This window comes from Phytobacter cepae (assembly GCF_054165735.1).
This window is the reverse complement of the sequence record NZ_CM135107.1, coordinates 3611775-3667724: the sequence shown is the minus strand read 5'-3', so window position 1 is coordinate 3667724 and position 55950 is coordinate 3611775. Positions and strand designations below refer to the sequence as shown.

Below are 55950 nucleotides of genomic sequence, written 5' to 3'. Positions count from 1 at the left end.
CGCAGCGGTTTTTGTTCAAGCGTGTGGGTGCCTTTGCTGTCGGTGACCTGACGCGGCCAGTCTGCGGCCATCGCTGAGGTAAGTCCTAAAACAAAAATGCCCAGCATGATAAGGGGCTTACGGCAAAGAAAAGGAAGAGTCACAACATCGCATCCTGATTTTGTTGAGGTTAATGCTTCTCATTTTCATCGTTGACGGTGACGGATGCAAGCGTTAGCGCGAAGAGCACAATGCACTGCGGTTGACACACCAGAGCAATACCATTAGCTTTATCGACCGAAATTCAAATGATAATCATTCGTAATTTATTTATCATTTCTGGAGGATGATATGGATACGTCACTGGCTGAGGACGTCCAGCAGACGACAAAAACGCTGGCAGCGGACCAGTTTTTCTTTATGTCACCGTTCCGCAGCTTCACGACCTCCGGGTGCGTTGCCCGTATCAGTGAACCTGCCGTGGAAGGGGAGAGCGCGGAAAGCCGGTTCCAGCAAACGCTGACGCAGGCTTTTGCCAGGGCGAAAGCGCAGGGCATCGCGAACCCGGTCGTGGTGGGTGCCATTCCTTTTGACACGACCCAACCTTCTGAACTCTTTATTCCGGCTTCGTGGCAGACCTTTTCGCGCCCGTCTAAGCAGCGATCCTCCCGATACTTCTCCGGGCACGATACCCCGGATGTCACCTCGCGTAAGGAAATTCCTCCCCAGGATGTCTTTATGGACATGGTTGCCAGGGGCGCGGCACTGACGGCCACCCCCGAGGTGGATAAGATTGTCCTCTCGCGTTTGATTGATATCGCTACCGACGCCCGTATCGACAGCGGCATCCTGCTGGAGCGTCTGATAGCCCAGAACCCGGCGAGCTTTAACTTCCACGTGCCGCTCAGCAGCGGTGGCGCACTGTTAGGTGCCAGCCCGGAACTGCTGCTGCGTAAGGACGGCGAACACTTCAGTTCGCTGCCGCTCGCCGGTTCCGCGCGCCGCCAGCCCGATGACATGCTCGACCGTGAAGCGGGTAACAGGCTGCTGGCCTCTGAAAAAGACAGACATGAACATGCGCTGGTGACTCAGGCCATGAAGCAGGTATTGCAGGCGCGTAGCCGTAACCTGAGCCTGCCGGACTCTCCCCAACTGGTGACCACGCCTACCTTGTGGCACCTCGCAACCCCGATTGAAGGCACGGCACAGAAGGGCGAAACCGCCCTGACGCTGGCCTGCCTGCTGCACCCGACGCCAGCCCTGAGCGGTTTCCCGCATCAGGTGGCGAAAAAGTGGATTGCCGAACTGGAACCGTTTGAGCGCGAGCTGTTTGGCGGCATCGTTGGCTGGTGCGACGCCGACGGTAACGGCGAGTGGGTGGTGACCATTCGCTGCGCGCGGATTCATGAAAACCGTGTTCGCTTATTTGCCGGTGCAGGCATTGTGCCTGCCTCTTCCCCGGCGGGAGAGTGGCGCGAAACCGGCGTCAAACTGACCACCATGCTTAACGTTTTTGGCCTGCATTAAGGAGTGATGATGACCGTTCCCTTTACCCGTTGGCCGGATGAATTCGCCACACGTTACCGCGAAAAAGGTTACTGGCTGGATTTGCCGATGACCGACATGCTGACCCGTCACGCAGAGAGTGATGCGGTGGCGGTGATTGACGGTGAGCGCACGTTTACCTATCAACAGTTGCATCAGGCTTCTGACAATCTGGCAAGCAGGCTGCAATGGCTGGGCATTCAGCGTGGCGAGACCGCACTGGTGCAGCTTGGCAACGTGGCGGAGTTTTACATCACCTTTTTTGCGCTACTGAAAATCGGCGTCGCCCCGGTGAATGCGCTCTTTAGCCATCAGCGCAGTGAACTGAATGCTTACGCCGCACAAATCAAACCGGCGTTGCTGATTGCTGACCGCGCACATGCGCGCTTTGCAACCGATGCACTCTGCCAGGCGTTCATCGCTGAACATGCTTCGCTGCGTGTCTCGTTGTTCCTCAACGACAGCAGTGAAAAATCGTTAACGGCGGCAATCGCAGCCCCGGCAGCGCGTTTCATAGAAACGCCGACCCCGGCGGATGAAGTGGCCTTTTTCCAGCTCTCCGGCGGCAGCACCGGCACGCCGAAGCTGATTCCGCGTACTCATAACGACTATTACTACAGTATTCGCCGCAGCAACGAGATTTGCGCCATTACGGCAGAGACCCGTTACCTGAACGCACTGCCCGCCGCGCACAACTATGCGATGAGCTCCCCAGGATCGCTGGGTGTGTTTCTGGCGGGCGGTTGCGTGGTGCTGGCGAACGATCCCAGCGCCACGCTCTGCTTCCCGCTGATCGAAAAGCACCGCATCAATGTCACCTCTCTGGTGCCGCCTGCGGTCAGCCTGTGGCTTCAGGCGATTGGCGAAGGGGCGAACCCCGCGCAGCTTTCTACCCTCGCGCTGTTGCAGGTGGGCGGCGCGCGTCTGCCTGCGACGCTGGCAGCACGTATTCCGGCTGAGATTGGCTGCCAGTTGCAGCAAGTTTTCGGCATGGCAGAAGGGTTGGTGAACTACACCGCGCTGGACGACACCCCGGAGCGCATCTTCAACACCCAGGGCCGCCCGATGTGCCCGGACGATGAAGTCTGGGTCGCCGATGAGCACGGCAACGCCCTGCCGCGCGGCGAAGTGGGACGCCTGATGACACGCGGGCCGTACACCTTCCGTGGCTACTTCAACAGCCCGGAACATAACGCCAGCGCCTTTGATGCCAACGGTTTTTACTGCTCTGGCGACCTGATTTCTATTGATGACGCGGGCTACATCACCGTACAGGGGCGTGAGAAAGATCAGATCAACCGTGGCGGTGAGAAGATCGCCGCCGAGGAGATTGAGAATTTACTGCTGCGTCATGAGGCGGTGATCCACGCCGCGCTGGTCAGCATGGAAGACAGCCTGCTGGGGGAAAAAAGCTGCGCGTATCTGGTGGTGAAGCACCCGGTGCGTGCGGTGGAGATTCGTCGTTTCCTGCGCGAGCAGGGGGTCGCTGATTTCAAACTACCGGACCGCGTTGAGTGTCTGGATGCGCTGCCGCTGACCCCGGTGGGCAAAGTCGATAAGAAACAATTACGCCTGACGCTGGCACAACGCACGCAGGCGTAACGAGGAGAGAACATGGCTATTCCAAAACTGACCGGGTACGCACTGCCGACCGCGAATGATATTCCTGATAATAAGGTGCAGTGGGCCTTTGAGCCTGACCGTGCTGCTTTGTTGATTCACGATATGCAGGAGTATTTTCTCAACTTTTGGGGTGATAACTGCCCGATGATGGAAAAGGTGGTCGCCAACATTGCCGCCCTGCGCCAGTTCTGTAAGCAGCACGCTATCCCGGTCTATTACACCGCTCAGCCAAAAGATCAGAGCGATGACGATCGTGCGCTGCTCAACGACATGTGGGGGCCGGGCTTAACCCGTTCGCCAGAGCAACAGCAGATTGTCGCCGCACTTGCGCCAGACGAAGACGATACGGTGCTGGTGAAGTGGCGTTACAGCGCCTTTCACCGCTCGCCGCTTGAGCAGATGCTGAAAGAGAGCGGGCGTAACCAGCTCATCATTACCGGTGTGTATTCGCACATTGGCTGCATGACCACCGCCACTGACGCCTTTATGCGTGATATCAAGCCGTTTATGGTGGCCGATGCGTTGGCCGATTTCAGTCGCGAAGAGCATTTGATGTCGTTGAAATATGTCGCGGGCCGCTCAGGGCGTGTGGTGATGACCGAAGCGTTGTTGCCGGTGCCGACCAGTAAAGCGGCCCTGCGCGCGCTGATTCTGCCGCTGCTGGATGAATCCGATGAGCCGTTTGACGATGAAAACCTGATTGATTACGGTCTGGACTCCGTGCGCATGATGGCGCTCGCGGCGCGCTGGCGCAAAGTGCATGGCGATATCGATTTTGTCATGCTGGCGAAGAATCCGACTATTGATGCCTGGTGGGCGCTACTCTCCCGCGAGGTCAAATAATGGATTTCGCAGGGAAGACGGTGTGGGTGACCGGGGCCGGTAAAGGCATCGGTTACGCTACGGCGCTGGCGTTTACTGAGGCGGGCGCGCAGGTAACGGGGTTTGATCGGGCTTTTGACGGTGAACATTATCCTTTTGTCACCGAAGTGCTGGACATCGCCGATGCTGAGCAGGTCGCGCAGGTCTGCCCGCGCGTGCTCGCACAGAGCTCGCGGCTGGATGTTCTGGTCAACGCGGCGGGTATTTTACGTATGGGGGCGACGGATGCGCTCTCACAGGATGACTGGCAGCAGACGTTCGCGGTTAACGTTGGCGGGGCGTTTAATCTTTTTCAGGCGACCATGGCGCAGTTTCGCCAGCAGAAGGGTGGGGCCATTGTCACCGTGGCGTCCGATGCGGCCCACACGCCGCGTATTGGCATGAGCGCGTACGGCGCGTCGAAAGCGGCGCTGAAAAGCCTGGCGCTGACGGTGGGGCTTGAGCTGGCGGCCAGCGGCGTGCGGGCAAACCTTGTTTCCCCTGGCTCCACTGATACCGATATGCAGCGCACCCTCTGGACCAGCGGTGATGCGGAGCAGAAGCGGATTGCGGGTTTTGGCGAACAGTTCAAGCTCGGCATCCCGCTGGGGAAAATAGCCCGCCCGGAAGAGGTCGCCAACACGATTTTGTTTCTCGCATCCGACTTCGCCAGCCACATCACGCTACAGGATATCGTGGTGGATGGCGGCTCGACGCTGGGGGCATAGATGATCTGGAAACGCTCGCTAACGCTGGATGAACTCAATGCCACCAGTGCCAGCACGATGGTGGCGCATTTAGGCATTGTCTATACCCGCCTGGGCGAGGATGTACTGGAAGCTGAAATGCCGGTCGATGCTCGCACGCATCAGCCTTTTGGCCTGCTGCACGGCGGCGCTTCCGCCGCGCTGGCCGAAACCCTGGGATCAATGGCCGGGTACATGATGACGGCGGAGGGTCAGTGTGTGGTGGGAACGGAGCTTAACGCCACCCATCACCGCGCGGTGTCGCAGGGCAAGGTTCGCGCTGTTTGTCGGCCGCTGCATCTGGGGCGACAGCATCAGAGCTGGGAGATTGTGGTCTTCGACGAGCGAGACCGCCGCTGCTGCACCTGCCGGTTAAGTACGGCGGTGATCGGGTAGCGAGATTGCCCCTCGCCCTGGCCATTGCCTCAAAGAAGCGAGGAATCCCCGGTAATATTACGTTTTACAGCGATAACGCTGCGGCATGAGAATAAAACAGCCACCGCGATGACAGGGTCCGGCTGAAAATCGATGAGGCGTATCCGTAAGGCCGGGGCGACGCGCAGGGATGCGCGGCGAGGGCGACTTTACACGGACGTTACCTTCGCCCGTCCCCGATTAGCCTGAAGGAGAAGCTAAGTGGACCGCGCCAGTGGCGATTTTCTTTGCCGGGAGCCCGGGTCGCCTGGGTGGTGGCGATGAGCCACCCTGGCACGTTCACGGGTTCTGGTGTGACAGAAAAGCAAGAAACATAAGGTGAACGGAATGACCATCAGAGCCGCATGTTCCCCCTCACCCTAACCCTCTCCCCAAAGAGGAGAGGGGACTGTCCGTGCTCGCATTTTTGTGAGGATTCCTCAACCTTTGGGGTGAGGGTAACAGGCTGCACCATCCCCCCAAATCCAAACCCGCTTCCCCCTCTCATTCTTCTCCTCCCATACTCATTCAAATACGCCCTATAAGTGATCCCCGTAGCACACTGAAGTAAATGCCCGGATTGATAGCGAAATTCCAATGTTTCAACGTTGTTAAAACACGCAAAGTGTTCTAGAAACAAAATGTAACATTTACTTTTACGCACACGGATAATCGCTATGAATAACTCAGGGAAATACCTTATTTGGGCATTGCTCTCCGTTGTTGGGGCGTTTGCTCTTGGCTACATCGCGCTTAACCGCGGTGAGCAGATCAACGCGCTGTGGATAGTCGTTGCCGCAGTCTGTATCTATCTGATTGCCTATCGTTTTTATGGCCTGTACATCGCCAAAAACGTACTGGCCGTCGACCCGACCCGTATGACCCCCGCTGTGAAATACAACGACGGGCTGGATTACGTTCCGACCGACAAGAAAGTGCTGTTCGGTCACCATTTTGCCGCGATTGCCGGGGCAGGGCCCTTGGTGGGGCCGGTGCTGGCAGCACAGATGGGCTACCTGCCGGGGATGATCTGGATCCTCGCCGGGGTGGTGCTCGCCGGTGCGGTGCAGGACTTTATGGTGCTGTTCGTTTCTACCCGCCGCGATGGACGCTCGTTGGGGGAGCTGGTTAAAGAAGAGATGGGCGCGACTGCCGGGGTGATTGCGCTGGTGGCCACCTTTATGATCATGGTGATCATCCTCGCGGTGCTGGCGATGATCGTGGTGAAAGCCCTGACCCACAGCCCGTGGGGGACCTATACCGTTGCCTTCACCATCCCGCTGGCGATTTTCATGGGAATTTATATTCGCTACCTGCGTCCCGGGCGCATCGGTGAAGTTTCCGTTATCGGCCTGTTCTTCCTGATTTTCGCGATTATCTCCGGCGGCTGGGTGGCGGAAAGCCCGACCTGGGCCCCGTTCTTTGATTTCACCGGGGTACAGTTGACCTGGATGCTGGTGGGTTATGGTTTCGTGGCGGCAGTATTGCCGGTCTGGCTGCTGCTGGCACCGCGTGACTACCTCTCCACCTTCCTGAAAATTGGCACCATTATCGGTCTGGCGATTGGCATTCTGATCATGCGCCCGACCCTGACCATGCCTGCGCTGACGAAATTTGTCGACGGCACCGGGCCGGTCTGGACGGGGAACCTGTTCCCGTTCCTGTTTATCACCATCGCCTGTGGTGCGGTGTCTGGCTTCCATGCGCTGATCTCGTCCGGCACCACGCCGAAGATGCTGGCGAACGAAGGGCAGGCCTGCTTTATCGGTTACGGCGGCATGCTGATGGAATCGTTCGTGGCGATTATGGCGCTGGTCTCGGCCTGTATCATCGATCCGGGCGTCTACTTCGCGATGAACAGCCCGATGGCGGTGCTGGCACCGGCGGGAACCACCGATGTGGTCGCATCTGCCGCCCAGGTGGTCAGTAGCTGGGGCTTCAGCATCACGCCGGAAGCGTTGAAAAACATTGCCGACGAGGTGGGTGAACAGTCAATCATCTCCCGTGCGGGCGGCGCGCCGACGCTGGCGGTGGGCATGGCGTACATTCTGCACGGTGCGCTGGGCGGCATGATGGATGTGTCGTTCTGGTATCACTTTGCGATTCTGTTCGAAGCACTGTTCATTCTGACGGCGGTCGATGCCGGTACCCGTGCCGCACGCTTTATGCTACAGGACCTGCTGGGGGTGATCTCTCCGGGGCTCAAACGCACCGACTCATTACCGGCAAACCTGATTGCCACCGCGCTGTGCGTGCTGGCCTGGGGTTACTTCCTCCACCAGGGGGTGGTCGATCCGCTGGGCGGCATTAACACCCTGTGGCCGCTATTCGGTATCGCAAACCAGATGCTGGCCGGGATGGCGTTGATGCTCTGCGCGGTGGTGCTGTTCAAGATGAAGCGTCAGCGTTACGCATGGGTGGCGCTGGTGCCGACGGCCTGGCTGCTGATTTGTACCCTGACCGCGGGCTGGCAGAAGGCCTTCAGCCCGGATGCGAAAGTGGGCTTCCTGGCGATTGCCAATAAGTTCCAGGCGATGATCGACAGTGGTACTATTCCGGCGCAGTACACCCAGTCTCAGCTTTCCCAGTTGGTATTCAATAACCGTCTGGATGCCGGGCTGACCATTTTCTTTATGGTGGTGGTTGTGGTGCTGGCGTTTTACTCGGTGAAAACAGCGATGGCGTCGCTGAAAATCGACAAGCCAACCTCACAAGAGCGCCCGTATGAGCCGATGCCGGAAAATCTCGATGAGATTGTGACCCAGGCGAAAAGCGCACATTAACCTTTGCCCTCACCCGGCCCTCTCCCTGTGGGAGAGGGTTAGGGTGAGGGGTAACGAGAGATGAAATATGTTCGACACTTTATCTAAAGCAGGCAAGTACTTAGGCCAGGCCGCCAAAATGATGATTGGCGTACCGGATTACGACAACTACGTGGAACATATTCGTAAAACGCACCCGGACCAGACGCCAATGACTTATGAAGAGTTCTTCCGCGAGCGTCAGGACGCCCGCTATGGCGGCAAGGGTGGGGCGAAGTGCTGTTAGTCCTCTTTGGGTAAATAATTCTACGAGCCGCTACGCAAATGCCTCTGCCGGGCGACAGAGGCCTGGTTAATCATCAGGCGTTAGCGCCACCGTCCACATCGATGCCGGTACCGGTGATGTGCTTCGCCGCGGGGCTTGCCAGGAAAGTGACCGCATCGGCAATGTCTTCCGCTTTACCGTAATGGCCGAGCGCAATCAGCTGGCGCTGGGTTTCAGCACCTTCGCCATCGGCCGGGTTCATGTCGCTGTCCGTTGGGCCTGGATGCACCAGGTTGACGGTGATACCACGTGGGCCCAGGTCGCGCGCCAGCCCGCGGGTTAACGAGTTCAGCGCGGATTTGGTCATCGAGTAAACCGCAATGCCCGTCAGCGGAACGTGATTGGCAAGGCAACTGCCGATGTTAATGATGCGTCCGCCGTCCGGAAGATGGGCAATGGCAGCCTGAGTGGCGATGACCACGCCGCGGATGTTCACATTGATTAAGGCATCAATATCTTCATCCGACATCGCTTCCAGCGGCCCGCCGCGCGCGATGCCTGCGTTGTTGACCAGAATATCCAGCCCCCCCAGTTGTTCAACCGACTGCGCCACCGCCTGGCGTATGGCCTGCGGGCTGGCGCTGTCGGCCTGAATGGCCGCCCCGTTGCGCCCCAGTGCGCGTATTTCATCGGCAACGGCCTGCGCTTTCTCCGCCGATTTCTCATAAGTGATCGCCACGTCTGCCCCTGCACGGGCTAATGACAAGGCAATGGCTTTACCCAACCCACGACTTGCGCCCGTCACCAGCGCGCGTTTACCAGCAAGTGAAAAAGACATAGTAACTCCTGAATTTAATTGTGTATCGATTGGCACATAATTAAAGTAAACGCACTTCCATGAACGCGTCAATGGTATTAATATACCGATCAGCACAAAATGTTGGAGGCCACCGTGAGCCGGGGAAGACCACGCGAATTTGATCGTACTGAAGCATTGAACCAGGCGATGAAAATCTTCTGGCAGAAAGGCTATACCGCTACGTCAATGAATGACTTATACGAGGCGATGGGCATTAAATCGCCCAGCCTGTATGCCGCATTCGGTAGCAAAGAGGATCTGTATGAAGAGGTGCTGCTGCACTACGAGCAATCTGTTGCACCGATGATTTGGGGACATATGACCAGCGAACCGTCGCCGCGGCAGGCTATTGGCTTGTGGCTGTCGCGTTCTGCTGAAATGCTGACGCAAACCGATATGCCGCACGGCTGTATGGTCACGCTCTCTGCCGTGGGCAGTGAAGGCAATAACCGACTGGGAAACCTGGTGCGCCGCATGCGCACGGCGGGAAATGCGCTGTTAAAAGCGCGGCTTGCCGAGGCGCAGCAACAGGGGGATTTGCCCGGCTCCGTGGACGTCGAGGCCCTGACGCGCCTGTATGTCAGCATCCAACAGGGAATGTCGATTCAGGCCCGCGATGGCGCGAGCCGTGAAACCTTGCTGAGCATTGCCCGTTCGGCCATGGCGCTATGGCCTGGCTGATCTAGCGGGCGAAATGTTCGACTTTTTCAAACGCCGCGCGCAGGGTGGCCGGGCTCAGTTCACCGGGCAGATAGTGAATCGACTCCACCGGGCGCAGCGTATGGGCAATCACCCGGTCCAGCTCTTCATGATTATTGATGTCCACCGCCAGCGCCGCCAGCGTCGTCGGCAGGTTAAAGCGCTGGTAGGCGTTCACTAACTGCGCCAGCACCTCCTCCTGGCCGAGCAGGGCGCTCTGCACCAGAATGCCGTAGGCCACTTTAGTGCCGTGCAGGAATTTCTCCGTCTGCGGTAACACGGTCAGGCCGTTGTGCACCGCATGTGCCGCAGCAACACGGGTATAACGCTCGCCCAGACCGCCGACCATTCCGCCACCGGCAATGATCGCATCCACCACATCACGAAACGCCTGTGTCACTTCGCCCCGCGCCTGATCCGCCAGCGCCTCTTCACTGCTGGCGAGCAGCACATCGCGAATCGCCAGCGCGTTGTTGATCCCCAGACGAACGGTCAGTGACAGGTTTTCTGGCTCCGGCGCCAGCACGACCGCCTCATACCACTTCGCCAGCGTATCGCCGATCCCCGCCAGCAGGTATTCCGCCGGCGCATTGAGAATGATTTGCGGCTCGACCAGTACCAGGAAATTGGCATCATCGAAAATTTCAAAATGCAGTGCCTGACCGGCATCGTTATACCAGACGGAGAGCGGCGTCCAGGCCGCACAGGTGGCGGCAATGGTTGGAATGGCCACCACCGGCAACCTTAAACGGCGCGCCACCGCTTTAACGGTATCGAGCAACGCACCGCCGCCCACGCCAATCACCACCGCCCGGTCATCGCCCGATAGCTCAGCCAGCTCCGCCACGTCGTGCTCGCTGCAATGGCCTTTGAACAACAGATGCTTCGCGCCCGGCGCGTTAAAGCCCTCCGGCAGGAAAGGGCGTGCCCCTTCGATGGCGCGCTCGCCGTAAATCCACACCGCACGGGAAAGCTGTTCAGACGTATAAAAATCATGAAGGTGCGCAAGACTGCCCGCATGGGAGAAGTAGTTAGCCGGGCCGGTGACGACGCGAATATTCGTGTTGCTCATTTGTTGTGTCCTTGTGTACTATCGCTAACCTGATGTTATGTCTGGACATCCGGATGGCTAATATTATTTTGCTTTATCTTATGCCTTTTCTGTCGTTGCCAGTCAAGGCGGCCTATGAAAAATTCATCAAATAACTTATTTATCAGGAACTCGCGTCGGATGAGCACTCACCACCTCGAAATGCGCACTATTAGCCTGTCGTTTGGCGGATTTAGCGCATTGTCGCATGTCGATTTCACCCTGCGAGGCGGTTCCGTGCATGCGTTAACGGGCGCGAACGGCGCGGGGAAATCGACGCTGATGGCGGTGTTGTGCGGCACCCACGACCATTACGAAGGCGAAATCGTCATCAATAACCAGCCGGTTTCTATTCGCACTCCCCGCGATGCCAAACAGCTGGGCATTCACCTGGTGCAGCAGGAAGTGGATGTGGCGCTGATTCCCGGCCTGTCGATTGCGGAGAACATCATGCTCGACCGTCTGGCTGAGGCGGGGCATACGTGGCGCTGGGGCGAAATGCGCCAGCTTGCGCAGGAGGCGCTTGCGCAGCTTGATGTGACCCTTGATGTGCGTCGTTCAATCGATACCTGCACCCTGGCGGAGAAGCAGCAAATTCTGCTGGCGCGCGCGCTCTCTCACCACTGCCGTTTCCTGATTCTGGACGAACCTACCGCGCCGCTCGATCAGCATGAAAGTGAGCGCTTGTTTACCGTGGTGCGTCGTCTGCAACAGCAAGGGATTGGTGTGGTGTTTATCTCCCACCGCATTCATGAACTGAAAGCCATTTGCGACACCCTGACCGTGCTGCGTGACGGCAAGCTGATTGAATCCGGCCCGATGGCAGAACTCAGCGGCGAGCAAATCGTCGAGAAGATGCTCGGCCATGAACTGAGCGACATCTACCCGCCTAAGCGCCCGCCGCACAGCAATGACGTGCTGTTAAGTATTGACGGCCTGCATGACGAGCAACTGCTTAAGGATATCTCGTTGCGCCTGCGCAAAGGGGAGATTCTGGGCATTGCCGGGCTGGCTGGTGCGGGTAAAACCGAACTGTGTAAGGCGCTGTTTGGCGCGAGCAAAAGCAAAGTCACGCGCGGTGAACTTAACAGCCAGCCGTGGCGGCCCCGCGACCCGGCAGACTCCGTGATTCGCGGGCTGGCGCTGGTGCCGGAAGAGCGGCGCAAAGAGGGCATTTTTATTGAAGAGCCTATTGCCATGAATCTCTCGGTCAGCGCGGACAACACCTTCTCCCGCTGGAGTCTGTTCGGTCATCGCCAGGCCTGGCGCTGGGCGCAGGAGGTGATTGCCCGCGTCGGCGTGCGCACCACCGGGCCTGGGCAAACCTTGCGTCGCCTGTCCGGCGGTAACCAACAGAAAGTGGCGATTGGCAAATGGCTGCGCGGCAATGCCAACGTGGTGATTTTTGACGAGCCAACCAAAGGGGTCGACGTGAAAGCCAAAACTGACCTGTTCCAGCTGATTGACGGGCTGGCGCGGGAAGGGAAAGGCGTGATTTATGCCTCCGGGGAGTTTTCCGAACTGGTTGGCCTGTGCGACCGCATTTGTGTGCTCTGGGATGGGCGCATTGTCGCAGAAGTGAAGGGCGAGGAGGCCCGAGAAGAGACCTTACTTTATTTTTCCACCGGAGGAACGGCAGCGTGAGCAAAGCCCTTTCAGTTAAGGCTGCGGTGTCACCCCGTCAGCAGTTTTTTGATTTTCTTTATAAATGGGGCATGTTGCTGACGGTTGTCGCGCTGGTTGCCATCTTTGGTCTGGCATCGGATAACTTCCTCGACCCGTTCAACATCATCAACATCTTACGCTCTATCGCCATTGTCACGGTGATCGCGGTTGGGGTGTCGATTTCACTCACTATCGGTGGTTTTGACCTGTCGGTCGGTTCAACCGCGTCGCTGGCGAACGCGCTGGTGATTTCACTCTTCGTCTGGCATGGCTTTGGCACCACCGAAGCCATTCTGGTGACGCTGGCACTCTGCACCCTGGTGGGCCTGTTTAACGCATTCTTAATTGTGGTGCTGCGGATCCCCGACATGCTGGCGACCCTCGGCAGCCTGTTTGTGATTCAGGGCGTGGCGATGACCTACAGCTACGGCGGCTCCATCACCCAAAACATGGTACTGCCGAGCGGCGAGATGGCAGAAGGGATGATCCCGGAGGCCTTTGGTCTGCTCGGGCAGGTGCCCACTATCGTCATCATCATGCTGGTAGTGACCGTTCTGGCGCAGTTAGGCCTGTCGCTGACCACCCACGGACGCCGGATGTATGCCATCGGCGGTAACCCGGAAGCGGCGCGTTTATCCGGTATCCGCACCACCCGTTACAAAGTGGCGGCCTACGTGATTGCCTCACTGCTGGCCGGTTTAGGCGGCATCCTGCTGGCCTCGCGTATTGGCTCGTCCCAGGTGAACGCTGGTGGCGGCTACCTGATGGATGCGGTTGCGGCGGCATGGATCGGTTTCTCGCTGGCGGGTTCCGGTAAGCCGAATGCGCTTGGCACGTTGGTGGGGGCGGTGATTCTCGGCGTGCTCTCAAACGGACTGGTGATGCTCTCCGTGCCGTATTACGCCATGGACATTATTAAGGGGCTGGTGCTGGCCGGTGCCCTTGCGTTGACTTACTTCCAGCGTCGTTAATTATTCAGGGGATAACAGATGAAAAAGATAGCACTCTCTTTACTGACGCTGGGATTACTGAGCGCGCTGCCGGGTTATGCGGCAACACCGGCTCCGGTACCGGACGCCATTGCCAGCCATAACGGCCCGATTCGCATTGCGCTGATTCGTAACCTCGGTTCCGATGACAACACCACCCAGTTTGTTTCCGGCGCGCTGCAGGAAGGCAAAAAACTCGGGTTTAAAGTCAGCACCTTCCTGAGCAACGGCGATGATGCTAAGTTCCAGGATTTCGTGAACCAGGCCATTACCCAGAAATACGATGGCATCATCCTCTCTCAGGGCCGTGACCCGTACTCGACCGCGCTGATTAAAAAAGCGGTCGATGCCGGGATCAAAGTGTCGGTGTTTGATACCGCTGTGAACGGTGAAATTCCGGGCGTGACCGTCACCCAGCAGGACGATGCCTCCCTGACCAAACTCTCCTTTGGCGCGCTGGCAAAAGACTTCAACGGCAAAGCCAACATCATTAAACTGTGGGTCGCCGGCTTCCCGCCAATGGAGCGTCGTCAGGCCGCCTATGCTGAGTTGCTGAAGGAGTATCCGGGTATTAAAGAGCTGGAGTCCATCGGTGCGGTCTCTTCCGACGTGCAGGGCGATACCGCCAACAAAGTGGGCGCGGTGCTGGCGAAATACCCGAAAGGGCAGATTGATGCTATCTGGGGCACCTGGGACGCCTTCAGCCAGGGGGCTTACAAGGCGCTGAAAGAGAACGGTCGTACCGAGATCAAACTCTACAGCATCGATGTGTCTAACCAGGATCTGCAACTGATGCGCGAGTCCAACAGCCCGTGGAAAGTGAGCGTGGCGGTGGATCCGAAACTGATTGGCGCGACCAACGTGCGTCTGATTGCCAATAAGATCGCGGGTGAACAGACGCCTGCGACCTATGACTTTAAAGCGGCCGCCATTCCACAGGCGCTGCTGGCGGCACAACCTGGTGCGGTGAACGTGGCATCACTGGCGAAAATCATCCCAGGCTGGGGCCAGACCGAAGACTTTATCGCGCCGTGGTTCGCTACCCTGGAAGCAAAAGCGAAATAATCATTGCCCGGTGGCGCTCCGCTTACCGGGCCTACGGGTTACGTGATTCTTAGGCCGGATAAGGCGAAGCCGTCATCCGGCATGAAAGGACATCTCATGGCAACTGAACTCCCACGCCCGGAATACAGTCGTAATATGCGGCTGATTGGTCACAGCGACCAGGGCGGACGCCCGGATGGCGTACAACTGATGGTGCACCGTGGCTTTGCGTACATCGGTCACATGGTCTCTCAGGGCTTCTCCATCGTCGATGTGCGCGACCCCAAAAATCCCAGACCCGCAGGCTATGTTCCGGCCCCTCCCGGCACCTGGAACGTGCATTTACAGGCGCATGACGATCTTCTGCTGGTGATCAACGCCCGTGACCTTTTCGCCGATGCCCGCTTTGCCGATGAAAAAGTCTATTACACCCGCTCGGTGGGTGAGACGGTCAGTGACGTACAGGACAAAGGCTGGAGCGCCGGGCTGCGCATTTTTGATATCTCCACGCCGGATAAACCGCGTGAAATTAGCTTCCTGTCGCTTAACGGGATCGGTATTCACCGCATCTGGTACGTAGGCGGACGCTGGGCCTATGTCTCTGCGCTGATCGATGGCTTTACCGATTATATTTTCCTGACTATCGATCTGGCCGATCCCCGTAAGCCTGAAGTGGCGGGGCGCTGGTGGCTGCCCGGCATGAACCAGGCGGCAGGCGAGACGCCGGACTGGGAGGCCGGAAAACGCTATGCCCTGCACCACGCCATTATTGCAGGCGATACCGCCTATGGCAGTTGGCGCGACGGCGGCCTGACGCTGCTGGATGTGAAAGACCGCACCCAACCGACGCTGATTAGTCATCGCAACTGGAGTCCGCCGTTTGGCGGTGGCACCCATACCGCGCTGCCGTTGCCGGACCGTGACCTGCTGGTGGTGCTGGATGAAGCAGTGCTGGATAACCAGGAAGACGGTGAGAAGCTGATTTGGCTGTTCGATATTCGCGAACCGTCAAACCCGGTCAGTATTTCTACTTTCCCGCAGCCGGATGAGAGTGATTATGTGGCAAAAGGGGCGCACTTCGGACCGCATAACCTGCATGAGAACCGTCCGGGGAGCTTTATTAGCTCGACGCTGATTTTTGCCACTTACCAGAACGCCGGCGTGCGTGCCTATGATATTTCCAATCCCTATCGTCCGGTGGAAACCGGTGCACTGGTGCCCGCCGCACCGGAGAGGATGATGGATACGCGTCCAGGCCGCCCGCAGGTGATCCAGTCCTGTGATGTGTTTGTGGATGCGCAGGGGGTGATTTACAGCACGGATTACAACGGTGGGTTGTCGGTGATTGAGTATCTGGGGTGACGCAACCCTCACCCTGCTGAGAGGGATCTCAATAATATTGTTTTTCGCAGCGATAATATTGCTCAATGAGAATAAAACAATCACCGCGATGACAGGGTCCGGCTGAAAATCGACGAAGCGTATCCGCAAGGCCGGGGCGACGCGCAGGGATGCGCGGCGAGGGCGGATTTATAGGGACGTTACCTCCGCCCGTCCCCGATAAGCCTGAAGGAATGCGCTGAGTGGACCGCGCCAGCGGCGATTTTCCTGGCCGGGAGCCCGGGTCGCCAGGGTGGTGGCGGTGAACCACCCTGGCACGTTCACGGGTTCTGGAGCGATAGAAAAGCAAGGAACATAAGGTGAACGGAATGACCCTCAGAGCCGCATTTTCCCCCTCACCCTGACCCTCTCCCCGGTGGGGCGAGGGGACAGATTGTGCTCGCATTTTCTTGTAGGGACTCCCTCAGCCTTGAGGGTGAGGGCACCCGCGCACACTTAACTATACTGACGCACCCGGGCAATCAGCTCATCCACACTGTCAATGCGCGGGGCGATCACAATCAACACCTTGCCGAGGGTAATGGCATGTCGCAGACACGCGTGGCGCATCTCCTCGTCGGCGATAGTATCGATATCGGCGACATGCGACAGACCTACCGAGCGGCGAATCAGCTCGGTGCCGCAGAAGCCGACCGCATCCGTCCATACTTTCTTTAGAAATTCAGAAGCATAGCCCGGCACGCTCAGGGCGGCGTCCTGCGTTTTTTCGCGCGCCAGCGCCTGGAAACGCTCGACGAATGTGGACCACAATTCCTGAATATCAATCAGACGCTGCTCACGCGCCGCCGCCGCATCGCGAATGCCCAGATGGCCTGGCACACCGCAGTAGTTCAGCAACAAATTGCCTATCGCGGTGCCGATATCAAAGCCCATCGGGCCAAAGTAACCAAACTCGGCGTCGATGGCTTTCAGGCTGCCATCGGCAACAAAAATCGAACCGCTATGGATATCGCCGTGCAGCAGCGCTTCAGCGTGTGAGAAGAAACGGTGCTTCAGCGAGGCAACCGCCAGCTTGAGCTGCGTATCCTGACGCAAAGCGTCAACGTCAACTTCCAGCGCCGCCGGGTAGTTATTACGTTCGTGGATCTGATACGGATCGTTGAAGAACAGATCCTCGGTGATCTCGCACATCTCCGGGTTAATAAACTGCGCGACCTGGGCTTTTTTCACATGCGGATGCAGGAAAAAGTCGCTGGTGTGGAACAGCGTTTGCGCCAGATACTCCCCCAACTGGCGTGCTGCCTGCGGGTAATAGATGTTTTTAATCAGCTCACCGCGCCAGATGCGATGATCGGAGAGATCTTCCATGACCATCACCGCCAGTTCCGGGTCGTAATGCAAAATATTGACCGTGTGCTGCGGAGCGTGTTTATAGTGCTCGACCAGCGTTTGGGCTTCCAGCCGTGCGCGATCAAGGGTCAGCGGCCAGGATTCCCCAACGCAGCGCACATAGGGCAGCGCCTGTTTGACGATAATGCGGCTTACGCCTTCACTATCAAAAATCTTAAACACCAGGTTCAGGTTACCGTCGCCGACCTCCTGCGCTTCAACCAGCTCGGACGGGTTGTCCAGACCACCAAATTGTTGTGCATACGCCACAGCATCCTGAGCGTTGAAGGTACGGTATTGCGACATTGCCAGTTCCTCATGTTCTTATGCTAATAAAGCCATTCAGACGTCTATACATCTGGATTTCATCCTGACACAATACGATACAACAACGCAACAGGGATTTAACGCTATGCAGACATTACAGACCACCAGCCTGCGGGTTGTTGATAATCAACTCTTTATACTTGACCAGCAGGCGCTGCCGCAGGAAAAACGCTGGCTGCCAGCGGACTCGGTAGTCTTGCTGGTGGAGCATATCCATGCGTTACGCGTGCGGGGCGCGCCGTTGATTGGCCTCTCCGCCAGTCTGCTGTTGGCGCTATTGGCGGAAAACGGGAATAGCCGTGACGAACTGGCCCGGTCGCTGGAGACGCTGCGAGCCTCGCGCCCGACGGCGGTCAACCTGATGAACAACCTCGACCGAATGAAGCTGGCGCTGGCGCAGGAGGATTTCGTTCCGGCACTGGTGACAGAAGCGTTGCGCCTGATTGAAGAAGACAAAGCCTTGTGCGGCAGCATCGCGCAGGCGGGCAGCGAGCTTGTGAAACCGGGCAGCCGCTTGTTAACGCACTGCAATACCGGTGGGTTGGCGACTGCGGGTGTCGGTACTGCGCTGGGCGTTATTGCATTGGCCCATCAGCAGGGCAAGGTGGCGAATGTCTGGGTGGATGAGACCCGTCCGTTGCTGCAGGGCGGGCGTTTAACGGCCTGGGAGTTGGGCGAACTCGGGGTGCCTTATCAATTGATTACCGACTCGATGGCCGCCAGCCTGATGGCCAAAGGGCAGGTGGATGCGATTTGGGTGGGGGCAGACAGGATTGCCGCTAATGGCGATGTCGCCAACAAAATCGGCACCTACTCCCTGGCGGTACTAGCGAAATTCCACGGTATTCCCTTCTACGTTGCCGCACCGCAAACCACCCTCGATCCGAACTGCCCGAACGGCGAGGCGATCCCTATCGAACAGCGCGCCGCGAGTGAAGTGACGGGCGTTGCCGGGAGCTTTGGCGCCGTGCAGTGGGCGCCGGAAAATGCCCAGGTTTATAACCCGGCCTTTGATGTGACTCCAGCCGCACTCATCAGCGGCTGGGTACTGGACAGCGGCGTGGTGACGCCAGAGCAGGTCAGCGCCGGCTACTTTGCGCGCTGAGCTTTTAGCTGCGTTTCGGTTACTGCTCAGATAACCGAGCCGAATTCCATGCTCACCGGGTCAATCAGTTGTAAAAAGGCATCGCATGCCGCTTGCCCGGCCCAGCTGTCGCAAATACTGTGCGCGCAGGCCGGTGAGGCGGCAAAGGCCATGTCCATGAAGGTGCCATCTTCGAACCTTATCAGCCGTTGGCCTCGCCATCCGTGCTGAGCAGACAGATACGTTGAGGTCATGTGTGCCCAGGCGGCCCGCATGGCCGCTTCCGTTACCCCTTCCCGAAGCCTGAAACGCCCCATTTCTATGCCGTCATTTGGTTGGATGAGGACGCCCTTATCGGCGGGTGAGGTATTGGTTTTTTCGTTAATGCTTTCAGTGCATTGCTGTGTCATCGGTTTTCTCTCTCCAGGGTTTTGGGAGTGGGCAGTGTCGCAGATTGGCCCTGTCAGTTCCTGTCAGGGGTGTGTTACCCTCACGCCATGAAAACCCTTCGTTTATTCGCTCTGCTTGATCAACTGCGGCTCGCGCGTCATCCGGTTTCTGCGGAGATACTGGCGCAGCGGCTTGGCGTTTCACTGAGAACGATTTATCGGGACATGGCTACGCTTACCCAGCTGGGTGCACCGGTGCGTGGAGAGTCGGGGCTGGGCTACCAGCTTGAAAAAGGCTATTTTCTGCCTCCGCTGCGTTTTGACCCCGATGAAGCGGAAGCCATTATGCTCGGGCTGCGGTTAGTCAGGGCTCGAGGAACCGGCGGTTTGCATGACGCCGCGGCGCGCGTTGCGGGCAAAGTGGCGGATGCGATGGGGCAGCAACGAGGCGAGCAATTTCATGACCTCCCACTACTGGCGGTGTCCCGCGAGCGCCCGGGCGAAGACCAGGCCGCACAATGGGGAGATGCGCTGAGAAAAATGATTCGTGAGCGTGTGGTTGTGGAGCTCACCTACAGTGATTTGGCTGAAAATGAGAGCTGTCGCCGCGTCTGGCCGCTGGGGCTGACTCTTTTTGATGACGCCTGGCTGCTGACCGCCTGGTGTGAGATGCGCAGTGATTTTCGCCATTTCCGCCTGGACCGGATTCGTCATCTTTCTGCGACCGGAGAACGTTTTGCTCATCAGAAGGGAAGGCGATTCCAGGATTACCTCGACCGCCTCTGAGTGGCGGTGGCAGTGGTGCGGTTATTGCCCCTCACCCTAACCCTCTCCCTCAAGGGAGAGGGAACAGATCGAGAGCGCTGCGGGCATGCCTTTCTCCCTCTCCCTGAGGGCTGAGGGATCCCCGGTACTATTACGTTTTGCAGCGATATCATTGATGAATGAGAATAAAACAGTTACAGCGATGACAGGGTCCGGCTGAAAATCGACGCAGCGTATCCGTAAGGCCGGGGCGACGCGCAGGGATGCGCGGCGAGGGCGACTTTACACGGACGTTACCTTCGCCCGTCCCCGATAAGCCTGAAGGAAGGCGCTAAGTGAACCGCGCCAGCGGCGATTTTCCTGGCCGGGAGCCCGGGTCGCCAGGGTGGTGGCGGTGAACCACCCTGGCACGTTCACGGGTTCTGGCGTGACAGAGAAGCAAAGAACATAAGGTGAACGGAATGACCATCAGAGCTGCATTTTCCCCCTCACCCTGGCCCTCTCCCTCAAGGGAGAGGGGACCGCTCGTGCACGGATTTTTTCTGGGGATCCCTCAGCCCTCAAGGGAGAGGGAACAGATCGAGAGTGCTGCGGGCCTGCCTTTCCCCCTCTCCCTCTTGGAGAGGGCAGGGGTGAGGGTGGGGCAGACAGCGCTGAAGTTGCCCCTTCTCAACAGTCTCTTACCACTTCATCTCGCCGGTGTTCACCTTTGCACTTAGCTCCAGCGAACTCTCATCCGCAAGGCCTGGATACGCCTTTTTCATGGCATCGATCACGGCTGTCGATCCTTTCTGGCTGGCCAGCGTCTGTTCGAATGTCTTCAGGTACCCATGGGTAAAGGTAATGGCCCCATCGCCTGCCGGGCGTTCACCCAGGTAGTGGCCCGGAATGACCTGCTGGGGTTTCAGCGCCTGCATTTCGCTTAATACGTTCATCCAGCCCTGGCGAATGGCCGGGGTCTGGGTATCTGCCGTCCAGACATGAATTCCTGACGCAATACCCGTTCCGCCAAGAATCGCCTTGTTCGCGGGGATCCAGACATAAGCGGCATAATCGCCCGCGTGTTTTAGCTCCAGTGATTCCCCATCAACGGTAAAGTGCGTGGTGCTGGCAACCTGCGGAACGATCAGTGTTTTTGGTGCGCCGTCCTTCATCTGCGGCCCCCAGAAGGCCAGTTTGGCGTCTTTCGTGGCCTTAATATGCTCAACCACCGCTTCAGAGGCCACCACTTTGGCCTGCGGGAAGGCTTTCACCAGCGGTTCGAGACCAAAATAAAAATCCGGGTCGCCAGAGGTAATCACAATCTCTTTTAACGTTTTGCCACGGGATTGGATGAGCTTCACCAGTGCTTCGCCATCTTTAACGCTGAACTGGGCATCAAATAGCACGGCTTCTTTCGGCCCGGAGACCAGTGTAGAAGAGACCGGGAAAATGCCTTTTTCCTGCGGGTTATAAACATCCAGTTGCAGCGGAGCAGCAAACGCCGGCGCGGCGGCCAGTGACAGTAACAGGGTGGCGGATTTTGCGTTCATGGCATTCCTTAATGGCTTAATGAAGAGAGAAGCGGATTAACCAGCGTGAAGAACGCGTCTGGTTGCCCGTAGTAACGTGAGACGGGTAACAGGGTGTATTGCCCGTCGTTATGGATGAAGACGGCGGTGGGGAAACCTTGACCGCCCGTCTGATCCATCAGCATTCGCCCGTGTTGAATGGCATTCAGCGCTTCATTTTCCGGGATTTGCCCAAGCACAATGCCCGGCGCAACGGATTGAACGATGACCGTATTAACCACGTCGGCGCGGGTAATATCCTGGCCCTTTTCGTACCACGCTTGCTGAACCGCATTCAGAAACTTCAGGTCGCTGCCGGGTGTGGCAAAGCGCTGTACAGCCAGAAGCCCACGACTGGCGGGAAGGGAGTCCAGCACAATCTCGCTGTTCACCAGCAACTGTATGCGGTAGTCGCTGCCGAAGGTCATGCCGGTTAAAACGGCAATGCGAGCATCATGTTCATGTACATGTGAAAGCCAGTCGGCATCAAGCCTTCTGCGCTGAGCGCCAATGAATAATCCCCCCGGTAAAATGTGCTGCTGTGAAAACGCCTGTGCCACACGGTTGAGCAGCGGCAGTGCGCCATAGCTCCAGCCGCAAAGCGGATCGATTATCCAGTAAAGTCCGGGTTGAAAGCTCATGTGTGATTCTCCAGTCAGTCAGTGATTACCATTCTACGGATTACGAGTTCTGCTACTATTCCTGAAACAATTCATGCTGTGTTTCATGAAACGATCAAATGGAGCGGGAATGGACAGGATAATGGCGGCAATGACCTACAACCGGATTTGCGAACTCGGCAGCCTGAGCGCAGCGGCACGCGCGTTGGGCATTTCGCGCCCGATGGTCAGCCGCTATCTGGATGAAATGGAAAAATGGGCCGGAGCACGGTTGATTCACCGCTCGACGCGGCGGCTGACGCTGACGCCTGCCGGTGAAAAAATCCTTGAGAAGACGCGTCAACTGGCCCTGTTGTCGCAGGACATTGAAGGCGACGCCACGCATCTGACGCCATCGGGTACGCTTCGGATTGCCTGCGCCCACTTCACGGCCACGCACCTGCTGGGGCCGGTGATCCCGGCATTTCTGGCGCGTTATCCGGCGTTGCGCATTGAAGTGGACATCAACAATCAGCCGGTCAGCCTGGTGGGGGAGCGCATCGACCTGGCGATTCGCATTACCAATGCCCCGGAACCCGGCGTGATCGCCCGCCTGCTGGGGGAATGTCGTTCAGTGCTGTGCGCTTCTCCGGGTTATCTGGCCCGGGTTGGGCAGCCTGAAACCCTTGACGATCTTGCTCAGCACAATTGTCTGCATTACAGCCGTTTTTCAGGGCAATCATGGTCATTTCGCGATCCGGATAAGGGCGCGGTCGCCATTGCAGTCAATGGCAATTTCAGTGCGGGCATATCGTCACTGCTGTGCGATATGGCAATGGCGGATGTGGGCCTGGCGATGGTGCCAGACATCGAAGCGCAGCCGGGGCTTAAGAGCGGACGGCTGGTCAACGTGCTGCCGCAACTGGAGCCGCAGCCGCTGGGCATTTACGGGTTATATCAATCCCGGGACCATCAGCACGCGGCGCTCGGCCTGTTTCTGGATGCTGTCAGGCAGCACCTTGCCGCCTAAGCCGGCGTCAGCGCTGCCATCCACTGCTTATGTTCGCGGTCCAGTTCCTGGGCGGTAAGATCGAGGAAGGTGTTAACTGCCGCCGGGCGATGTTTGCTGCCGGGCACCTGAATTTGCAGGGTGCGCTGGCTCAGCGACGAGTTATTAATGCTTTTAAGCGCCATGCCATCCTGCTTTGCGCGCCACAGCACGCTGAAATGGCTGCAAACCGTTACCGCGTCTGGCGTGTGGCGGGTGAAGCCATACAGCGCCGAGAAATTATTGCTGCTGAACGCCGGTTCCAGAAAGGTGCCCGCCATCCGACAGGAGAGGTCGAAAAGCTGGCGCAGCGTGGTACCCGCTTCCGGTAACACCAGCGGGTAGTGATGTAAATCCTCCATGGATACACTCGGTTGCTGCGTCAGCGGGTGCTCATCCGCCAGCAATAACAGCACCGGCGCAGGCCAGGCAGCCATAATCTCCACATCCCGTTCGGGCGCGAGACTGAACTGGAACGCCACATCACAATCGTTGCGTCGGATCCACTCTGCCACCTGCATCGCCGTACCGACCTGTAAATCAAAACTCACGGCAGGGTGCTGCTGGCGAAAACGCGCCAGTAAGCCGGGCAACAGGTCAAAGGCCATGCCATCGGTACAGGCGATACGCACCAGCGCTTTACGCACCGCTTTCAGCCCCTGGATTTCCGCCATGGCAAATTCCATATCACGCATGCTTTTGCGCACATGGTTCGCCAGAATCTGCCCGGCATCCGTCAACACCATGCCGCGCGAATGGCGTTCAAAGAGGGTGACACCCAGCCGGGTTTCCAGTTTTTGAATTTGCCGACTAATGGCGGATCCTGCCACGTAAAGCTGCTCGCTGGCGGTGCTGAGCGAGCCGGTAGTCGCCACTGCAAAAAAATAGCGTAGTTCGTTGCTTAACATAGATGAATCCTCTGCGACGCCCTGAATTTGTGCAGTGTACCCTTATCAAAAAGGCAACGCCAATTTGCGATTATTGTTATTGTGGCAAGGCTCTGTTCGGTTTAGAACAAAAAGACAACAACAGGCATTTGCGCCACCGGTAGCAAATAGCCCCTAAATAATTCGGGTTGCAGCTTGAAGTATGACGGGGAAGACAGGGTAAACAACATGACAACACAACAGATCGTTGAGCAGGCGCTGGCGTGGTTCGACAGCGGCCATTTTAAAACTACGCTTGCCAGCCGGGTGGCTATCCCCAGCGAAAGCCAGCGTACCGACCGGGATGACCAGCTCACCCGCTATTACAACGAAGCGTTTATTCCCGCGTTTCAGGCGATGGGCTTTACCACCGAGGTGATTGCTAACCCGGTGAATGCCGCCCGGCCATTTTTGCTCGCCAGCCGCGAAGAAGACCCGGCCTTGCCCACCGTGATGTGTTACGGGCACGGTGATGTGGTTTTCGGTGACGATGCACGCTGGGCGGAAGGGCTGTCGCCGTGGACGCTGGTGGAGCGTGACGGTAACTGGTACGGACGTGGTGCCGCTGATAACAAAGGTCAGCATTCGGTCAACCTCGCCGCGCTGGAGCAGGTTTACCATGCACGCAATGGGCGGCTGGGCTTTAACTGCGTCTGGCTGTGCGAAATGGGTGAAGAGATGAGTTCGCCGGGGCTGGCAGCCGTGTGCGAACAGCTTAAAGATCGCATCCACGCGGATCTGTTTATCGCCTCCGATGGCCCGCGTCTGAGCGCAGAGCGCCCGACGCTGTTCCTCGGCTCGCGCGGCTGCGTCAACTTCCGTCTGACCATCAACGCGCGCGCCAAAGATTATCACTCCGGCAACTGGGGCGGCCTGCTGAGTAATCCCGGCACGCAGTTGGCAAACGCCATTGCAAGCCTGGTGGACGGTAAAGGCGAGATCCAGATTACAGCACTGAAACCGCCAGCGTTAACGCCTGAACTGAAAACGATTCTGGCGGATATCACCCCGGCACGGGGCGAAAACGATCCTGGTACCGACCCGAACTGGGGCGAGCCCGGTTTGTCGGCGGCGGAAAAACTGTTTGGCTGGAACACCCTTGAAGTACTCTCTTTCCTGACGGGGAATCCGGCACAGCCGATGAATGCGATCCCAGGCCAGGCGACGGCAGTGTGTCAGCTACGCTTTGTCGTCGGCACCGAGTGGGAGCAGCTTGAGCAGGCGGTCCGCGCACACCTGGACGCACAGGGTTTTTCAATGGTCGCGATCAGCGAGGTGCGCGGCACGCCTGCCACCCGTTTTGACCCTACCGATCCGCTGGTCAACTGGACGCTTGAGGCGATGGCGGAGGCGACCGGCAAAAAGCCGGCTCTGTTACCCAACCTGGGCGGATCGTTACCTAACGATGTGTTCGCCGGGATTCTGGGCCTGCCGACGCTGTGGGTGCCGCACTCTTATCCTGCCTGCGGACAGCATGCGCCGGATGAACACCTGCCGATTGCTATTGCCCGTGAGGGGCTGGCGATCATGACCCGTCTATTCTGGGATCTGCATGAACGTGGCGCAGAGCTGCTGGTTCGCCACCTTGAGCATCAGAACGGAGGTGCAAAATGACCACTCTCGCCCGTGAAACAGAGCAGGGCAGCGCCCGCCCGAGCCTGATGAAAACGCTGTTCGCCACCTGTATTGGTAATGCCCTGGAGTGGTTTGATATTGCGGTTTATGGCTTCTTTGCCAGCTATATCGCTCAGGTCTTTTTCCCGACCACTAACCCGACCGTCTCGTTACTGCTGGCGTTTGGCAGCTTTGGTATCGCCTTTCTGATTCGCCCTCTCGGCGCGGTGGTGCTGGGTGCTTATGCCGATAAGCACGGCCGCAAGGCCTCACTGCTGCTCTCCATCAACCTGATGATGCTGGGCGGGGCGATGATCACCTTTATGCCCGGTTACGCCACGCTGGGTGTGGCTGCCCCGCTGCTGATTTTGCTGGCGCGCCTGATTCAGGGCTTCTCCGCAGGCGGCGAGTTCGGTAGCTCCACGGCATTTCTGGTGGAACATTTCCCGGAGCGCAAAACCTTTATTGCCAGCTGGCAGTTCGCCACCCAGGGGGCCAGTACGTTGATGGCGTCCGCGTTTGGCCTGGGTCTGGCACACTGGCTGACGCCGGAACAGTTGCTCGACTGGGGATGGCGCGTGCCGTTCGCCTTTGGTCTGCTGATTGGCCCGGTAGGGCTGTGGATCCGCCGTCATGTGCACGAACCGACGGCGTATGTTGAGATTGAGAAACCGCGTCACCCGGTGAAGCTGCTGTTTGGCTCGCAAAAGCGCTTGCTGCTGCTGGCGATCGGCCTGATGGTGGTTTCAACGGCAATCAACTACATGCTCAACTATGTGCCGACCTGGGCGACCAAAAGCCTTGGCCTGCCTGCGTCATCCGCCTACAGCGCGACCTTGCTGGCCGGGGTGATCCTCACCGTGGTCACGCCGATTGGTGGCCTGCTGGCGGAGCGTGTCGGGCGTGAGCGTCTGTTGTGGACGGCACTGGGACTGCTGGCGTTTACGCTGCTGCCTGCTTTCTGGCTGATGAGTCTCAACGTGACGCCGCTGTCGCTTTCGCTGTTGGTAGGGTGGATGGCGTTACTGAAGTCCATTTACTTCTCGACCATTCCTTCGGTGATGGCGGATATTTTCCCGGTCTCGACCCGTGCCAGCGGGATGTCCATCAGTTACAACATTGCGGTTACGGTGTTTGGTGGTTTTGCCCCATTCATCTGTACGCTGCTTATCAGCGCCACGGGCAGCCATTTTGCGCCAGGGTTCTACCTGATGGTCACCGTGTTCCTGAGCGTTGCCGCCCTGTGGCATACGCAAAAACAGCTGCGTTAATCTGCTCTCCCCTCTCTGCCCGGAGAGGGGATTTACCCCTGAACGCCGGGCCTGCGTAAAATTACCCGCGAACTGCCTTCCTCACTCTCTGCGTTTTCTTCAGCACTGTCTTTGCTGTTAGCCAGACTGTTTTCATAACGCGGCGGCGTGATGACCGGATAGAGATAACTTCCCTGCACCGTACATTGCGCAGGCTCGCTGGCCCCGGCATAAAAGAGATAGTACTGGCCGCTGTTGGGGAAGAACGTCAGCTCATCGCCGTTGCCAAATTCCGTCGCCCAGAACGGCACCCCGGCTTTGGTATGACTCTGGGTTTTACCCGAAGCCACCTGGAAATGGTCGCCCCATTTCATGGTGATGAGGTAATAGTTAAAAAAGGAGACGGTCATCTGACCGCGCGGCGGGCAGTTAAGCTTGATGGCACTGTCTGCCTGTGCTGCCATGGCGGGTAAAGTGAGTAACAATAAAAACAGGGAGTATTTCACGCATCCATTCTCGTGGGCATAACGTCAGGAGCATGGATCCTACGGCGTCTGGCCGTCGCCTGACCAGCATCAAGCTGTTACATCTCCCCATAAAGTTAATCAAAATATGACGTTGGGATTATTTGTTCGTTAGTTATAGCTAATATGGCCGTTTGCGAAAGCGTATCGTGGTGATGAATATCCCTTTCGGGGGATGAATGTGCAAAAAGAGAGAGCCCGTGATGGACATGAATTTTATCTGGCTGAGTATCGTCAGCCTGATGCTGATGGCAATTGCCATTCCGCTGCTTATGCAGAAGGTGAAACCGAACCGTTGGTATGGTGTTCGCACCGGACGAACGCTGAATGATGAGGGGCTCTGGTACCGCACCAATCGTCTGTACGGCATCACAATGCTGGTTGCGGGCGGGGCGTTTTTTGTGTTTTCAGCTCTGCTGGGGAACTGGCAGCCGGGTGAAGATAATCAGAAGATAAGCCTGGTGCTGTTTATGCTCGAAGTGCTGATTCCGGTGTTTTTTACTCAGGTAAGAGCGAGAGCTCTGGGGCGGAAATGATGCTCATGATGTGCCCATTAGGGGCTGAGGAATCCCCAGTAATATTCCGTATTGCAGCGATAACACTGCACAATGAGAATAAAACTGTCACCGCGATGACAGGGGCCGGCTGAAAATCGACGAAGCGTATGCGCTAGCCCTGAAAGGGTGAGCCCCAGGGATGGGGCGAATAGTGGACCGCGCCAGCGGCGATTTTCCTGGCCGGGAGCCCGGGTCGCCAGGGTGGCGGCGGTGAACCGCCCTGGCACGTTCACGGGTTCTGGCGTGACAGAGAAGCAAAGAACATAAGGTGAACGGAATGACCATCAGAGCTGCATTTTCCCCTCACCCTAACATTGAAGATTGGCTGTGGGAAATATCGGGAATGTAACACGAGCAGAGGCTACCGGATCCTGTATTCAGTCGATGCGGAAGTCATCACTGTCCATGCTGTTCTGGCCCAAAAACAGGATATAAAGCAACTGCTATTTAAGCGCCTCTTACTCATGTAAAGACGCTTATCTGGTTATCCGACTTTCGAGTAATCCATGACATCTGATTGCTCCACTACCCGCAAAAATGGCAGAAGGACACCCGCTTACACACATGGCCCGGTCGCACAGCCGTACATCATCACCAGCGGGAAAATAGGGATCATGAGTGGTGCCAGATAACTGACCTTCTGCTCGGTCTTGTCGGTAATCATTACCGTCACGGGAGGATCCAATTTGGTCGCGCCAGTGGTGCGATAATGCAAGCTCCCATCATAAGAACCCCTGGCTTTAAAGATCGCCACCAACGTTTTTCCGGACTCCATAACGTGTGCGTTGTAGTGGTACTTGAGTCGGTCAGCCTGCGCGGGGGTGAGCTGGGTTGCATCGACAATCGCGCGATACTCCGCTGTAACATCTTTATCTTTCACCACAAAGTACACCGCTACGCCGGGGCTTTTATCACCGAACTCGTCATAAAATGCTTTGTAATCGTTATACACATCGCGCGTCTTATCACGTTGAAAGACATAGCCGTACTTGTCAGACAGGACGGTAATATTATTCTCCGTGACCCGCAGGTAAGTGAGGGTATCCTCTTTCGGCATCGGTGTTGTTAATGTGCAACCAGCCAGCACCATCATCATCAGCATCAATACAATTTTCTTCATTGTCTCTTCCATGTGAATCGATCTTTATTGGGTGAGAAGTATAGATCGTGCAGAATTGAGGGGAAGAGGGGCTACGGGAATGGGTAGGGGCTCTGTTTGCGGCGAGTCTCTCGGGTTAAGCGGATTCGCTTTTGCCCATTTTTATCAAAGTAACGCTCAGGCCAGATGGTTTCAGGTGAGACTTCAAGTGCTTGCGCGATGATCATTTCACCTTTTGGCCATGGGCGATGCAGGGCATTCGCCAGCGTGGATGATGAAAGTCCTGCACTGCGAGAAAGCGCTGCCAGGCTTATACCACGTTTTTTTAGCCCAGCCAGAATGTCCGCCGTGTGCCAGTTCCGTTCGTTCATCGTGTTCTCCTTTCACTATGCTGTTAAGGATTCGATTATCCTATTTTGGGATAAAAAGGCAATGAGCAGATATTCGATTTCAGGATAATTTCAAGGAATCGATGCCATGGCCTCCGTCTACTCAGAAGAGTATCAACTCGTAATCAATGCTCTGAAAGATGCCCGCAAAGCCCGTGGCATCACGCAGATTCAACTCGCTGAAGCTCTTGGCAAACCACAGTCATTTATCGCTAAAGTTGAAAATGGTGAGAGAAGGTTGGATGTGGTGGAGTTTGTGCATCTGGCGAGGTTGGTGGGGGTAGATGTGGGTGCGGTAGTACAGACCTTGTTTGAAATGAAGTAATCCAGAATCCCACCTGCGACTTGATAGAGGCAAGTGGGATATGCTCTCAGTGCACTATTTATTGTTCTGGGGAAAGGGATGTTTTTAGTTTCATATTATAAGGAATGATTCCACAAGGGCTGAGGAATCCCCAGTAATCTTACGTTTTGCAGCGATAACACTGCGCAATGAGAACACAACAGTCACCGCGATGACTGGGTCCGGCTGAAAATCGACGAAGCGTATCCGCAAGGCCGGGGCGACGCGCAGGGATGCGCGGCGAGGGCGACTTTACATGGATGTTACCTTCGCCCGTCCCCGATAAGCCTGAAGGAATACGCTAAGTGGACCGCGCCAGCGGCGATTTTCCTGGCCGGGAGCCCGGGTCGCCAGGGTGGTGGCGGTGAACCACCCTGGCACGTTCACGGGTTCTGTTGCTACAAAAAAGCATGGAACATAAGGTGAACGGAATGACCATCAGAGCTGCATTTCCCCCTCACCCTAACCCTCTCCCCGGTGGGGCGAGGGGACTGTCCGTGCATACATTTTTTCTGGGGATTCCTCAGCCCACAAGGGAGAGGAGTAAATGTCACGCCAGTCTCGGATACCCGTCCGCAATGGCATCGCCGGTAAACTGGGCAATCCAGCCTTCCGGGTTGTCGAAGATGCGGATGGCGGTGAAATTCGGCTCTGAGCCCATATCAAACCAGTGCGGGGTGCCGGCGGGCACCGAGATCAGGTCGTTTTTTTCGCACAGCACCTGGTAGACCTCGTTGCCGATGTGCAGGCAAAACAGCCCGGCACCTTCCACAAAGAAGCGGACTTCATCTTCGCCGTGGGTGTGTTCGTTGAGGAATTTGGCACGCAGCGCTTCTTTCTGCGGGTTATCGGCGCGCAGGCTGATGACGTCCCAGCTCTGGTAGCCTTTTTCTTCAACCAGCCTGTCGATGGCGTGCTGATAAGCGGTAATCACCGTTTCCGGTGACGGGTCAGCGCCCAGGTCGCGGTCGGCTTCCCAGCGCTCAAAGCGAACGTCCTTCGCGTTCAGCTTCTGCTGAATCTCGGTGGCGTCGGTGCTCTGCCAGGTTGGCTGGCTGGCGTCCTTGTCTGAATAAATGGTCAGTGCGCTCATGAGGGGATCTGCTCCGGCTTAATATGGTCGAAAGAGGGAACCTGGTGATGATGGCTGGCGGCGTCATTGTCGCCACGAATCAGCTGTACGGTACGCAAACCGGCCGCTTCGGCGGCGTCCAACTCCTGGTGGATATCAGAGAGGAACAGGATCTGCGCCGCAGGAACGCCCAATTGTTCAGCAATATTGCGATACGACTGCGCTTCGCGCTTCGCCCCCACCAGGGTGTCGAAATAGCCGCTGAACAGATGAGTAATATCACCTTCGTCGCTGTAGCCAAATAACAGTTTTTGCGCTGCTACGGAGCCAGAGGAATAAACATATAAATCAATGCCTTTGGCTTTCCATTGCTCCAGAGCAGGCAGAACATCCGGGTAAAGATGGCCGGTGAAGTCGCCGTTAACATAACCGTCACGCCAGACAATCCCCTGCAGGGCTTTCAGCGCCGTCGATTTACGATCTTCATCCATAAACGCCAGCAAGGTATCAAGCAGGCTGGCGGTGGAGGCATCGGGTTGGCCGATCTCTTCGCGCAGATTGTCGAGGATGGTTTTCACCGGCTCACCATATTGCTGCGCAGCGAGAAGCGCCGGCAGGCGTTCGCGGGCGTAAGGAAATAACACGTTGTGCACAAAGCGGATATCGCTGGTGGTGCCTTCAATGTCGGTTACAATCGCTCGGATCATCATTTCTCCAGCAGCCGTCGCTGCATTTCGCATTCAAACAGGAATTCCAGCCCTTCGAGGTGTCGACGGGCTTCCGCCACATCACGCCCCCAGCAGGTCAGACCGTGACCCCGCAGTAAAAAGCCGTAGTTAAGCGGGCGCGTTTGCGCATAATGCGCGATTTGGCGGGCGAGGGCATCAATATCCTGAGAGTTATCGAAAATAGCAATCGGCACGGTATCAAGATGCGTCGTTTGCCCCCGCAGGGATTTTTGCATTTCAAAGCCGCTGATGAGCAACTCCGGCGCCCGCTCCACGCGAGACAGTACCGTGGCATTGACCGTGTGAACATGCAACACGGCAGCGGCATCCGGGAACAGGCGATAAATCAGCGTATGCAATCCGGTTTCCGCCGACGGTTTACGCCCGGATGGCGCGTGGTTGTCGGCAATGGAGACCTGCAGAAAATCGGCGGGAGTCAGGCTGCCTTTATCTTTGCCGGATTCACTCAGCCAGCACCATTGTGTATCTTCGCGCACCGACATGTTGCCACCGGTTGCGGGGGACCACCCCTTCTGACCAATCCAGTGACAGGCGTGAACGAGTTCTTGAAGTTGCAGGTTATCAGTCATGGTCTTCCTTTATGCGCACGACGTGGCGCGTGGGGAGGCATATTATTATGATTTAGACGTCTAAGCGTCTTGATTGCCAAATACTAACATCGTGTTATAGTGGCAGCAACACCAGTATTACTAGCAGGCAGGCCTCAATGAGCGACAACACACTGATTCCGCAGAGCAAACTTCCCGCCCTCGGCACTACCATTTTCACGCAGATGAGCGCCCTGGCACAGCAGTACCAGGCAATTAACCTCTCGCAAGGGTTCCCGGATTTTGACGGCCCGCGCTATTTGCAGGAGCGCCTGGCGCACCATGTGGCACAGGGGGCGAATCAGTATGCGCCGATGACCGGCGTGCAGGCGCTGCGTGAGGCCATTGCCGATAAAACAGAAGAACTTTACGACTACAAACCGGATGCGAACACTGAAGTGACGGTCACCGCCGGTGCAACGGAAGCCTTATATGCAGCCATCACTGCGCTGGTGCGTAAGGGGGATGAAGTTATCTGTTTTGACCCAAGCTACGACAGCTACGCCCCGGCGGTGGAGCTTTCCGGCGGCGTGCTGAAACGGATTGCCCTGCAGCCGCCGCATTTTCGCGTGGACTGGCAGGCATTCGCTGCGCTGCTGAGCGATAAAACGCGGCTGGTTATCCTTAATACGCCGCATAATCCATCCGCAACGGTATGGCGCGAAGAGGATTTTTCGGCCCTGTGGCAGGCGATCGGTGAGAAAGAAATCTATGTGCTGAGCGATGAAGTTTATGAACACATCTGCTTTGCAAAAGAAGGACATGCCAGCGTGCTGGCGCATCCGCAGCTACGCCAGCGGGCGATTGCGGTTTCATCCTTCGGTAAAACCTTCCATATGACCGGCTGGAAAGTGGGTTACTGCGTGGCACCGGCTGCCATCAGTGCTGAACTGCGCAAAGTGCATCAGTACCTGACCTTCTCGGTCAACACACCCGCGCAGTTGGCCCTGGCAGATATGCTGCGTACCGAGCCGGAACATTATCGCGAACTTCCGGCGTTTTATCAGGCCCGCCGCGATGTGCTGATTAATGCGCTGAGCAGCAGTCGGCTGGAGATTCTCCCTTGCGAGGGCACCTACTTCCTGCTGGCCGATTACAGCGCCATTTCCAGTCTTGATGACGTGAGTTTTTGCCAGTGGCTGACCAAAGAGGTCGGCGTGGCGGCGATTCCGCTGTCGGTCTTCTGTGCCGACCCCTTCCCACATAAACTGATTCGTCTGTGCTTTGCGAAACAGGAATCGACGCTGTTGGCGGCGGCAGAGCGGTTGTGCAAACTCTGAATGATGTTATTTAACCGTCCACGCACGTGAGAATCGGCGGCCTGCGAAGAGTTCTGTCAGGCCGTTGATCTGTTTCAGACGCAGCACTTCATCGCTGTCCATTCCCAGCTCCTTGCCAATTCGCTCTTCATCCCAGCCAGATCGCGTTAATTCGCGCACAATTTCTGACATTTCGCTGATTTGATGACGCCCGCGTGCCCGGTTGTGGCGAATGGTGGATGCCATGCGGTCGGTTTTGCTGGAACGTTCGCGATTCAGGCAGGTTACCGGCAAATAGCCTAACAGCTGTCTTTTAAGCGATGCCCGGGTTTTGCCCAGTTCGTGGCGATGAAACCCATCGACAATCTCAAAGTGATCCGGCGTATCTTCCTGCACGACGATCGGCTGAGTAAAGCCATCTGCTTCAAGGGATTTAAGTAACAATCTTTTTTCTGGCGGGGCGACGTTATTTGGGTTGTAGTCGTTAGGCGAAACTTTACTGCTCTTAACCCACAACACACAATCGACAGGCTGATCGCTAAACGGGCTATGCTCATGCAGCAACCGACGAAAATCATTGATTGCACTGATGCGTTCTTCCACCGCCAGGGTGTTCAGAAAGTCATTCAGAGCCTGCATTAATTGCTGTTGCATAAAATTCCCCATTCCTTGCGTTTCAATGCGATTCGGTCGTGATAGCGCTGATAGGTGCTCGTCTTTGTCGGGCTAAAGGAAAGCGCCCGGCACCAGTAATCATTGTTAAGTAATACCTTGCAGATACGTCGCCAGGAGGGAATATCTTTCGCTCCCGCATCGTTAGATTGTGTGTCAGGAATTGAGGAGATGCCCTGTTTTTCATACCACCGTAAATAGACCGCGATTTTATTGCGATAGTGCTCAGCGGTCTGTTCAGGCATGCTGTCGAGCAGCAGTAAAGCATATTCACGCCAGCTCAGATGGTCAGGTTTGAGAAGTTTGCGGTGCCCATAAAACTGATTATCCTGGCCGGCATAGATCCCGCCGCTGCTGACGCCGCTCACGCGTTCACACATAATGGCCCAGCGTTCAGGTTCAATGACGTGATATAGCCACAGACCCTGGCGCTGTTCCGGGCCAAAAGGTTCGCAAATGCGCATATAACGTGCCGGGACACCCGCCTGATACATCAAATCATAAAGTGGGTTATAGGGTGTTTTGGTTTTGCCAAACCAGGTCCAGATATCGGCAGTTTTCCAGTCATAGATAGGGTAAACGTACCAGGCATGGCCTCGGGGGGCCGCTGTAGTCCAGGGTTTATCATCGGCAAACCGCATTTTCCGCGCAGACGCAATAGACATAAAACGGTTGTAGGACTCATCCGCCCGGATGCCAATCAACATGGCGGCGGGGCGATTATTGGCAAACCAGTCAGCAAATTTGCCGACAAAGGCCTCAAAGGTCATTCCCTGTTCATAAAAAGACAACGTATTGGGTTGTGTGATGGCGTGCTCAGGGGGCTGACGCACCCATTCCGCTCCCGGTTCCCAGCATTGCCAGGTGGGAGAGAATTGCGACAGCCCGTTTTGCGTGGTGAGCGGCAACGCAACCCAGTAGAAGCGTTCGATAACGTCCTGAAAGTCCACCCGCATTTGTTCGACATACGTGATGGTGTAATTAAATTGCGCTTCCCAGTCGATAAATAAAACGCTGAATTTCTTATTGTGTTTTCGGGCGATTTGCGCCGTTAAGTTCAGCAATATACTGGAATCTTTTCCGCCAGAAAAAGAGACACATACTTTTGAAAAATTTTCTAATGTCCAGGTGATTCTTTCTATGCTAGCTTCCAGAACGTCCTGTTCGAGGATCTGCTTTTGAATATGCATCGTCAATGATTCCTGATTGACCGAAAGGTTTAGCAGAGAATGATAAAGAAATTAATCGAAGAGTTAACCTTTAATTTTTCATATAATTCAGTGGTATAACATTCATGAATGTCTGGTATTATTTTATGCGTAGAATTTATCAAACTGTCTATTTTTTGTAAAACAGGTTATTCCAGTTTGCAGAATGTAACTATGATTGTCATTCTGCTTCTGAAGCATAATTCTCATCAATAAATTCATTCCTGCTAAATTTTCATGATAAATAATTCCCTGGCGTCACGGGGTATCTATAACTCAGGCGTGATGAAAAATGCGGGATTTATGTTTTTCTTCAATTATTCATTAAATAAATGGATTTCAGCGGGTCATCTCATTTTGCAGGGGTGTAATTTTAGTTACGATTTTTAACAGTCAGGTAGCGGCTGAACCTCTGCACGTACGCATTTACCTTAAGCTCCAGACTGGAAAGGCGTCGTGAAAGTGCGTTTATTAACCCATTAAGCGCCACGACGGTGAAACCTATCACAATCATAGGCAGTAACTGGGGGGTACACATTGTTATACGCGCGCGAGAGTGTTCTAATCCCCACCGTCAGTGTGACAACTTATCGCATGTCGCATGAGACCATGCCAGCATGACTGGCGCTGAAGCACCCATGGGTCTTTCAGGTATCAAGCCACCCGTGAGGTGGCTTTTTTGTTTCTCGCGGTGCGGCTGGACCTTTATCAGCTTCACCGAATGTTCATGTACGGTTTATTAAACAGTTTTGTGCGGGTTGTTAGCTAACGCTTATTGATTTGATAATGCAAACGCATTAGCCGGATCACAAAAATTTCGTTAACTTACACCTCAACGAAAACACGGAGGAAGTACAGATGTCTTTAATCAACACTAAAATCAAACCTTTCAAAAACCAGGCGTTCAAAAACGGTGAGTTCGTAGAAGTTACTGAGAAAGATACCGAAGGCCGCTGGAGCGTGTTCTTCTTCTACCCGGCTGACTTCACCTTCGTATGCCCGACTGAACTGGGTGACGTTGCTGACCATCATGAAGAGCTGCAGAAACTGGGCGTAGACGTTTACTCTGTTTCTACTGATACCCACTTTACCCATAAAGCATGGCACGGTAGCTCTGACACCATCGCAAAAATCAAATATGCGATGATCGGCGACCCGACTGGCGCCCTGACCCGTAACTTTGAAATCATGCGTGAAGACGAAGGCCTGGCTGACCGTGGCACCTTCATCGTTGACCCGCAGGGTATCATCCAGGCTATCGAAGTTACCGCTGAAGGTATCGGCCGCGACGCATCTGACCTGCTGCGTAAAATCAAAGCAGCACAGTACGTAGCGTCCCACCCAGGCGAAGTGTGCCCGGCTAAGTGGAAAGAAGGCGATGCGACTCTGGCTCCGTCCCTGGACCTGGTCGGCAAAATCTAAAATTTCCGTCGCCTTTCGTGCCATAGCGGCGTTGGCGTCACCTGCTCGCCCCGGTCACTTACTGATGTAAGCTCCCGGGGACTCTCAGGCTAGCCACCTTGCTCTGACGCGAAATTCTCGGAAATTGACGTCTAATATCGGGTGCTGTTTTGCACCCGATTTTTATCCCACGCACCATGATTCAAGTTGCATTGAAGCCGCCGTAATAAGGCAGCTTGCATGATGATGTTTTAAGCCCAGGAGATTAAAAATGCTCGACACAAACATGAAAACGCAGCTCAAGGCTTACCTTGAGAAACTGACTAAGCCTGTTGAGCTGATTGCCACGCTGGATGACAGCGCCAGATCGGCAGAAATCAAGGAACTGTTGGCTGAGATTGCTGAACTGTCAGACAAAGTCTCTTATAAAGAAGATAACACGCTGGCCGTGCGCAAACCGTCGTTCCTGATTACAAATCCAGGTTCACACCAGGGTCCGCGCTTTGCTGGCTCGCCGCTGGGCCATGAATTTACTTCACTGGTGCTGGCGCTGCTGTGGACCGGTGGTCATCCGTCGAAAGAAACACAGGCACTGCTGGAGCAGATCCGTGATATCGAGGGTGATTTCGAGTTTGAAACCTATTACTCACTGACCTGCCACAACTGCCCGGACGTGGTGCAAGCCTTTAACCTGATGGCCGTGCTCAACCCACGTATCAAGCATACGGCGATTGATGGTGGCACCTACCAGAATGAAATCACTGACCGTAATGTGATGGGCGTTCCGGCGGTGTTTGTTAACGGTAAAGAGTTCGGTCAGGGGCGTATGACGCTCGCCGAAATCGTTGCCAAAATTGATACCGGTGCAGAAAAACGTGCGGCGGAAGAGCTGAACAAGCGTGATGCGTATGATGTGCTGATTGTCGGTTCTGGTCCATCCGGTGCGGCGGCGGCTGTGTACTCAGCACGTAAAGGTATTCGTACCGGTCTGATGGGTGAGCGTTTTGGTGGTCAGGTGCTGGACACCGTAGACATCGAAAACTACATCTCCGTGCCGAAGACGGAAGGCCAGAAGCTGGCGGGCGCACTGAAAGCACACGTATCTGAATACGATGTCGATGTGATTGATTCGCAGAGTGCGACCAAACTGACGCCGGCTGCGGTGGAAGGTGGCCTGCATCAGATTGAAACGGCGTCGGGTGCCGTGCTGAAAGCGCGCAGTATCATCATTGCGACCGGGGCAAAATGGCGCAACATGAACGTGCCCGGCGAAGATCAGTATCGCACCAAAGGGGTCACCTACTGCCCGCACTGCGACGGTCCGCTGTTTAAAGGTAAACGCGTGGCGGTCATCGGCGGCGGTAACTCCGGTGTGGAAGCGGCCATCGATCTGGCGGGTATCGTGGAACATGTCACCCTGCTGGAGTTTGCGCCAGAGATGAAAGCTGACCAGGTACTGCAGGATAAAGTGCGCAGCCTCGGTAACGTCGACATCATTTTGAATGCGCAGACCACCGAAGTGAAAGGCGATGGCAGCAAGCTGACTGGCCTTGAGTACCGGGATCGTGTGAGCGGTGATGTGCACCACATCGCGCTGGCAGGGATTTTCGTGCAGATTGGTTTACTGCCGAACACCACCTGGCTGGAAGGTGCGATTGAGCGCAACCGCATGGGTGAAATCATCATTGATGCGAAATGTGAAACCAGCGTCAAAGGTGTGTTCGCCGCCGGTGACTGCACCACCGTGCCGTACAAACAAATTATTATCGCCACTGGCGAAGGTGCGAAAGCCTCTCTGAGCGCATTCGATTACCTGATCCGCACCAAGAGTGCATAAAAAGAAAGTAAGACAAGTCCAAATAATTCGAGTTGCATGAAGCCAACGCCCAGGCAGCTCGAAGAATGAAGGGACTACACCTGCAATAATCAAGAGGCTGCCCCAGGGCAGCCTCTTTTTTTATCGCACAACCAGCACCGGAATGTGGGCGTGTCGCACGACGCTTGAGGCATTCGACCCCATTAAGTGGGTCGAAATGGAAGGGTTACGGGAACCAATCACCACCATATCAGCCTTCAACTCTTCGGCCATTTCATTGACCACATCTCGCACGCTGCCCAGACGAACATGAATTTTGATCCGTTCAGGGTTAATAGAGAAATGGCTGACCATCGTATTCAGCCTCGTTTGCGCTTCGGTCTGGAGATGTTCTTCAAAACGACGAATATCGGCGGCAAAACGGTGCAGGCTTAAACTGGCGGAAGCGGGCAGGACATGCAGTAGATGAATCACTCCCGTATCCTGGGCGAGGAACTCAGCATGGCGCACGGCTTTGTCGCTTAACTCCATTTCGAATACATCAACCGGCATGATAATTGTCTGATACATAAACGCGTCTCCCTGTAGGTTATGTCCTGTGTATTGCAGCACAAACAGCAGCGTAATTTTGTAAGGTCACTGGCAATTATTTACTTTGTAGATGAATTATCGATGAAATATCTGCTTTTTTAGCGAAATGACAGGGCATTCTACCGATGGCGTTCCAGATAGAGCACCGCTGCGACGACGACCGCGACGATGAGAAAATAAATGAGCGTGATGAGGGCAATCTCGTTCATACACGAACCCGGAGCAAGATCCTGTAAACAACGTTAGGATCAAACGCGGCGCGAAGAAATGCGACATTCGGGTGAGTGAACGGGAAGAGGATGCAGCACGCATCCTCTAAGCGCGGGGAGGGAGTGAATCAGAGAAGGTATTCGCCAGCCGCTTCGGGTTGGTACACCAGCTCAAGCACCTCAAGGTCGGTCGCGGTACCGCCAGGTAATTCCCAATGAATGCTGTCACCCACGCGCAAACCTAACAGCGCGGCGCCCACCGGCGCAAGAACGGAAAGCTGGGCAGCGCTGTCGGTCATCTTTGTCGGGTAAACCAGCGTGCGCGTGCGTGTTTCGCCACTTTTCAGCTCACGAAACGTCACGGTACTGTTCATGGTGACAACATCGGCAGGCATCGCTTCAGGCGCACACATCTGCGCACGATCCAGCTCGGTGTTTAACGCCTGGGCGACGGGCAGGTTCGCGTATGCCGGTTTCTCCAGCAGGCGGTCGATACGCTCAGCGTCGAGTTCGTTGATGATAATGGCAGGTCTGGACATCTCTTACTCCATGTCTTAGGCGGCGTTGTGCCCGATTGATCCAAAGAAAAACCCTCGCCGTCGGGCAGCGAGGGTTTAGCAGATCCGATGATACTGAGAGTGAGGGCAAGTTTGAAGTGACTAAGCTCACATTTGGCGGGTTTATGAGTTAAGGGCCCGCGAATGGCAGATCAATAGCCCAGACTGTCGATAATAAACGCCTCTCCACAGTTGCCCGGATGGGGCTGAGCGCGAAAACTGAGCGGCGAAAGTGGAGCATTCACTGAAGCGGCATCCAGGGTAAATTGCAGTTCGGTAATATAGGCGGGGTTGCCACTGCAACTTAATTTAATGGACTTAATGCTGCTGTCGCCCCAGGATTTGGCTACCGCGGCATCGAAATCACGACGGGTCACGCGTTTGCCGTAATTATCTGCCAGAAAAGCGCCTAACGGACTCTGCTTCACTTCCTGATTCATGCGCACCATCACGCCAAACCAGGCATCCGGATCAAAACCAAAGCAGACGCCATGTTTGGCGTATTCATAGCGCTCAAGGCAGGACTTGCCTCCTGAACCCGGCATGACAGCGTTGAGTTTATTGGCCATCTCCAGCGATAAGCCTGTCTCTTCCGCCGCGCATTTTCGGCTGGCTTTCGCTTCCGGCATATTGGGGATAGGGCGGCTGGCACAGCCGTAGCGCATCCAGCGATTATTATCGACGCCCCGCGCGGCGATAGATTTCGGCAGGCTCGGCCAGAGGCCGTGTACGGTAAGGTAATCACTTTTCTGCGGCGAATCTTTTTGGAGACGACATTCGTCCGGCTCCCGGTTGCCCCGATCGTGCTGGCTCTGGCAGAATCCGGTTTGCCACGACAGCGCCAGTACATAGCGGTCGAAATCACCGTAGCTTTTGGGAACAAGCGGTTCGGCGTGGGCTGAGGTGAGCGAGAGGATCGCCACAGCGACGCTAAGGCTGGCGACGAGACCCTTTCTTAACATTGATAGTCCTGATACATACGGTGAGATAATTGCTGGCAGTTATTAAAGCACAAAAAGCGCCGGGCGGGCGCTTTTTGCTTACAGGGCAGAGCGATACTTAACGAACGGCGGCGCCGGGCACCAGAATTTCCGTGGCAATAATGACCACAATCAGGCCGACAAGCACGGGTACGGACGTGCGTTTCACCACTTCGAAGGGGGAGATGTTTGCCATCCCTGCGACCGCAACCACCACGCCCGAGACCGGCGAAATGGTTCGGCCAAGGTTAGAGGCTTGTAACATCGGAATCGACAAGTAGGCTGGGTTGATGGCGGATTCGTGCGCCAGCTTTGGGATCATCTCAACAAACGCATAAAACGGCGCGTTACCTGAGCCGGTGGTCATCGCTGCCAGCATGGTGAGGATCACCAGCACCAGCATCAGAATGATACTGGCTGATCCAAAGGAGGTGGCGATAGAGATCAGGCTCTGGATAAAGCCGATGGTGCTAAGCCCCTGGGCGAAGACGCCTGCGGCAACCAACAGCATCACCACGCCGGCGAACGCATCGGCCATGCCCCGGTAAGCCACTTCCAGACCGGAGAAAACATTTTGCGTGTTGAAGCCACGGAAGAACTCCAGCACCGCCGCCAGCAGCATGCAAATGACCAGGATTGTGATGATGTGCAGTTCCGGGCCCCATTTACCATCAAAAATCAGCACCCCGATGATCGGCGTAAACGGCAGGATGGCGTAAAAGGCCGGAGCTTTGGTGGTGATGTCTTTAACGTCGAGAATTTCGGCAGTGATATTCTCTTTTTTATCTAAATAGCGCTGCCAGAAAAAGTGAGCAATCGCCATCGCTATAATGGCGGCAATAGAGATAGGCAGAGTGGTTTTAAAGGCAAAATCGACCAGCGGCATTTCTGCGGCTTTAGCTGCCAGCACCACATCCCCTGAGGTTGGCGATAAAATAATCGCTGCCGGAGAGGCGCAAATTGCTGCTGCCGCACCACGACTTATTCCCACGTTGACCATGACCGGGAACAGCGTCGCCATTAATAATACGCCAAGCCCGGTGGCCGACGAAACGGCCAGCGACATTAAGCAGGCGACAAAATAGGCGGCAATCATCAGTAAATAAGGTGAGTTTATAAAACGCAGCGGACGGGAAGCCAGTTTAACGACCATGTCATTGGCGCCAATGTGCGTCATATACGCCGCGAATCCGCACAGCATCATGATCATCATGCCAAGGTCGCCACCACGGCTCATCAGCAGAATTTTCACGTACTCTACAATGTCGGTGGCGGTGTAACCGGTGCTGGTGGCGCTGCCGGGCAGGACTTTATGCCCCATAATGGCGCTGATGATCAGCAGCGTCAGGCCGCCGACAAAGAGCACGCCGGTTGCCGAGTAACCTTTGATGATATAGCGTGCGACACCGACAATAACGGCGACGCCAATGAGTAGTTCAATAAACGTTAACATAATGTTCTGGATCCCAGGATAAAGGTCAGAGAAAACAGCAGCGGGAAAACGAAAAAACGCAATGTGCCGAAGAACGGTCAGCAAGTAGATGATTAAAATCAAGGAAGGATCGTTTTTAGAATATAAACGTGTAAATTTAACCGAAGGATACAAATTAACCGAAAACGCAGGTCTGCTTACCTGCTTTAATGTGAAAGAATTAACCCTATAAAAGAAAATAAAAAGTTAATGATATTCGTGTATTAAGTTATCGATTCATTCACCACGTAAATTAATTAAAAAAGCCTTTAAAAATAAAAAAATGGGTGCCTATACTCAGCCCGTTTCCTGTTCATCACTGGGTCATTATGCACATTGGTTGGGTAAGTCGACTTCGCGCAATGAAGCGGCATCTTATGATGCTGCTGATGGCGTTTGGCTGGCTGTTGATCCAGAGTCAGGTGGCGATAGCTTCACATGATTGCGACCTTGATGTGCAGGGCGCGACGGTCATGACCCAGCATTACGATCACATGATGACTGGCGATGTGATGAATAACAGTGCGATGCCACAACCGGTACACGCCATGAAGGCACCGTTGTGTGATAAGCACTGCATCCCTGATGTCGCGCAAAAAGAGACCGGGCATCCGCCACTGGTGGCGTTGCCTGTTAACCTGATTCTCGCTGTTGCGGACCCCGTCTGTGTTGATACGGCGCAGGAAGGATGGGCACTCACCCCACCGGCTATTGGCCCCCCGGCCGCCATTCGCTTCTGTCGATTCAGAGAATAAAACCTGTTAATTCGTTGAAATTTCATTCTTTTACGATTAACAGGAGTTCTGACATGCGTTCTTATCTTCTTTGCTTGCTGGCCGCAGTGCTGGCTACCCTTTCCGTCTCCACTGTCCAGGCGGCTGAGATGAACCACACCATGCATCACGACATGTCGCGGCACGCGGCGATGCAGGCACCGGTTTACCACTCGCAGGGCATTATCAAAAAAGTCACCCCGCAGGCCGTTTCTATTTCCCACCAGGCTATCCCGGACCTCAACTGGCCACCGATGACCATGCAGTTTGCGCTGCCGCAAGGTGTCGACTTGCCTGAACTTCAGGTAGGACAGAAGGTCGATTTTACCTTCAGCCAGCATGAGCGCGGCTACCAGATCGTTTCTCTGACACCACAACATTAATTGGGGAAATGATGAAACGATTCTCACTGAGCCTCCGGCTGAGTGGGGTTGTGTTGGGTGTGATGTGCTCCGCCGCGCAGGCGGAGTCATTGACGCTGATGCAAACCCTTTCCGCTACGGAGCACTATTCCGCTGAGCTGTCTGCCCGCCGCAATGAGGCCCAGGCGCTGGACGCAATGTCAGACTCGGCCCGCCAGCTCCCTGATCCCAAGCTGAAATTCGGGATTGAAAACCTGCCCGTGCAAGGCAGTAACGACCGCCGCTTTACCCGGGAAGGCATGACCATGCAGCGGGTGGGCGTGATGCAACAGTATGTCAGTTCAGACAAGCGCGATCGCAAAGCCGATACCCTGCTGGCACAGGCGCAAAGCGTGAAGGCCAAATCTGCCGTCACCCGCGCCACGCTTCAGCGGGATGCGGCTCAGGCCTGGCTGGATCTGGCTTTGTCGACGCGCGCCTTGCAAACCGCCCGTCAATTGCTGGCAGAAACGGCTGCCCAGCAGGGGGCGCAAAAGGCCAGCGTCGGCGCAGGTAATGCCGCCCCTGATAGCGTGCTCACCTTTCAGATTGGGCTAAACGCGATGCGCGACAAGGTGACTCTCGCCGAACGTGACGTGCAGCTTGCAAAGGCACGTCTGACCCAATTAACCGGGCAATCGGTCACCGCTGCCCGTGGCCCCCTTCCGCGTTATCAACGTTTGCCTGCCGATGAACACACGCTGGAAAGCGGCGTAAGTCAGCACCCGGAAATGGTGGCGGCAGCCAGCGAGGCGAACAGTGCCAAAGCGCAGTCGGCGCAGTCGGCGATAGCAGCCATCCCGGATGTGGAGGTGGAGGTCTGGTACGGGCGACGCGCTGAAGGTTACGAAGATATGGCAGGCGTGATGGTCACCGTTGATTTACCGCTGTTCACCTCAATGCGCCAGGACAAAGATCACGCCGCTGATATTTCCCGCACGATGCAGGCTAACGACCAGCTTGCGCTCATCGAGCGCGAACATGTCGCACAGGTGCAGTCGCTCATCGCGCAATACCACGCTGCACAGGCGCTATGGATGCGCCAGAAAGAGGACGTGTTGCCGTTGGTACATAAGCGGGCTTTGCTGATGGCCGCCCAGTATCGCAGCGGGCAAAGCCAGTTATCTGAACTGCTGGAAGCACATCGCACCGTGCTGGACAGCGAGCTGGCCACGATTGAAGCCGAAAAAGAGATGGCCCGGAGCTGGGCCGCCATCCAGTGGTTGATTCCTCAGGAGCTGGGCCAATGAAAAAAACGGTTATTGCAGTGCTGATTACCGCCGGGCTGGCGGCAGCTGCGGGCTTCGGCGTGGGGCGCTGGCAGCCTGAACCCACCGCGAAGACCCATCAGGTTTCGGACTCCGCGCGAAAAGTCCTTTACTGGTACGACCCGATGGTACCCGGACAGCGATTTGATAAACCCGGTAAATCCCCGTTTATGGACATGCCCCTGGTACCGCGCTATGCCGACGAAGAGCAGGACAGCGCAGGGGTGGCCGTCAGTGCTCGGCAGCAACAAAATCTGGGGATGACGACGGCAAAAGTGGAAAAACGTGCCCTGGCCTCGGCGTTTTCGGCGTTCGCCACCGTCACCACGGATGAACGCGGCATCCAGGCGGTGCCTTCGCCCGCCTCTGGGGTAGTGGAAAAGCTGTTTGTCCGTGCCCCTCAGCAGTGGGTGAAAAAAGGTGAACCGCTGGCTCAGTTATGGATCCCACAATGGACGGCGGCCCAGCAGGAGTATCTGGCCGTGCGCCAGCTTGGTGATGCGACTTTAACGCGTGTTGCCCGTGACAGGCTGGCCCTGCAATTTATGCCTGCGTCGATCGTTCAGGCGGTAGAGCGCAGCGGTAAGCCGCAGACTCGCCTGACTTTGCGTGCTGAGCGAGCCGGGTATGTGGTTAAGCTTGATTCCCGTGAGGGAGCTCAGGTCGCCGCCACACAAACGCTGTTCGAACTGGCGAGCCTTGACCCCGTCTGGCTGGTGGTGGATTACCCGCAAACCCAGGCGCAAACCTTGACGGCGGGCAGCGAGATTATTGCTACCTCAGCAAGCTGGCCGGGAGAGCAATTTCGTGGCCGGGTGAGCGAACTGTTACCGCAACTGGAAACCACAACCCGAACGCTCAAGGCGCGCATTGTGCTGGAGAACGCGCAGCAAAAACTGAAACCGGGCATGTTTCTGACGGTCACCCAGCCGCAGGCGCAAAAACAGCCTGCGGTCATGGCGATTCCCGAAGAGGCAGTGGTCAGCACCGGTACTGCCAGCCGGGTGTTATTGGCTTCAGGAGAGGGCCACTTCCAGCCGGTGACGGTGACGACCGGCAGAACGGCGCAGGGCTGGACGGAAGTCCTTTCCGGCTTAAAAGAAGGGGATGAAGTCGTGACTTCCGGCCAGTTCCTGATTGATTCTGAGGCCAGTTTGCGCAGCGCGCTGCCCGACGCCAACCTCGAAAAACAGCCGCAACAGTTTGAAAGCACCGGCGTGGTGGAAGCCATCGACGGGCAGTCTGTCACCCTTTCGCACCAGCCGATTCCCGCGTTGAATTGGGGGGCGATGACCATGGATTTTGTCCTCAAACGGCCACAACCGGAGATCAACGTGGGTGACAGGGTGATGTTCAGTTTCACCCTCGATGATGAAAACGGTGCAGTTATTACCCATCTGATGGCAAGTGGGGAGGGCAGGAAATGATTGCTGCCATTATTCGCGCTTCGTTACGCAACCGTCTGCTGATCCTGCTCGCGGCACTGGTGCTGACAGGGTGGGGTGTCTGGTCGGTGCAGCGTGCGCCGCTGGATGCCCTGCCGGATCTGTCGGACGTACAGGTGATTATTCGCGCCAGCTATCCGGGTAAGGCGCCGCAGATCATCGAAAATCAGGTCACTTATCCCCTGACGACCGCGATGCTTTCCGTCCCAGGGGCGAAGACGGTGCGCGGCTACTCCATGTTTGGTGACGCCTATGTCTATGTTCTGTTTGAAGACGATACGGACCTCTACTGGGCGCGCTCGCGGGTGCTGGAAAACCTCAGTCAGATTCAGTCCTCACTGCCGACGGGAGTGAGTGTTGCGCTGGGACCCGATGCCACTGGTGTGGGCTGGATTTATGAATACGCGCTGATCGACCGCAGCGGTAAACACAATCTTGCCGACCTGCGCGCGTTACAGGACTGGACGCTTAAGTTTGAGCTGAAAACCGTACCCAATGTGGCGGAGGTCGCAAGCGTAGGGGGCATGGTTCGCCAGTATCAAATCCTGCCTGACCCGGCAAAAATGCGTGCGCTCAATATTACCCATGGGCAGTTGATTACCGCCGTGCAGTCCGCCAATCAGGAAAGCGGTGGTGCGCTACTTGAGATGGGGGAAGCCGAATTTATGGTGCGTACCACGGGGTATCTTCAGACGCTCGACGATTTTCGCCAGGTGGTCATCACCAGCCGTGATGGGGTGCCGGTGATGCTTTCTGATGTCGCCAGTGTGCGCCTCGGGCCTGAGCTGCGTCGCGGCGTCGCGGAGTACAACGGTGAAGGGGAGGTGGCCGGTGGCATTATCGTCATGCGCTATGGCAAAAATGCGCTGCAAACGATTCACGCGGTGAAAGAGAAACTTCAGGCGGTACAGAAAACGCTGCCCGCCGGGGTCGAGATTGTGCCGGTGTACGATCGCTCAACGCTTATCGAACACGCCGTAGAAACCCTGACCCACAAACTTATTGAAGAGTTTATTGTGGTGGCGCTGGTGTGCACCCTGTTCTTATTCCACTTCCGTTCGGCGCTGGTGGCGATTGTCTCGCTGCCGTTGGGGATCCTGGGGGCGTTTATTGTGATGCACTACCAGGGGATCAATGCCAACATCATGTCGCTGGGGGGGATTGCGATTGCAATAGGCGCGATGGTCGACGCGGCGATCGTGATGATCGAAAACATGCATAAAGTGATTGAGCAATGGCGGCATGATAATCCCGGTCGTCAGTTGGTCCCAGGCGATTACTGGCGGCTGTCGGAACAGGCGGCGGTGGAGGTTGGGCCTGCACTGTTTTGCAGTCTGCTGATTATCACCCTGTCGTTTATTCCGGTGTTTTCGCTGGAAGCGCAGGAAGGACGAATGTTCTCACCGCTGGCGTTTACGAAAACCTGGGCGATGGCCGTCGCGGCAGGACTGGGTATCACCCTGGTGCCGGTTTTAATGGGGCTGTTTATTCGGGGAAAAATCCCGGATGAGAAAGCCAACCCCATCAACCGTTTTCTTATTCGCCTCTATGAACCCGCTCTGGAGCGCGTGCTGAGCTGGCCAAAGGCGACGCTGATGCTGGCTTTTGTGCTGCTGCTCGTCACGCTTTGGCCACTGAGCCGTCTGGGCAGCGAATTTATGCCGCCGCTCAACGAAGGTGATTTGCTGTATATGCCGTCGACGCTGCCGGGTATGTCGGCGCGAGAAGCCGGGCGGTTGCTCCAGCAAACTGACCGCCTGATCAAAACCGTACCGGAAGTGGAGAGCGTGTTTGGCAAAGCGGGCAGGGCGGAAACTGCGACGGATCCTGCACCGTTAACCATGCTCGAAACGACCATTCGCTTTAAACCTCGTGACCAGTGGCGACCCGGCATGACGCCGGAAAAACTGGTGGATGAACTGGATAAAACCGTGAGCCTGCCGGGCATCGCCAACGTATGGGTGCCGCCGATCCGTAACCGCCTCGATATGCTGGCGACCGGGATCAAAAGCCCGGTTGGTATTAAAGTGAACGGGAATAACATTGCCGACATTGAACGCGTGGCGCAACGCATAGAGCAGGTGGTAAAAACCGTGCCTGGGGTGACCTCTGCACTGGCTGAGCGCCTGGCGGGGGGGCGCTATGTAGACATTAACATCAACCGTCAGCAGGCGGCGCGCTACGGGGTCTCGGTAAAAGAGCTGCAGTCGCTGGTGGCCACGCTGGTAGGGGGCGACAATGTGGGGGAAGTTTTACAAGGACGCGAACGTTTTCCTGTCAATATTCGCTACCCGCGTGAGCTACGAGAAAATGTTGATGATCTGCGCGCGCTGGCGGTGATTACCGAAAATGGTAATCAGATTGCCCTGGGGGAGTTGGCTGACATTGTGGTCAGTGAAGGCCCGCCAATGTTGAAGAGCGAAAATGCGCGTTTATCAAACTGGATATATGTGGATCTGCGCGGACGGGATTTAAAATCCGCCGTGGATGAAATGCAGCAGCGTGTCGCTGAGCAAATCACTCTGCCCCAGGGGGTGACGCTCTCCTGGTCAGGGCAATTTGAATATCTCGAGCGCGCCAGCGCGAAATTACAGGTGGTGCTTCCTGTCACGCTATTAATCATTTTCGTGTTGCTGTTCATGACCTTCAGGCGGATTTCCGATGCACTACTGATCATGGGCACGCTACCCTTCTCGTTAATTGGCGGCGTCTGGTTACTGTGGTTATTGGGGTATAACCTGTCAGTTGCCGGCGCGGTCGGATTTATTGCGTTGGCGGGCGTGGCGGCAGAGTTCGGCGTTATCATGGTGCTCTATTTAAATCAGGCGCTGTATAAACACCGCAAGCGGGATCCCGATGGCGGGCATGAGATGTTGCGCCGGGCAATCCACGAGGGGGCGGTATTACGCGTACGGCCGAAGGTGATGACGGTGGCGACCATCATGGCAGGTTTGTTGCCGATCATGTGGGGCGGTGGCAGCGGTTCTGAAGTGATGAGTCGTATTGCTGCGCCGATGATTGGTGGGATGGTCACTGCGCCTTTGCTCTCGCTGTTTGTCATCCCTGCCGTGTATGAACTGCTGCATCGCCGCGACAAAAATGGGCCGCGTCTTTGAGTGTAACGCCGCCTCGTATCGCACATTTAATAGCCTGTGCGTAAACGGCGCTACAAACGGTAGATTGGAATAAACTTCGCGACATTTATCACTTTTTGATGAATAACGACTGGACAAAAGTCTCTACAATTGTTGTACTGTTACTCGACACAGCATTTGTGTCGTTTTTCATGTAAAGGTAATATAGATGTCTAAGATTAAAGGTAACGTTAAGTGGTTTAATGAGTCCAAAGGATTCGGTTTCATTACTCCGGAAGATGGCAGCAAAGACGTGTTCGTACACTTCTCTGCAATCCAGAGCAATGGTTTCAAAACTCTCGCTGAAGGTCAGCGTGTAGAGTTCGAAATCACTAACGGTGCCAAAGGTCCTTCTGCTGCTAACGTGATGCCTATCTAAGTTAGCATTAAGACAGAATTTCAAAACCCGCTGAAAAGCGGGTTTTTTTTGCCCTCAATTTGTGCTCGCACTGGAAAACAGCCAGAAAGCGAAAGCCGTCATTGCAAACGAACCCAGCAGATTGACCGCCACGTTTAGCAGCGCCCAGCCAGCACGGCCTTCCTGAAGTAGAAAAACCACTTCGGCAGAAAAGGTCGAAAAAGTGGTCAATCCGCCGCAGAAACCGGTGGTCAGCAACAGTTTCCACATCGGGTCAATGTGCGTCATTCGGTTGAACCAGGCCAGGCCCAGGCCAATGATAAATGCACCGATTAAATTCGCTGCCAGTGTGCCCATCGGAATGGCATGATGAGCAGGGTTTAGTTTCATACTCAGCGCCCAACGCGCGACGCTGCCTGTTCCACCACCAATGAAAACCGCCAAAAGAAGTTGTAACACCGCGAAATCCTGCTATTCCATTTGTTAGAGTGACGAGTGTAGCGCCGAAGCGGTCACATGGCTATATCGGCACCTTCAGGAGAAACAGAGATGATTGTTGCTGCAGGGCAGTTTGTTGTGACCCCGGACTGGCGTACCAACGCCGGGATTTGCGTGGACCTGATGGCCCGTGCCACCCTTCAGAATGCCGCCTTGTTAGTGTTGCCGGAGGCCTTACTGGCGCGTGATGATAACGATCCGCACCGGTCAGTGAACTCCGCCCAGACGCTGGATGGTGAATTTTTGCAGCTTCTTTTAGCTGAAAGCCAGCGCAACACGCTGACGACCGTACTGACGATTCATGTCCCCTCTACGCAGGGAAGGGCGGTCAATACGCTGGTGGTGTTGAGAAAAGGGAAGCTCGTTGCGCAGTATGCCAAACTGCATTTGTATGATGCCTTCAACATGCAGGAGTCGGCGCGAGTAGATGCCGGGCAAGAAATCCCCCCGCTTATTGATGTAGAAGGTATGAAAGTTGGGTTGATGACCTGTTATGATTTGCGCTTCCCGGAGTTGGCAACGAATCTGGCATTACAAGGGGCGGAAATAGTGGTATTGCCGGCGGCATGGGTGCGTGGGCCGCTCAAAGAACATCACTGGGCAACCTTACTGGCGGCGCGTGCGCTGGATACGACCTGCTATTTCGTGGCCGCAGGGGAATGCGGTAACAAAAATATTGGTCAAAGCCGGGTTATCGATCCCCAGGGTGTGACCCTTGCGGCGGCAGCGGACGCTCCGCAACTGATTTTCGCTGAGGTGACGCGCGCGCGGCTGACGCAGACGCGGGACGCATTGCCCGTATTACGCAATCGTCGCTTCGCTATGCCAACGCTGAAGTGATGTTTTTTTAAACAATGCTTGATTCATCTCGTTACAGATTGCTATTGTGTGCGCGCGCCGAATGACCGTTAATTACGTCAGGGTATAATGGCGCTTTATGCTGTGTTCTATGAAAGAAGGTATCTATGGGTGAGATTAGTATTACCAAACTGCTGGTAGTGGCCGCGCTGGTTGTTCTGCTGTTTGGTACCAAAAAACTGCGTACGCTGGGCGGCGATCTGGGCACGGCCATCAAAGGCTTCAAAAAAGCGATGAATGATGAAGATACCGCGGCTAAGAAAACCACGGATGACATCACGGCAGAAAAGCTTTCTCATAAAGAGTAAGTCTTGCTGACAGTATAAAAAAACCGGCACATTGGCCGGTTTTTTTGTCTCAAGTGTAATCGAATATTACACCATTATTTCACTTCAATGCCTTTTGCCTGCAGGTCGGCATGGTAAGAAGAGCGAACAAAAGGACCACATGCGGCATGGGTAAAGCCCATCGCCAGCGCCTCTTCTTTCATCTCATCAAACTCTTCCGGGCTCACATAACGTTGCACCGGTAAGTGGTGGCGACTCGGCTGCAGATACTGGCCCAGCGTCAGCATAGTGACACCGTGACGACGCAAATCACGCATAACTTCCACGATTTCCGCGTTGGTTTCACCTAAACCTACCATCAGACCTGATTTGGTCGGGATATGCGGATGGGCTTCTTTGAAGCGCTCCAGCAGTTTCAGAGACCAGTTGTAGTCTGCACCCGGGCGTACCTGACGATAAACGCGCGGCACGTTCTCAAGGTTGTGGTTAAACACATCAGGAGGCGTTGCAGTAAGGATATCCAGCGCACGATCCATACGCCCACGGAAGTCCGGGACGAGGGTTTCGATTTTGATGGTCGGGCTTTTTTCACGAATGGCGCTGATGCAGTCAGCAAAGTGCTGAGCACCGCCGTCACGCAGGTCATCGCGGTCAACGGAAGTGATAACCACATAACGCAGGGCCATATCGGCGATGGTTTGTGCCAGCTTCACTGGCTCATTCGCATCCGGCGTAACGGGGCGGCCGTGTGCCACATCGCAGAACGGGCAGCGACGTGTACAAATGGCACCCAAAATCATAAAGGTAGCCGTACCGTGGTTGAAACACTCAGCAAGGTTAGGGCAGGACGCCTCTTCGCAAACAGAATGCAGCCCGTTTTTGCGCATGGCTGCTTTGATACCCTGAATACGGGACGAGTCAGCCGGAAGTTTTATTTTCATCCATTCCGGTTTTCTCAACAGCGCTTCGCGCTCTGTTGCCACATTCTTAACCGGGATAAGAGCCATTTTATCGGCATCGCGGTACTTAACACCGCGTTCCATCACAATGGGTTTACTCATAGCGTGCGTGTTCCAGTTGCGGATAACGAAGTAAGTGATTCAATTCAAGGGAATGTTGTATTTATCAACTATTTTTGAATTCACGGCGAGCAGTATACCATTGATGAGGGGGAGAAAGCAGCCTGACAACGGGGCAAAATGTAAAATAGTTGTTGTTTTGCACCAAATGCCCAGAGAGCATGCGTCGTTTTGCCAGGCCAGGTTGAGCGCTAGAATGCCCGACGGATAACGTTAATCACGTTTTCCAGCACCGGGTCGCGCAGGCTCAACTTATTGTAATAGAGCGAGATATCAAGGCGTTCATTGCTGACAGGCGGAAAATCTATCTCAGCTAATGGCCAGCAGGCGCTGAAAAGTTTAAACAACCGCGTTGGCATTAATCCCAGCATATCGCTGTTGCCGATGAGTGCTGCAATGGTAAACATATTGTAACTGCTAAAGCTTACCTGACGTTCGGGGAAGAGATCCTGCACGCGCTGACGCAGCCCGCTCAGATTTTGACCCTCCATCATTAAAAGGGTGTGATCGTAATGCTGTAGCACATCCTCATTGATGGTCGAACGCAAGCAGGGGTGACCCTGGCGGCACACTAGCATCAGTCTGTCGGTATAAAGCGCATGATGATTGAGCGTTCGGGCGGTCGGGATATGGGTATCAATGACAAGGTCGGTCTGGAATTGGCTGAGCTGATTTTCCGCATCATGAATGGGGATATTACGCATAAGTAAATGCGGCGCCGCCTCTTTGATTGCCTTCCAGATTACGGGAATAACGATGGCACCAAGGGAAGGTGGGGTACCAATGGTAATGGTGCGTTGTTTGTCGTAACTCCCCGTCAGATCCAGGGCGCCAAGAATAGATTCCAGGCCCTGGCTAATATATTCGTGCAAATGCGATGCATAGGCGGTGGGCGTCACCCCTTGCCCCTTCCTGATAAATAGTGGGTCAGGAAATATTGTGCGCAATTTTTGAATAGATTGGCTAATAGCAGAAGGCGTGAGATTAAGCACTTTAGCTGCATTTACTATCCCTTTTTGCACATATACGGCCTCAAAGATAGTCAACAAATTGAGGTCAATATTGCGTAACGTGCGGAAGATTTGCGGCTTGTCTTCTTCGGGGCGTGCGGTTATTCGCTGTTCCGACGGGTTATTATAATCCACGCTTTTACTCCGTAATCATTCACATAACGAATGATAGTTGAATTTATTTTTGTGGTGACGAATTTTGGGAGGTGCTTGTCCATCGCATATCATCATTATGAATGTTTTACAGGAAGATGCAGCATCTTGTGCATAAATTTAATTCAGAATCTCTAAAGCCCTCTAAGCAGGGGGTTACCTGGCGGAGTGAATAATTCCAGGCGGACAGCGAAAATAAAAAAATAAAATATATTTTCAAACGTGAAGGTTGCGGGCGGAAATATACCGCGGCCCAACAGCGTGTGGGCCGCTCTGCGTTATATATTAAGCAGCAGTATATTCATGAGGTGGATTGTTTAGCAGCGCTAAAAGCTTATCCAGCAATATGGGTCTGAGTGTGTCTATATTCACCGCAGGCTGGTAATGACTGACCTGGGTCATTTCCATCCCCGCATAGCCGCAGGGATTGATGCGTAAGAAGGGAGCAAGATCCATATCGATATTCAGTGCCAGCCCGTGAAACGAGCAGCCTTTACGGATGCGCAAACCCAGGGAGCAAATTTTCTTTCCCTGAACATATACGCCCGGGGCATCTGCGCGAGGATAAGCTTCAATGCCAACCTCAGCCAGCGTGTTAACCACGGTCTGTTCGAGCAAGGTGACCAGTTCGCGCACGCCAAGCTTACGTCGCTTGAGGTCAATCAGCACATACATGACCTGCTGACCAGGGCCATGATAGGTGACCTGACCACCGCGATCGCTTTGCACCACCGGAATATCGCCCGCTGCCAGCACGTGTTCAGCTTTGCCAGCCTGACCCTGAGTAAATACCGGATGATGCTGCACCAGCCAGATTTCGTCCTGCGTGGTATCGGTGCGCGTATCGGTAAAGTCGTGCATTGCCCGGGAAACGGGATCGTAGGGTTGTAAACCCAGATTACGGATTAGGATTGTATCCTGAGACAAAACAGCATCTCCGGGAGAAGAAAGGGTGCGGGGAGTATATCACAGAGAGCGGTGTTACCCAGCGCGTGCCGGATAACACCTGACAGGTTACAGAACCATGCGGACGATTTCGATATTGCCCAGTTCTTCGTAAAGCGTTTCAACCTGCTCGATATGCGTTGCGTTGATGGTGATGGATACCGAGTGGTAATTGCCTTTGCTGCTCGGTTTTATCTGCGGAGAGTAATCACCGGGCGCATGGCGCTGTACCACTTCAACCACCAGATCAACCAGCTCTGGTTTCGCCAGACCCATCACTTTGTAAGTAAAGGGAGTCGGGAATTCAAGCAGTTCTTTGAGATTGGTTTTCATGTCAGCTCCGGCGTAAAAATAATAACTCCTGCCAGAGGGGCAGGAGTTTATTGAGATGCTTAGTATATGGGGACGAAGATCACACTTTCAAGTGCCCGATCTTTAGCCGAACCAGTGGTGGAACATCAATTTAATGTAATCAATGATTTTGCCGAAGAAATTCCCTTCCTGGATTTCCTGCAGCACGACCAACGGACGCTGTTCAACGGTTTTTCCATCAAGCTGGAAGTTGATGGTGCCTACAACCTGGTTTTTTTGCAGCGGCGCATGCAGTTCGCTGGTGGTCAGTACATAGCTGGCCTTCAGGTCTTTCATACGGCCGCGCGGGATGGTCAGATAGACGTCTTTATCAACGCCCAGTGAGGCGCGATCGCTGTCGCCAAACCAGGCGGGTTCAGAGGCAAACTCTTTACCGGCTTTGATTGGGCTAACGGTTTCAAAGAAGCGGAAGCCCCAGGTCAGCAGTTTTTTGCTCTCGGTTTCACGGCCTTTGAAGGTTCTGCCGCCCATGACGGCGGAGATGAGGCGCATTTGACCTTCGGTCGCAGAAGCGACCAGGTTGTAACCCGCTTTGTCAGTGTGACCGGTCTTGATGCCATCCACGTTCAGGCTGTTATCCCACAACAAACCGTTACGGTTTGTCTGACGGATGCCGTTAAAAGTGAACTCTTTTTCTTTATAGATGGTGTATTCGTTAGGTACGTCACGGACCAGCGCCTGACCAATCAGCGCCATATCACGTGCAGAGCTGTACTGACCGTCTGCGTCCAGGCCATGCACGGTCTGGAAGTGAGAGTTCTTCAGGCCCAGGGCATTAACGTAGTTGTTCATCAGACCAACAAACGCATCCTGGCTACCGGCGACATAGTCCGCCATCGCTACGCAGGCATCGTTACCCGACTGAAGGTTAATACCGCGAATAAGCTGGGAAACCGGAACCTGCATGCCCGGTTTCAGGAACATCAGAGAAGAGCCACGGAATACCGGGTTGCCGGTTGCCCAGGCATCGTTACCGATGGTCACCAGGTCGGTGTCTTTGAATTTACCCGCTTTCATGGCCTGACCGATGACGTAGCTGGTCATCATTTTCGTCAGGCTTGC

The 55950-nt window shown here is 55.4% G+C and carries 57 protein-coding genes and 1 pseudogene (2 of these 58 running past the window's edge); 31 read left to right on the top strand and 27 right to left on the bottom strand.

The features are described from left to right. Positions 1 to 143: the 5' portion of a Fe2+-enterobactin ABC transporter substrate-binding protein gene (fepB, locus tag ACUY4Q_RS17270; protein ID WP_458043937.1), read on the bottom strand. Its footprint begins 817 nt before the window's first position; only the first 143 of its 960 coding nucleotides appear in the window; it begins with the start codon at positions 141 to 143; its stop codon lies beyond the left edge, outside the window. Positions 144 to 330: 187 nt separating this feature from the next. Between fepB and entC the strand changes: the two genes are divergently transcribed. The 7 genes from entC (at position 331) to ACUY4Q_RS17235 (ending at position 8216) form a co-directional block, all read left to right on the top strand. Then, entirely contained in the window at positions 331 to 1506 is a 1176-nt protein-coding gene (gene entC / locus ACUY4Q_RS17265; RefSeq protein ID WP_458043936.1) for an isochorismate synthase EntC, read from the top strand. 9 nt (positions 1507 to 1515) lie between these two features. Then, complete coding sequence (locus tag ACUY4Q_RS17260) at positions 1516 to 3126, top strand: (2,3-dihydroxybenzoyl)adenylate synthase (protein ID WP_458047375.1); 1611 nt, start codon at positions 1516 to 1518, stop codon at positions 3124 to 3126. Positions 3127 to 3138: 12 nt separating this feature from the next. Beyond that, positions 3139 to 3990, top strand: coding sequence for an isochorismatase (locus ACUY4Q_RS17255; protein WP_458043935.1), 852 nt, complete (start codon positions 3139 to 3141; stop codon positions 3988 to 3990). Then, on the top strand, positions 3990 to 4736 hold the full coding sequence (entA, locus tag ACUY4Q_RS17250; RefSeq protein ID WP_458043934.1) for a 2,3-dihydro-2,3-dihydroxybenzoate dehydrogenase EntA: 747 nt from the start codon (positions 3990 to 3992) through the stop codon (positions 4734 to 4736). Before ACUY4Q_RS17255 ends, entA begins: the two co-directional genes overlap by 1 nt. After that, on the top strand, positions 4737 to 5150 hold the full coding sequence (entH, locus tag ACUY4Q_RS17245) for a proofreading thioesterase EntH (protein WP_458043933.1): 414 nt from the start codon (positions 4737 to 4739) through the stop codon (positions 5148 to 5150). Positions 5151 to 5845: 695 nt separating this feature from the next. Continuing rightward, on the top strand, positions 5846 to 7951 hold the full coding sequence (cstA, locus tag ACUY4Q_RS17240) for a pyruvate/proton symporter CstA (RefSeq protein ID WP_458043932.1): 2106 nt from the start codon (positions 5846 to 5848) through the stop codon (positions 7949 to 7951). 67 nt (positions 7952 to 8018) lie between these two features. Continuing rightward, the gene (locus tag ACUY4Q_RS17235) at positions 8019 to 8216 is read left to right on the top strand and encodes a YbdD/YjiX family protein (RefSeq protein WP_458043931.1); all 198 of its coding nucleotides are present in this window, start codon (positions 8019 to 8021) and stop codon (positions 8214 to 8216) included. A gap of 73 nt (positions 8217 to 8289) precedes the next feature. Here ACUY4Q_RS17235 and ACUY4Q_RS17230 read toward each other — a convergent pair whose 3' ends face one another. Next, positions 8290 to 9033 (bottom strand): SDR family NAD(P)-dependent oxidoreductase, encoded by a 744-nt coding sequence (locus ACUY4Q_RS17230; RefSeq protein WP_458043930.1) that lies wholly within the window; start codon positions 9031 to 9033, stop codon positions 8290 to 8292. A 99-nt stretch (positions 9034 to 9132) separates the two neighbouring features. On the opposite strand from ACUY4Q_RS17230, the gene ACUY4Q_RS17225 reads away from it, so the two are divergent. Beyond that, positions 9133 to 9735, top strand: a complete 603-nt coding sequence (locus ACUY4Q_RS17225) for a TetR/AcrR family transcriptional regulator (RefSeq protein WP_458043929.1) — start codon at positions 9133 to 9135, stop codon at positions 9733 to 9735. Between the two features lies 1 nt (position 9736). On the opposite strand, the gene ACUY4Q_RS17220 is transcribed toward ACUY4Q_RS17225, so the two are convergent. Next, positions 9737 to 10825 (bottom strand): oxidoreductase, encoded by a 1089-nt coding sequence (locus ACUY4Q_RS17220; protein WP_458043928.1) that lies wholly within the window; start codon positions 10823 to 10825, stop codon positions 9737 to 9739. Positions 10826 to 10984: 159 nt separating this feature from the next. Between ACUY4Q_RS17220 and ACUY4Q_RS17215 the strand changes: the two genes are divergently transcribed. The 4 genes from ACUY4Q_RS17215 (at position 10985) to ACUY4Q_RS17200 (ending at position 15903) form a co-directional block, all read left to right on the top strand. Further along, positions 10985 to 12487, top strand: a complete 1503-nt coding sequence (locus tag ACUY4Q_RS17215) for a sugar ABC transporter ATP-binding protein (protein WP_458043927.1) — start codon at positions 10985 to 10987, stop codon at positions 12485 to 12487. Further along, a complete protein-coding gene (locus ACUY4Q_RS17210; protein ID WP_458043926.1) occupies positions 12484 to 13479 on the top strand; it encodes an ABC transporter permease in 996 nt (331 codons plus the stop codon). Before ACUY4Q_RS17215 ends, ACUY4Q_RS17210 begins: the two co-directional genes overlap by 4 nt. An 18-nt stretch (positions 13480 to 13497) precedes the next feature. Continuing rightward, positions 13498 to 14562, top strand: a complete 1065-nt coding sequence (locus ACUY4Q_RS17205) for a sugar ABC transporter substrate-binding protein (RefSeq protein ID WP_458043925.1) — start codon at positions 13498 to 13500, stop codon at positions 14560 to 14562. Positions 14563 to 14658: 96 nt separating this feature from the next. Continuing rightward, a complete protein-coding gene (locus tag ACUY4Q_RS17200) occupies positions 14659 to 15903 on the top strand; it encodes an LVIVD repeat-containing protein (RefSeq protein WP_458043924.1) in 1245 nt (414 codons plus the stop codon). Positions 15904 to 16377: 474 nt separating this feature from the next. On the opposite strand, the gene mtnK is transcribed toward ACUY4Q_RS17200, so the two are convergent. After that, complete coding sequence (gene mtnK / locus ACUY4Q_RS17195) at positions 16378 to 17577, bottom strand: S-methyl-5-thioribose kinase (protein ID WP_458043923.1); 1200 nt, start codon at positions 17575 to 17577, stop codon at positions 16378 to 16380. A gap of 106 nt (positions 17578 to 17683) precedes the next feature. Here mtnK and mtnA point away from each other — a divergent pair, with 106 nt between their 5' ends. After that, positions 17684 to 18703 carry an S-methyl-5-thioribose-1-phosphate isomerase gene (gene mtnA, locus ACUY4Q_RS17190; protein ID WP_458043922.1) on the top strand — a complete coding sequence of 340 codons (1020 nt, stop codon included), beginning with the start codon at positions 17684 to 17686 and terminating at the stop codon, positions 18701 to 18703. A gap of 26 nt (positions 18704 to 18729) precedes the next feature. Here the strand turns inward: mtnA and ACUY4Q_RS17185 are convergent, their stop codons facing one another. Beyond that, positions 18730 to 19092, bottom strand: coding sequence for a hypothetical protein (locus tag ACUY4Q_RS17185; RefSeq protein ID WP_458043921.1), 363 nt, complete (start codon positions 19090 to 19092; stop codon positions 18730 to 18732). 87 nt (positions 19093 to 19179) lie between these two features. Here ACUY4Q_RS17185 and ACUY4Q_RS17180 point away from each other — a divergent pair, with 87 nt between their 5' ends. Next, positions 19180 to 19857, top strand: coding sequence for a helix-turn-helix transcriptional regulator (locus tag ACUY4Q_RS17180; protein WP_458043920.1), 678 nt, complete (start codon positions 19180 to 19182; stop codon positions 19855 to 19857). A gap of 659 nt (positions 19858 to 20516) precedes the next feature. On the opposite strand, the gene ACUY4Q_RS17175 is transcribed toward ACUY4Q_RS17180, so the two are convergent. Together ACUY4Q_RS17175 and ACUY4Q_RS17170 are read right to left on the bottom strand one after the other, a co-directional pair. After that, positions 20517 to 21368 (bottom strand): Vmh family MBL fold metallo-hydrolase, encoded by an 852-nt coding sequence (locus ACUY4Q_RS17175; protein ID WP_458043919.1) that lies wholly within the window; start codon positions 21366 to 21368, stop codon positions 20517 to 20519. An 8-nt stretch (positions 21369 to 21376) separates the two neighbouring features. Then, positions 21377 to 22027, bottom strand: a complete 651-nt coding sequence (locus tag ACUY4Q_RS17170; RefSeq protein ID WP_458043918.1) for a DsbA family protein — start codon at positions 22025 to 22027, stop codon at positions 21377 to 21379. A gap of 109 nt (positions 22028 to 22136) precedes the next feature. Here ACUY4Q_RS17170 and ACUY4Q_RS17165 point away from each other — a divergent pair, with 109 nt between their 5' ends. Continuing rightward, entirely contained in the window at positions 22137 to 23015 is an 879-nt protein-coding gene (locus tag ACUY4Q_RS17165; RefSeq protein WP_458043917.1) for a LysR family transcriptional regulator, read from the top strand. Here the strand turns inward: ACUY4Q_RS17165 and ACUY4Q_RS17160 are convergent. After that, on the bottom strand, positions 23012 to 23941 hold the full coding sequence (locus ACUY4Q_RS17160) for a LysR family transcriptional regulator (RefSeq protein WP_458043916.1): 930 nt from the start codon (positions 23939 to 23941) through the stop codon (positions 23012 to 23014). The two genes, ACUY4Q_RS17165 and ACUY4Q_RS17160, sit on opposite strands and share 4 nt — an antisense overlap. Before the next feature lie 207 nt (positions 23942 to 24148). On the opposite strand from ACUY4Q_RS17160, the gene ACUY4Q_RS17155 reads away from it, so the two are divergent. Further along, the gene (locus tag ACUY4Q_RS17155) at positions 24149 to 25573 is read left to right on the top strand and encodes a M20 family metallopeptidase (RefSeq protein ID WP_458043915.1); all 1425 of its coding nucleotides are present in this window, start codon (positions 24149 to 24151) and stop codon (positions 25571 to 25573) included. After that, on the top strand, positions 25570 to 26844 hold the full coding sequence (locus ACUY4Q_RS17150) for an MFS transporter (RefSeq protein WP_458043914.1): 1275 nt from the start codon (positions 25570 to 25572) through the stop codon (positions 26842 to 26844). The genes ACUY4Q_RS17155 and ACUY4Q_RS17150 overlap by 4 nt, the downstream gene beginning before the upstream one ends. 32 nt (positions 26845 to 26876) lie before the next feature. On the opposite strand, the gene ACUY4Q_RS17145 is transcribed toward ACUY4Q_RS17150, so the two are convergent. After that, positions 26877 to 27329 (bottom strand): hypothetical protein, encoded by a 453-nt coding sequence (locus ACUY4Q_RS17145; protein ID WP_458043913.1) that lies wholly within the window; start codon positions 27327 to 27329, stop codon positions 26877 to 26879. 221 nt (positions 27330 to 27550) lie between these two features. Between ACUY4Q_RS17145 and ACUY4Q_RS17140 the strand changes: the two genes are divergently transcribed. Both ACUY4Q_RS17140 and ACUY4Q_RS17135 read left to right on the top strand, forming a co-directional pair. Beyond that, on the top strand, positions 27551 to 27883 hold the full coding sequence (locus tag ACUY4Q_RS17140; protein WP_458047374.1) for an SdpI family protein: 333 nt from the start codon (positions 27551 to 27553) through the stop codon (positions 27881 to 27883). 335 nt (positions 27884 to 28218) lie between these two features. Further along, positions 28219 to 28374: pseudogene (locus ACUY4Q_RS17135) on the top strand (type II toxin-antitoxin system RelE/ParE family toxin); the annotation flags it as partial. A gap of 86 nt (positions 28375 to 28460) precedes the next feature. On the opposite strand, the gene ACUY4Q_RS17130 reads toward ACUY4Q_RS17135, so the two are convergent. Together ACUY4Q_RS17130 and ACUY4Q_RS17125 are read right to left on the bottom strand one after the other, a co-directional pair. Beyond that, the gene (locus tag ACUY4Q_RS17130; RefSeq protein ID WP_458043912.1) at positions 28461 to 29024 is read right to left on the bottom strand and encodes a hypothetical protein; all 564 of its coding nucleotides are present in this window, start codon (positions 29022 to 29024) and stop codon (positions 28461 to 28463) included. 71 nt (positions 29025 to 29095) lie between these two features. Further along, entirely contained in the window at positions 29096 to 29374 is a 279-nt protein-coding gene (locus tag ACUY4Q_RS17125; protein WP_458043911.1) for a helix-turn-helix domain-containing protein, read from the bottom strand. 106 nt (positions 29375 to 29480) lie between these two features. Here ACUY4Q_RS17125 and ACUY4Q_RS17120 point away from each other — a divergent pair, with 106 nt between their 5' ends. After that, positions 29481 to 29717: a helix-turn-helix domain-containing protein gene (locus ACUY4Q_RS17120; RefSeq protein WP_458043910.1), complete on the top strand. Its 237-nt coding sequence runs from the start codon at positions 29481 to 29483 to the stop codon at positions 29715 to 29717. A gap of 568 nt (positions 29718 to 30285) precedes the next feature. Here the strand turns inward: ACUY4Q_RS17120 and ACUY4Q_RS17115 are convergent. From ACUY4Q_RS17115 to ACUY4Q_RS17105, 3 genes are read right to left on the bottom strand one after another with little or no spacing between them, the layout of a single operon-like run. After that, positions 30286 to 30828, bottom strand: a complete 543-nt coding sequence (locus tag ACUY4Q_RS17115; RefSeq protein WP_458043909.1) for a 1,2-dihydroxy-3-keto-5-methylthiopentene dioxygenase — start codon at positions 30826 to 30828, stop codon at positions 30286 to 30288. Then, positions 30825 to 31514 carry an acireductone synthase gene (gene mtnC / locus ACUY4Q_RS17110; protein ID WP_458047373.1) on the bottom strand — a complete coding sequence of 230 codons (690 nt, stop codon included), beginning with the start codon at positions 31512 to 31514 and terminating at the stop codon, positions 30825 to 30827. Before mtnC ends, ACUY4Q_RS17115 begins: the two co-directional genes overlap by 4 nt. Then, entirely contained in the window at positions 31514 to 32125 is a 612-nt protein-coding gene (locus tag ACUY4Q_RS17105) for a methylthioribulose 1-phosphate dehydratase (RefSeq protein WP_458043908.1), read from the bottom strand. The genes mtnC and ACUY4Q_RS17105 overlap by 1 nt, the downstream gene beginning before the upstream one ends. A gap of 137 nt (positions 32126 to 32262) precedes the next feature. Here ACUY4Q_RS17105 and ACUY4Q_RS17100 point away from each other — a divergent pair, with 137 nt between their 5' ends. After that, positions 32263 to 33423, top strand: coding sequence for a pyridoxal phosphate-dependent aminotransferase (locus tag ACUY4Q_RS17100; protein WP_458043907.1), 1161 nt, complete (start codon positions 32263 to 32265; stop codon positions 33421 to 33423). A gap of 6 nt (positions 33424 to 33429) precedes the next feature. On the opposite strand, the gene ACUY4Q_RS17095 is transcribed toward ACUY4Q_RS17100, so the two are convergent. Next, positions 33430 to 34068 carry an IbrB-like domain-containing protein gene (locus tag ACUY4Q_RS17095; RefSeq protein ID WP_458043906.1) on the bottom strand — a complete coding sequence of 213 codons (639 nt, stop codon included), beginning with the start codon at positions 34066 to 34068 and terminating at the stop codon, positions 33430 to 33432. Next, the gene (locus ACUY4Q_RS17090) at positions 34041 to 35264 is read right to left on the bottom strand and encodes a phosphoadenosine phosphosulfate reductase (protein WP_458043905.1); all 1224 of its coding nucleotides are present in this window, start codon (positions 35262 to 35264) and stop codon (positions 34041 to 34043) included. The genes ACUY4Q_RS17095 and ACUY4Q_RS17090 overlap by 28 nt, the downstream gene beginning before the upstream one ends. Before the next feature lie 876 nt (positions 35265 to 36140). Here ACUY4Q_RS17090 and ahpC point away from each other — a divergent pair. Together ahpC and ahpF are read left to right on the top strand one after the other, a co-directional pair. Beyond that, entirely contained in the window at positions 36141 to 36704 is a 564-nt protein-coding gene (gene ahpC / locus ACUY4Q_RS17085) for an alkyl hydroperoxide reductase subunit C (RefSeq protein ID WP_458043904.1), read from the top strand. A 250-nt stretch (positions 36705 to 36954) separates the two neighbouring features. Beyond that, complete coding sequence (ahpF, locus tag ACUY4Q_RS17080) at positions 36955 to 38520, top strand: alkyl hydroperoxide reductase subunit F (RefSeq protein WP_458043903.1); 1566 nt, start codon at positions 36955 to 36957, stop codon at positions 38518 to 38520. A 120-nt stretch (positions 38521 to 38640) separates the two neighbouring features. Here ahpF and uspG read toward each other — a convergent pair whose 3' ends face one another. The 5 genes from uspG to dcuC all read right to left on the bottom strand — a co-directional run bounded on the left by uspG (position 38641) and on the right by dcuC (position 42289). Beyond that, complete coding sequence (gene uspG, locus ACUY4Q_RS17075) at positions 38641 to 39069, bottom strand: universal stress protein UspG (RefSeq protein ID WP_458043902.1); 429 nt, start codon at positions 39067 to 39069, stop codon at positions 38641 to 38643. A 140-nt stretch (positions 39070 to 39209) separates the two neighbouring features. Beyond that, positions 39210 to 39299 carry a small membrane protein YldA gene (yldA, locus tag ACUY4Q_RS17070; RefSeq protein WP_458043901.1) on the bottom strand — a complete coding sequence of 30 codons (90 nt, stop codon included), beginning with the start codon at positions 39297 to 39299 and terminating at the stop codon, positions 39210 to 39212. 128 nt (positions 39300 to 39427) lie between these two features. Then, positions 39428 to 39838 carry a nucleoside diphosphate kinase regulator gene (gene rnk, locus ACUY4Q_RS17065; RefSeq protein ID WP_458043900.1) on the bottom strand — a complete coding sequence of 137 codons (411 nt, stop codon included), beginning with the start codon at positions 39836 to 39838 and terminating at the stop codon, positions 39428 to 39430. A 170-nt stretch (positions 39839 to 40008) separates the two neighbouring features. After that, positions 40009 to 40818 carry a ribonuclease I gene (gene rna / locus ACUY4Q_RS17060; RefSeq protein WP_458043899.1) on the bottom strand — a complete coding sequence of 270 codons (810 nt, stop codon included), beginning with the start codon at positions 40816 to 40818 and terminating at the stop codon, positions 40009 to 40011. A 97-nt stretch (positions 40819 to 40915) separates the two neighbouring features. Continuing rightward, positions 40916 to 42289, bottom strand: a complete 1374-nt coding sequence (gene dcuC, locus ACUY4Q_RS17055) for an anaerobic C4-dicarboxylate transporter DcuC (protein ID WP_458043898.1) — start codon at positions 42287 to 42289, stop codon at positions 40916 to 40918. Between the two features lie 380 nt (positions 42290 to 42669). Between dcuC and ACUY4Q_RS17050 the strand changes: the two genes are divergently transcribed. From ACUY4Q_RS17050 to cspE, 6 genes are all read left to right on the top strand, one after another. Beyond that, a complete protein-coding gene (locus ACUY4Q_RS17050; protein WP_458043897.1) occupies positions 42670 to 43062 on the top strand; it encodes a DUF2946 domain-containing protein in 393 nt (130 codons plus the stop codon). Between the two features lie 53 nt (positions 43063 to 43115). Beyond that, positions 43116 to 43463, top strand: coding sequence for a copper-binding protein (locus ACUY4Q_RS17045; RefSeq protein WP_458043896.1), 348 nt, complete (start codon positions 43116 to 43118; stop codon positions 43461 to 43463). An 11-nt stretch (positions 43464 to 43474) separates the two neighbouring features. Continuing rightward, a complete protein-coding gene (locus ACUY4Q_RS17040; protein ID WP_458047372.1) occupies positions 43475 to 44731 on the top strand; it encodes a TolC family protein in 1257 nt (418 codons plus the stop codon). Next, the gene (locus tag ACUY4Q_RS17035; RefSeq protein WP_458043895.1) at positions 44728 to 46176 is read left to right on the top strand and encodes an efflux RND transporter periplasmic adaptor subunit; all 1449 of its coding nucleotides are present in this window, start codon (positions 44728 to 44730) and stop codon (positions 46174 to 46176) included. The genes ACUY4Q_RS17040 and ACUY4Q_RS17035 overlap by 4 nt, the downstream gene beginning before the upstream one ends. After that, positions 46173 to 49310 (top strand): efflux RND transporter permease subunit, encoded by a 3138-nt coding sequence (locus ACUY4Q_RS17030; protein ID WP_458043894.1) that lies wholly within the window; start codon positions 46173 to 46175, stop codon positions 49308 to 49310. The genes ACUY4Q_RS17035 and ACUY4Q_RS17030 overlap by 4 nt, the downstream gene beginning before the upstream one ends. A gap of 187 nt (positions 49311 to 49497) precedes the next feature. After that, entirely contained in the window at positions 49498 to 49707 is a 210-nt protein-coding gene (gene cspE / locus ACUY4Q_RS17025) for a transcription antiterminator/RNA stability regulator CspE (protein ID WP_004100146.1), read from the top strand. Positions 49708 to 49761: 54 nt separating this feature from the next. Here the strand turns inward: cspE and crcB are convergent, their stop codons facing one another. Continuing rightward, complete coding sequence (crcB, locus tag ACUY4Q_RS17020) at positions 49762 to 50145, bottom strand: fluoride efflux transporter CrcB (RefSeq protein WP_458043893.1); 384 nt, start codon at positions 50143 to 50145, stop codon at positions 49762 to 49764. A gap of 90 nt (positions 50146 to 50235) precedes the next feature. Here crcB and ACUY4Q_RS17015 point away from each other — a divergent pair, with 90 nt between their 5' ends. Then, positions 50236 to 51024 carry a deaminated glutathione amidase gene (locus ACUY4Q_RS17015; protein ID WP_458043892.1) on the top strand — a complete coding sequence of 263 codons (789 nt, stop codon included), beginning with the start codon at positions 50236 to 50238 and terminating at the stop codon, positions 51022 to 51024. Positions 51025 to 51149: 125 nt separating this feature from the next. Beyond that, on the top strand, positions 51150 to 51350 hold the full coding sequence (tatE, locus tag ACUY4Q_RS17010) for a twin-arginine translocase subunit TatE (protein ID WP_458043891.1): 201 nt from the start codon (positions 51150 to 51152) through the stop codon (positions 51348 to 51350). Positions 51351 to 51424: 74 nt separating this feature from the next. On the opposite strand, the gene lipA is transcribed toward tatE, so the two are convergent. The 5 genes from lipA to dacA all read right to left on the bottom strand — a co-directional run. Continuing rightward, positions 51425 to 52390, bottom strand: coding sequence for a lipoyl synthase (gene lipA, locus ACUY4Q_RS17005; protein WP_458043890.1), 966 nt, complete (start codon positions 52388 to 52390; stop codon positions 51425 to 51427). Positions 52391 to 52599: 209 nt separating this feature from the next. Then, entirely contained in the window at positions 52600 to 53553 is a 954-nt protein-coding gene (locus ACUY4Q_RS17000; RefSeq protein ID WP_458043889.1) for a YbeF family transcriptional regulator, read from the bottom strand. A gap of 303 nt (positions 53554 to 53856) precedes the next feature. Then, the gene (lipB, locus tag ACUY4Q_RS16995) at positions 53857 to 54498 is read right to left on the bottom strand and encodes a lipoyl(octanoyl) transferase LipB (protein WP_458043888.1); all 642 of its coding nucleotides are present in this window, start codon (positions 54496 to 54498) and stop codon (positions 53857 to 53859) included. An 87-nt stretch (positions 54499 to 54585) separates the two neighbouring features. Next, a complete protein-coding gene (gene ybeD, locus ACUY4Q_RS16990; RefSeq protein ID WP_458043887.1) occupies positions 54586 to 54849 on the bottom strand; it encodes a DUF493 family protein YbeD in 264 nt (87 codons plus the stop codon). Between the two features lie 102 nt (positions 54850 to 54951). Beyond that, positions 54952 to 55950, bottom strand: the 3' portion of a protein-coding gene (gene dacA, locus ACUY4Q_RS16985; RefSeq protein WP_458043886.1) for a D-alanyl-D-alanine carboxypeptidase DacA. 213 nt of this gene lie beyond the right edge of the window; only the last 999 of its 1212 coding nucleotides appear in the window; its start codon lies off the right edge, out of view — the gene reads right to left on this strand; it ends in the stop codon at positions 54952 to 54954.

Bases quoted from the DNA above. Each gene is read 5' to 3' on its own strand.
- entC (WP_458043936.1), top strand. From the start codon at position 331: ATGGATACGTCACTGGCTGAGGACGTCCAGCAGACGACAAAAACGCTG.
- ACUY4Q_RS17260 (WP_458047375.1), top strand. From the start codon at position 1,516: ATGACCGTTCCCTTTACCCGTTGGCCGGATGAATTCGCCACACGTTAC.
- ACUY4Q_RS17255 (WP_458043935.1), top strand. From the start codon at position 3,139: ATGGCTATTCCAAAACTGACCGGGTACGCACTGCCGACCGCGAATGAT.
- entA (WP_458043934.1), top strand. From the start codon at position 3,990: ATGGATTTCGCAGGGAAGACGGTGTGGGTGACCGGGGCCGGTAAAGGC.
- entH (WP_458043933.1), top strand. From the start codon at position 4,737: ATGATCTGGAAACGCTCGCTAACGCTGGATGAACTCAATGCCACCAGT.
- cstA (WP_458043932.1), top strand. From the start codon at position 5,846: ATGAATAACTCAGGGAAATACCTTATTTGGGCATTGCTCTCCGTTGTT.
- ACUY4Q_RS17235 (WP_458043931.1), top strand. From the start codon at position 8,019: ATGTTCGACACTTTATCTAAAGCAGGCAAGTACTTAGGCCAGGCCGCC.
- ACUY4Q_RS17230 (WP_458043930.1), bottom strand. From the start codon at position 9,033: ATGTCTTTTTCACTTGCTGGTAAACGCGCGCTGGTGACGGGCGCAAGT.
- ACUY4Q_RS17225 (WP_458043929.1), top strand. From the start codon at position 9,133: ATGTTGGAGGCCACCGTGAGCCGGGGAAGACCACGCGAATTTGATCGT.
- ACUY4Q_RS17220 (WP_458043928.1), bottom strand. From the start codon at position 10,825: ATGAGCAACACGAATATTCGCGTCGTCACCGGCCCGGCTAACTACTTC.
- ACUY4Q_RS17215 (WP_458043927.1), top strand. From the start codon at position 10,985: ATGAGCACTCACCACCTCGAAATGCGCACTATTAGCCTGTCGTTTGGC.
- ACUY4Q_RS17205 (WP_458043925.1), top strand. From the start codon at position 13,498: ATGAAAAAGATAGCACTCTCTTTACTGACGCTGGGATTACTGAGCGCG.
- ACUY4Q_RS17200 (WP_458043924.1), top strand. From the start codon at position 14,659: ATGGCAACTGAACTCCCACGCCCGGAATACAGTCGTAATATGCGGCTG.
- mtnK (WP_458043923.1), bottom strand. From the start codon at position 17,577: ATGTCGCAATACCGTACCTTCAACGCTCAGGATGCTGTGGCGTATGCA.
- mtnA (WP_458043922.1), top strand. From the start codon at position 17,684: ATGCAGACATTACAGACCACCAGCCTGCGGGTTGTTGATAATCAACTC.
- ACUY4Q_RS17185 (WP_458043921.1), bottom strand. From the start codon at position 19,092: ATGACACAGCAATGCACTGAAAGCATTAACGAAAAAACCAATACCTCA.
- ACUY4Q_RS17180 (WP_458043920.1), top strand. From the start codon at position 19,180: ATGAAAACCCTTCGTTTATTCGCTCTGCTTGATCAACTGCGGCTCGCG.
- ACUY4Q_RS17175 (WP_458043919.1), bottom strand. From the start codon at position 21,368: ATGAACGCAAAATCCGCCACCCTGTTACTGTCACTGGCCGCCGCGCCG.
- ACUY4Q_RS17170 (WP_458043918.1), bottom strand. From the start codon at position 22,027: ATGAGCTTTCAACCCGGACTTTACTGGATAATCGATCCGCTTTGCGGC.
- ACUY4Q_RS17165 (WP_458043917.1), top strand. From the start codon at position 22,137: ATGGACAGGATAATGGCGGCAATGACCTACAACCGGATTTGCGAACTC.
- ACUY4Q_RS17160 (WP_458043916.1), bottom strand. From the start codon at position 23,941: ATGTTAAGCAACGAACTACGCTATTTTTTTGCAGTGGCGACTACCGGC.
- ACUY4Q_RS17155 (WP_458043915.1), top strand. From the start codon at position 24,149: ATGACAACACAACAGATCGTTGAGCAGGCGCTGGCGTGGTTCGACAGC.
- ACUY4Q_RS17150 (WP_458043914.1), top strand. From the start codon at position 25,570: ATGACCACTCTCGCCCGTGAAACAGAGCAGGGCAGCGCCCGCCCGAGC.
- ACUY4Q_RS17140 (WP_458047374.1), top strand. From the start codon at position 27,551: ATGGACATGAATTTTATCTGGCTGAGTATCGTCAGCCTGATGCTGATG.
- ACUY4Q_RS17130 (WP_458043912.1), bottom strand. From the start codon at position 29,024: ATGAAGAAAATTGTATTGATGCTGATGATGATGGTGCTGGCTGGTTGC.
- ACUY4Q_RS17125 (WP_458043911.1), bottom strand. From the start codon at position 29,374: ATGAACGAACGGAACTGGCACACGGCGGACATTCTGGCTGGGCTAAAA.
- ACUY4Q_RS17120 (WP_458043910.1), top strand. From the start codon at position 29,481: ATGGCCTCCGTCTACTCAGAAGAGTATCAACTCGTAATCAATGCTCTG.
- ACUY4Q_RS17115 (WP_458043909.1), bottom strand. From the start codon at position 30,828: ATGAGCGCACTGACCATTTATTCAGACAAGGACGCCAGCCAGCCAACC.
- mtnC (WP_458047373.1), bottom strand. From the start codon at position 31,514: ATGATCCGAGCGATTGTAACCGACATTGAAGGCACCACCAGCGATATC.
- ACUY4Q_RS17105 (WP_458043908.1), bottom strand. From the start codon at position 32,125: ATGACTGATAACCTGCAACTTCAAGAACTCGTTCACGCCTGTCACTGG.
- ACUY4Q_RS17100 (WP_458043907.1), top strand. From the start codon at position 32,263: ATGAGCGACAACACACTGATTCCGCAGAGCAAACTTCCCGCCCTCGGC.
- ACUY4Q_RS17095 (WP_458043906.1), bottom strand. From the start codon at position 34,068: ATGGGGAATTTTATGCAACAGCAATTAATGCAGGCTCTGAATGACTTT.
- ACUY4Q_RS17090 (WP_458043905.1), bottom strand. From the start codon at position 35,264: ATGCATATTCAAAAGCAGATCCTCGAACAGGACGTTCTGGAAGCTAGC.
- ahpC (WP_458043904.1), top strand. From the start codon at position 36,141: ATGTCTTTAATCAACACTAAAATCAAACCTTTCAAAAACCAGGCGTTC.
- ahpF (WP_458043903.1), top strand. From the start codon at position 36,955: ATGCTCGACACAAACATGAAAACGCAGCTCAAGGCTTACCTTGAGAAA.
- uspG (WP_458043902.1), bottom strand. From the start codon at position 39,069: ATGTATCAGACAATTATCATGCCGGTTGATGTATTCGAAATGGAGTTA.
- yldA (WP_458043901.1), bottom strand. From the start codon at position 39,299: ATGAACGAGATTGCCCTCATCACGCTCATTTATTTTCTCATCGTCGCG.
- rnk (WP_458043900.1), bottom strand. From the start codon at position 39,838: ATGTCCAGACCTGCCATTATCATCAACGAACTCGACGCTGAGCGTATC.
- rna (WP_458043899.1), bottom strand. From the start codon at position 40,818: ATGTTAAGAAAGGGTCTCGTCGCCAGCCTTAGCGTCGCTGTGGCGATC.
- dcuC (WP_458043898.1), bottom strand. From the start codon at position 42,289: ATGTTAACGTTTATTGAACTACTCATTGGCGTCGCCGTTATTGTCGGT.
- ACUY4Q_RS17050 (WP_458043897.1), top strand. From the start codon at position 42,670: ATGAAGCGGCATCTTATGATGCTGCTGATGGCGTTTGGCTGGCTGTTG.
- ACUY4Q_RS17045 (WP_458043896.1), top strand. From the start codon at position 43,116: ATGCGTTCTTATCTTCTTTGCTTGCTGGCCGCAGTGCTGGCTACCCTT.
- ACUY4Q_RS17040 (WP_458047372.1), top strand. From the start codon at position 43,475: ATGAAACGATTCTCACTGAGCCTCCGGCTGAGTGGGGTTGTGTTGGGT.
- ACUY4Q_RS17035 (WP_458043895.1), top strand. From the start codon at position 44,728: ATGAAAAAAACGGTTATTGCAGTGCTGATTACCGCCGGGCTGGCGGCA.
- ACUY4Q_RS17030 (WP_458043894.1), top strand. From the start codon at position 46,173: ATGATTGCTGCCATTATTCGCGCTTCGTTACGCAACCGTCTGCTGATC.
- cspE (WP_004100146.1), top strand. From the start codon at position 49,498: ATGTCTAAGATTAAAGGTAACGTTAAGTGGTTTAATGAGTCCAAAGGA.
- ACUY4Q_RS17015 (WP_458043892.1), top strand. From the start codon at position 50,236: ATGATTGTTGCTGCAGGGCAGTTTGTTGTGACCCCGGACTGGCGTACC.
- tatE (WP_458043891.1), top strand. From the start codon at position 51,150: ATGGGTGAGATTAGTATTACCAAACTGCTGGTAGTGGCCGCGCTGGTT.
- lipA (WP_458043890.1), bottom strand. From the start codon at position 52,390: ATGAGTAAACCCATTGTGATGGAACGCGGTGTTAAGTACCGCGATGCC.
- ybeD (WP_458043887.1), bottom strand. From the start codon at position 54,849: ATGAAAACCAATCTCAAAGAACTGCTTGAATTCCCGACTCCCTTTACT.